Annotated in this window: 47 protein-coding genes, 1 tRNA gene and 2 pseudogenes (1 of these 50 running past the window's edge); 32 read left to right on the forward strand and 18 right to left on the reverse strand. The window is 70.3% G+C overall.

Annotated features, from left to right (window positions below):
• Together MHW47_RS02450 and MHW47_RS02455 are read left to right on the forward strand one after the other, a co-directional pair.
• Positions 1–1,258 (forward strand): aminotransferase class V-fold PLP-dependent enzyme (locus tag MHW47_RS02450; protein ID WP_239220912.1); only part of this gene is annotated, 1,258 nt, incomplete at its 5' end.
• The gene (locus MHW47_RS02455; protein WP_239220913.1) at positions 1,255–2,667 is read left to right on the forward strand and encodes a lysine N(6)-hydroxylase/L-ornithine N(5)-oxygenase family protein; all 1,413 of its coding nucleotides are present in this window, start codon (positions 1,255–1,257) and stop codon (positions 2,665–2,667) included. The genes MHW47_RS02450 and MHW47_RS02455, both read left to right, overlap by 4 nt.
• A gap of 88 nt (positions 2,668–2,755) precedes the next feature.
• Here the strand turns inward: MHW47_RS02455 and MHW47_RS02460 are convergent, their stop codons facing one another.
• On the reverse strand, positions 2,756–4,567 hold the full coding sequence (locus MHW47_RS02460; protein ID WP_239220965.1) for a bifunctional UDP-sugar hydrolase/5'-nucleotidase: 1,812 nt from the start codon (positions 4,565–4,567) through the stop codon (positions 2,756–2,758).
• Between the two features lie 262 nt (positions 4,568–4,829).
• Here MHW47_RS02460 and MHW47_RS02465 point away from each other — a divergent pair, with 262 nt between their 5' ends.
• The gene (locus MHW47_RS02465) at positions 4,830–5,531 is read left to right on the forward strand and encodes an SIMPL domain-containing protein (protein WP_239220914.1); all 702 of its coding nucleotides are present in this window, start codon (positions 4,830–4,832) and stop codon (positions 5,529–5,531) included.
• Positions 5,532–5,676: 145 nt separating this feature from the next.
• On the forward strand, positions 5,677–7,110 hold the full coding sequence (pyk, locus tag MHW47_RS02470; RefSeq protein ID WP_239220915.1) for a pyruvate kinase: 1,434 nt from the start codon (positions 5,677–5,679) through the stop codon (positions 7,108–7,110).
• Between the two features lie 12 nt (positions 7,111–7,122).
• Here the strand turns inward: pyk and MHW47_RS02475 are convergent.
• Both MHW47_RS02475 and MHW47_RS02480 read right to left on the reverse strand, forming a co-directional pair.
• Positions 7,123–7,688: pseudogene (locus tag MHW47_RS02475) on the reverse strand (transcriptional regulator).
• A gap of 108 nt (positions 7,689–7,796) precedes the next feature.
• Positions 7,797–7,871 (reverse strand) — tRNA-Leu (locus MHW47_RS02480).
• 98 nt (positions 7,872–7,969) lie between these two features.
• Here MHW47_RS02480 and MHW47_RS02485 point away from each other — a divergent pair.
• Positions 7,970–8,620 carry an ANTAR domain-containing response regulator gene (locus tag MHW47_RS02485; RefSeq protein WP_239220916.1) on the forward strand — a complete coding sequence of 217 codons (651 nt, stop codon included), beginning with the start codon at positions 7,970–7,972 and terminating at the stop codon, positions 8,618–8,620.
• Between the two features lie 68 nt (positions 8,621–8,688).
• On the opposite strand, the gene MHW47_RS02490 is transcribed toward MHW47_RS02485, so the two are convergent.
• The 7 genes from MHW47_RS02490 to MHW47_RS02520 form a co-directional block, all read right to left on the reverse strand.
• A complete protein-coding gene (locus MHW47_RS02490) occupies positions 8,689–9,405 on the reverse strand; it encodes an ABC transporter ATP-binding protein (RefSeq protein ID WP_239220917.1) in 717 nt (238 codons plus the stop codon).
• Positions 9,402–10,280 carry an ABC transporter ATP-binding protein gene (locus MHW47_RS02495; protein ID WP_239220918.1) on the reverse strand — a complete coding sequence of 293 codons (879 nt, stop codon included), beginning with the start codon at positions 10,278–10,280 and terminating at the stop codon, positions 9,402–9,404. Before MHW47_RS02495 ends, MHW47_RS02490 begins: the two co-directional genes overlap by 4 nt.
• Before the next feature lie 4 nt (positions 10,281–10,284).
• Entirely contained in the window at positions 10,285–12,072 is a 1,788-nt protein-coding gene (locus MHW47_RS02500; RefSeq protein WP_239220919.1) for a branched-chain amino acid ABC transporter permease, read from the reverse strand.
• Positions 12,073–12,077: 5 nt separating this feature from the next.
• Entirely contained in the window at positions 12,078–13,007 is a 930-nt protein-coding gene (locus MHW47_RS02505; RefSeq protein ID WP_239220920.1) for a branched-chain amino acid ABC transporter permease, read from the reverse strand.
• Positions 13,008–13,112: 105 nt separating this feature from the next.
• The gene (locus MHW47_RS02510) at positions 13,113–14,330 is read right to left on the reverse strand and encodes a branched-chain amino acid ABC transporter substrate-binding protein (RefSeq protein WP_239220966.1); all 1,218 of its coding nucleotides are present in this window, start codon (positions 14,328–14,330) and stop codon (positions 13,113–13,115) included.
• 646 nt (positions 14,331–14,976) lie between these two features.
• On the reverse strand, positions 14,977–15,447 hold the full coding sequence (locus MHW47_RS02515; RefSeq protein WP_239220921.1) for a PaaI family thioesterase: 471 nt from the start codon (positions 15,445–15,447) through the stop codon (positions 14,977–14,979).
• A gap of 67 nt (positions 15,448–15,514) precedes the next feature.
• On the reverse strand, positions 15,515–17,803 hold the full coding sequence (locus MHW47_RS02520) for an FdhF/YdeP family oxidoreductase (RefSeq protein ID WP_239220922.1): 2,289 nt from the start codon (positions 17,801–17,803) through the stop codon (positions 15,515–15,517).
• A 156-nt stretch (positions 17,804–17,959) separates the two neighbouring features.
• Between MHW47_RS02520 and polA the strand changes: the two genes are divergently transcribed.
• A complete protein-coding gene (gene polA, locus MHW47_RS02525) occupies positions 17,960–20,671 on the forward strand; it encodes a DNA polymerase I (RefSeq protein WP_239220923.1) in 2,712 nt (903 codons plus the stop codon).
• 199 nt (positions 20,672–20,870) lie between these two features.
• On the forward strand, positions 20,871–22,589 hold the full coding sequence (locus tag MHW47_RS02530; protein WP_239220924.1) for a lytic murein transglycosylase: 1,719 nt from the start codon (positions 20,871–20,873) through the stop codon (positions 22,587–22,589).
• A gap of 51 nt (positions 22,590–22,640) precedes the next feature.
• Here MHW47_RS02530 and MHW47_RS02535 read toward each other — a convergent pair whose 3' ends face one another.
• Together MHW47_RS02535 and MHW47_RS02540 are read right to left on the reverse strand one after the other, a co-directional pair.
• Positions 22,641–23,147, reverse strand: coding sequence for an ATP-dependent helicase C-terminal domain-containing protein (locus MHW47_RS02535; RefSeq protein ID WP_239220967.1), 507 nt, complete (start codon positions 23,145–23,147; stop codon positions 22,641–22,643).
• A pseudogene (locus MHW47_RS02540) lies at positions 23,136–24,455 on the reverse strand (D-arabinono-1,4-lactone oxidase); the annotation flags it as partial. The gene MHW47_RS02535 and the pseudogene MHW47_RS02540, both read right to left, overlap by 12 nt.
• A gap of 220 nt (positions 24,456–24,675) precedes the next feature.
• Here MHW47_RS02540 and MHW47_RS02545 point away from each other — a divergent pair.
• Positions 24,676–25,803, forward strand: coding sequence for a ferrochelatase (locus tag MHW47_RS02545; RefSeq protein WP_239220925.1), 1,128 nt, complete (start codon positions 24,676–24,678; stop codon positions 25,801–25,803).
• Between the two features lie 93 nt (positions 25,804–25,896).
• Positions 25,897–26,682, forward strand: coding sequence for an inositol monophosphatase family protein (locus MHW47_RS02550; RefSeq protein ID WP_239220968.1), 786 nt, complete (start codon positions 25,897–25,899; stop codon positions 26,680–26,682).
• 86 nt (positions 26,683–26,768) lie between these two features.
• Here MHW47_RS02550 and MHW47_RS02555 read toward each other — a convergent pair whose 3' ends face one another.
• Positions 26,769–26,945: a hypothetical protein gene (locus MHW47_RS02555; protein ID WP_199563595.1), complete on the reverse strand. Its 177-nt coding sequence runs from the start codon at positions 26,943–26,945 to the stop codon at positions 26,769–26,771.
• Between the two features lie 382 nt (positions 26,946–27,327).
• Between MHW47_RS02555 and MHW47_RS02560 the strand changes: the two genes are divergently transcribed.
• The 4 genes from MHW47_RS02560 to MHW47_RS02575 all read left to right on the forward strand — a co-directional run bounded on the left by MHW47_RS02560 (position 27,328) and on the right by MHW47_RS02575 (position 30,874).
• Positions 27,328–27,981, forward strand: coding sequence for a response regulator transcription factor (locus MHW47_RS02560; RefSeq protein ID WP_111338638.1), 654 nt, complete (start codon positions 27,328–27,330; stop codon positions 27,979–27,981).
• Positions 27,982–27,986: 5 nt separating this feature from the next.
• Positions 27,987–29,219, forward strand: a complete 1,233-nt coding sequence (locus MHW47_RS02565; protein ID WP_239220926.1) for a cell wall metabolism sensor histidine kinase WalK — start codon at positions 27,987–27,989, stop codon at positions 29,217–29,219.
• A gap of 406 nt (positions 29,220–29,625) precedes the next feature.
• Complete coding sequence (locus tag MHW47_RS02570) at positions 29,626–29,922, forward strand: DUF4193 domain-containing protein (protein ID WP_003965732.1); 297 nt, start codon at positions 29,626–29,628, stop codon at positions 29,920–29,922.
• A gap of 13 nt (positions 29,923–29,935) precedes the next feature.
• Complete coding sequence (locus MHW47_RS02575; RefSeq protein ID WP_239220927.1) at positions 29,936–30,874, forward strand: hypothetical protein; 939 nt, start codon at positions 29,936–29,938, stop codon at positions 30,872–30,874.
• Here the strand turns inward: MHW47_RS02575 and MHW47_RS02580 are convergent.
• Positions 30,871–31,329 carry a DUF3093 domain-containing protein gene (locus tag MHW47_RS02580; protein ID WP_239220928.1) on the reverse strand — a complete coding sequence of 153 codons (459 nt, stop codon included), beginning with the start codon at positions 31,327–31,329 and terminating at the stop codon, positions 30,871–30,873. The two genes, MHW47_RS02575 and MHW47_RS02580, sit on opposite strands and share 4 nt — an antisense overlap.
• Positions 31,330–31,387: 58 nt before the next feature.
• Between MHW47_RS02580 and MHW47_RS02585 the strand changes: the two genes are divergently transcribed.
• From MHW47_RS02585 to MHW47_RS02640, 12 genes are all read left to right on the forward strand, one after another.
• On the forward strand, positions 31,388–31,972 hold the full coding sequence (locus MHW47_RS02585) for a PaaI family thioesterase (RefSeq protein ID WP_239220929.1): 585 nt from the start codon (positions 31,388–31,390) through the stop codon (positions 31,970–31,972).
• On the forward strand, positions 31,972–32,505 hold the full coding sequence (dut, locus tag MHW47_RS02590; protein ID WP_239220930.1) for a dUTP diphosphatase: 534 nt from the start codon (positions 31,972–31,974) through the stop codon (positions 32,503–32,505). Before MHW47_RS02585 ends, dut begins: the two co-directional genes overlap by 1 nt.
• 1 nt (position 32,506) lies before the next feature.
• Positions 32,507–33,265 (forward strand): DUF3710 domain-containing protein, encoded by a 759-nt coding sequence (locus tag MHW47_RS02595; protein ID WP_239220931.1) that lies wholly within the window; start codon positions 32,507–32,509, stop codon positions 33,263–33,265.
• Between the two features lie 294 nt (positions 33,266–33,559).
• Positions 33,560–33,649 (forward strand): K(+)-transporting ATPase subunit F, encoded by a 90-nt coding sequence (gene kdpF / locus MHW47_RS02600; RefSeq protein ID WP_018520580.1) that lies wholly within the window; start codon positions 33,560–33,562, stop codon positions 33,647–33,649.
• A 6-nt stretch (positions 33,650–33,655) separates the two neighbouring features.
• Positions 33,656–35,320 carry a potassium-transporting ATPase subunit KdpA gene (gene kdpA, locus MHW47_RS02605; RefSeq protein WP_239220932.1) on the forward strand — a complete coding sequence of 555 codons (1,665 nt, stop codon included), beginning with the start codon at positions 33,656–33,658 and terminating at the stop codon, positions 35,318–35,320.
• The gene (gene kdpB, locus MHW47_RS02610; protein ID WP_239220933.1) at positions 35,317–37,404 is read left to right on the forward strand and encodes a potassium-transporting ATPase subunit KdpB; all 2,088 of its coding nucleotides are present in this window, start codon (positions 35,317–35,319) and stop codon (positions 37,402–37,404) included. The genes kdpA and kdpB overlap by 4 nt, the downstream gene beginning before the upstream one ends.
• Before the next feature lie 6 nt (positions 37,405–37,410).
• Positions 37,411–38,076, forward strand: coding sequence for a potassium-transporting ATPase subunit KdpC (gene kdpC, locus MHW47_RS02615; protein WP_239220934.1), 666 nt, complete (start codon positions 37,411–37,413; stop codon positions 38,074–38,076).
• Positions 38,077–38,176: 100 nt separating this feature from the next.
• Positions 38,177–38,911 (forward strand): ABC transporter ATP-binding protein, encoded by a 735-nt coding sequence (locus MHW47_RS02620; RefSeq protein ID WP_239220935.1) that lies wholly within the window; start codon positions 38,177–38,179, stop codon positions 38,909–38,911.
• 141 nt (positions 38,912–39,052) lie between these two features.
• Positions 39,053–41,596 (forward strand): sensor histidine kinase KdpD, encoded by a 2,544-nt coding sequence (locus MHW47_RS02625; RefSeq protein ID WP_239220936.1) that lies wholly within the window; start codon positions 39,053–39,055, stop codon positions 41,594–41,596.
• A gap of 53 nt (positions 41,597–41,649) precedes the next feature.
• Positions 41,650–42,342: a response regulator gene (locus tag MHW47_RS02630; protein ID WP_239220937.1), complete on the forward strand. Its 693-nt coding sequence runs from the start codon at positions 41,650–41,652 to the stop codon at positions 42,340–42,342.
• 88 nt (positions 42,343–42,430) lie between these two features.
• A complete protein-coding gene (locus MHW47_RS02635) occupies positions 42,431–42,847 on the forward strand; it encodes an OB-fold nucleic acid binding domain-containing protein (RefSeq protein WP_239220938.1) in 417 nt (138 codons plus the stop codon).
• Positions 42,848–42,850: 3 nt separating this feature from the next.
• Positions 42,851–43,606 (forward strand): DUF3159 domain-containing protein, encoded by a 756-nt coding sequence (locus tag MHW47_RS02640; protein WP_239220939.1) that lies wholly within the window; start codon positions 42,851–42,853, stop codon positions 43,604–43,606.
• 98 nt (positions 43,607–43,704) lie between these two features.
• Here MHW47_RS02640 and MHW47_RS02645 read toward each other — a convergent pair whose 3' ends face one another.
• Together MHW47_RS02645 and MHW47_RS02650 are read right to left on the reverse strand one after the other, a co-directional pair.
• Positions 43,705–44,382 (reverse strand): TrkA family potassium uptake protein, encoded by a 678-nt coding sequence (locus MHW47_RS02645; protein WP_239220940.1) that lies wholly within the window; start codon positions 44,380–44,382, stop codon positions 43,705–43,707.
• Entirely contained in the window at positions 44,382–45,050 is a 669-nt protein-coding gene (locus MHW47_RS02650; RefSeq protein ID WP_239220941.1) for a TrkA family potassium uptake protein, read from the reverse strand. Before MHW47_RS02650 ends, MHW47_RS02645 begins: the two co-directional genes overlap by 1 nt.
• 343 nt (positions 45,051–45,393) lie before the next feature.
• Here MHW47_RS02650 and MHW47_RS02655 point away from each other — a divergent pair, with 343 nt between their 5' ends.
• The 3 genes from MHW47_RS02655 (at position 45,394) to MHW47_RS02665 (ending at position 49,888) form a co-directional block, all read left to right on the forward strand.
• On the forward strand, positions 45,394–47,445 hold the full coding sequence (locus tag MHW47_RS02655; RefSeq protein WP_239220942.1) for an APC family permease: 2,052 nt from the start codon (positions 45,394–45,396) through the stop codon (positions 47,443–47,445).
• Positions 47,446–47,550: 105 nt separating this feature from the next.
• Positions 47,551–48,897 (forward strand): class I SAM-dependent RNA methyltransferase, encoded by a 1,347-nt coding sequence (locus MHW47_RS02660; protein ID WP_239220943.1) that lies wholly within the window; start codon positions 47,551–47,553, stop codon positions 48,895–48,897.
• A 158-nt stretch (positions 48,898–49,055) separates the two neighbouring features.
• A protein-coding gene (locus MHW47_RS02665) for an IS5 family transposase (protein ID WP_374230045.1) occupies positions 49,056–49,888 on the forward strand; the annotation gives its coding sequence in 2 pieces (ribosomal slippage) (positions 49,056–49,398 and positions 49,398–49,888; 834 coding nt in all).
• 160 nt (positions 49,889–50,048) lie between these two features.
• Here MHW47_RS02665 and MHW47_RS02670 read toward each other — a convergent pair.
• On the reverse strand, positions 50,049–50,486 hold the full coding sequence (locus MHW47_RS02670) for a very short patch repair endonuclease (protein WP_239220944.1): 438 nt from the start codon (positions 50,484–50,486) through the stop codon (positions 50,049–50,051).
• 1,002 nt (positions 50,487–51,488) lie between these two features.
• On the opposite strand from MHW47_RS02670, the gene MHW47_RS02675 reads away from it, so the two are divergent.
• The 3 genes from MHW47_RS02675 (at position 51,489) to MHW47_RS02685 (ending at position 56,249) form a co-directional block, all read left to right on the forward strand.
• The gene (locus tag MHW47_RS02675; RefSeq protein WP_239220945.1) at positions 51,489–54,896 is read left to right on the forward strand and encodes a glycosyltransferase; all 3,408 of its coding nucleotides are present in this window, start codon (positions 51,489–51,491) and stop codon (positions 54,894–54,896) included.
• A 112-nt stretch (positions 54,897–55,008) separates the two neighbouring features.
• Positions 55,009–55,857 (forward strand): IS5 family transposase, encoded by an 849-nt coding sequence (locus MHW47_RS02680; protein WP_239220946.1) that lies wholly within the window; start codon positions 55,009–55,011, stop codon positions 55,855–55,857.
• Positions 55,854–56,249, forward strand: coding sequence for a hypothetical protein (locus MHW47_RS02685; RefSeq protein WP_239220947.1), 396 nt, complete (start codon positions 55,854–55,856; stop codon positions 56,247–56,249). The genes MHW47_RS02680 and MHW47_RS02685 overlap by 4 nt, the downstream gene beginning before the upstream one ends.
• Positions 56,250–56,323: 74 nt before the next feature.
• Here the strand turns inward: MHW47_RS02685 and MHW47_RS02690 are convergent, their stop codons facing one another.
• A complete protein-coding gene (locus tag MHW47_RS02690; RefSeq protein WP_239220948.1) occupies positions 56,324–56,788 on the reverse strand; it encodes a hypothetical protein in 465 nt (154 codons plus the stop codon).
• A 298-nt stretch (positions 56,789–57,086) separates the two neighbouring features.
• Here MHW47_RS02690 and MHW47_RS02695 point away from each other — a divergent pair, with 298 nt between their 5' ends.
• On the forward strand, positions 57,087–57,671 hold the 5' end (the start) of the coding sequence (locus MHW47_RS02695; RefSeq protein WP_239220949.1) for a GNAT family N-acetyltransferase. 1,476 nt of this gene lie beyond the right edge of the window; the window shows 585 of its 2,061 coding nt (coding positions 1–585); the start codon lies at positions 57,087–57,089; the stop codon falls past the right edge of the window.

A 57,671-nucleotide genomic window follows, 5' to 3' on the forward strand; every position in this document is an offset into this window, starting at 1 on the left:
CACCCGCGCCACCCTCACCCCGCTCATCCCCGACCAGGGCACCGACGCCCACCACGCCCTCGCCACCCTCGTCGAAGCCCTCACCGCAGGCGCCGCCGACCCCGCCGACCCCCTCTGCGCCGCCCACCTCCACACCCCGCCCCTCGCCCTCGCCGCCGCCGCCGACCTCGCCGCCTCCGCCCTCAACCCCTCCATGGACTCCTGGGACCAGGCCCCCGCCGCCTCCACCCTCGAAGCCGAGACCACCGCCGCCCTCGCCGCCGAGATCTACCCCCACCCCCCCGCCCCTGACGCCCTCATCACCACCGGCGGCACCGAGGCCAACCAACTCGGCCTCCTCCTCGCCCGCGAACGCCACGGCCCCGTCCAGACCGTCACCGGCGCCAACGCCCACCACAGCATCACCCGCGCCGCCTGGCTCCTCGGGCTCCCCGAACCCCTCACCGTGCCCGCCCCCCACGGCACCATCGACCTCCACGCCCTCCACGACACCCTCGCCCGCAACCACGGACACGGCCCCCTCCTCGTCACCGCCACCGCGGGCACCACCGACACCGGCCACATCGACCCCCTCACCGACATCGCCGACCTCTGCGCCCACCACGGCGCCGACCTCCACATCGACGCCGCCTACGGCGGACCCCTCCTCTTCAGCCCCACCCACCGCCACCTTCTCGACGGCCTCGACCGCGCCCACAGCGTCACCTTCGACCTCCACAAACTCGGCTGGCAGCCCGCATCCGCCGGCATCCTCGCCGTCCCCGACCACCACCACCTCCACCCCCTCCATCACCAGGCCCCCTACCTCAACGCCGACGACGACACCGAAGCCGGCCTCCCCGACCTCCTCGGCCGCTCCCTGCGCACCACCCGCCGCCCCGACGCACTCAAGATCGCCGTCACCCTCCGGGCCCTCGGCCGCACCGGCCTCGCCGACCTCGTCGACCGCACCTGCGCCACCGCCCACACCCTCGCCGACCTCATCACCGACACCCCCGGCCTCGACCTCTACGACCGCCCCACCATCAGCACCGTCCTCTTCCGCCCCACCGACGCCGACGACCACACCGTCGCCACCCTCCGCCGCACCCTCCTCACCCGGGGCCACGCCGTACTCGGCCGCACCCGCGCCCGAGACCGCCTCTGGCTCAAGGCCACCCTCCTCAACCCCCACACCACCCCCGACGACCTCCACCGGCTCCTCGGCCTCGTCACCCACCTCACCGCCGAACTCAAGGAAGGCAGCACCCTCCGATGACCGCCGCCCCACCCGCCCCCGACCCCCACCACGTCCACGACCTCGTCGGCATCGGCATCGGCCCCTTCAACCTCTCCCTCGCCGCCCTCGCGCACGGCCTGCCCACCCCCCTCACCACCGCCTTCTACGAACAGCGCCCCGCCTTCCACTGGCACCCCGGACTCCTCATCGAAGGCGCCACCCTCCAAGTCCCCTTCCTCGCCGACCTCGTCACCCTCGCCGACCCCACCAGCCCCTGGAGCTTCCTCAACTACCAGCGCACCCAGAACCGCCTCTTCCCCTTCTACTTCGCCGAGCGCTTCCACATCCACCGCTCCGAATACGACGCCTACTGCCGCTGGGTCAGCACCCAACTCCCCGGACTCCACTTCGGCCACCAGGTCGACACCATCCGCTGGGCCCCCCACGCCGGCCACTTCGAAATCGACCACACCCAACTCGACCCCCACGGCGAAGCCGCCTCACTCGGCCGCACCCGCGCCCGCCACATCGCCCTCGGCATCGGCACCGAACCCCACATCCCCGAACCCCTCAAACCCCTCACCGACACCGGCACCACCACCGCCCCCGTCATCCACTCCGCCGACTACCTCCACCACCGCGACCGCCTCCTCGACGCCCGCCACATCACCGTCATCGGCTCCGGACAATCCGGCGCCGAGATCTTCCTCGACCTCCTGCGCGCCCGCCCCACCGGCAGCGAAGGCCTCCACTGGCTCGCCCGCACCCCCGCCTTCGCCCCCATGGAGTACTCGAAGCTCGGCCTCGAACACTTCACCCCCGACTACACCCGCTACTTCCACGCCCTCCCCGAACCCGTGCGCGACGCCCTCGTCCCCCAGCAGTGGCAGCTCCACAAAGGCATCGACCACGACACCATCGCCGCCATCCACGACGAGCTCTACCGCCGCACCCTCCACGGCGGCTGGCCCGACGCCACCCTCACCCCCGGCGTAGCCGTACGCACCGCCGGACGCGTCGCCAACACCCGCGTCGAACTCCACCTCGAACACGTCCAGCAACACACCCGCACCCGCATCACCACCGACGCCGTCGTCCTCGCCACCGGCTACCGCGAACGCCCCCTCGACACCCTCCTCGAACACCTCCGCCCCCACCTGCGCCGGGACACGGCCGGCCGCCCCCGCGTCGACGCCCACCAACGCCTCGACCTCGGCCCCGCCGTCACCGGCCACATCTACGTACAGAACGCCGAACGCCACACCCACGGCGTCGGCACCCCCGACCTCGGCCTCGCCGCCTGGCGCAGCGCCACCATCCTCAACGACCTCACCGGCACCAACCCCTACCCACTGCCACACCGCACCGCCTTCACCACCTTCGGCCTCACCCAGCCCGCCATCCCCGCCCAGCCCCCCACCCTCGTCCCCCTCACCCGCCCCCACTGACCACCCGCACCCACAACAAAGGGCGGCCGCCCCGCTTCCCGAAAAGGGAGACGGAACGACCGCCCGAACCGGCGCGGGGCCACAGCCCTCAGAACACCGGCACACCGTCCCGCGTCAGCCGCCAGTCCACCGAGGCGAACTCCGCACTGTCCACCGAACCCTTCGCCTGCACCCAGGCGATGATCGTGTTCCGGATCTCCTCCGAATTCGCCCACAGCTGCTTCGCACCCGGCACATGCGGGAAGTTGCCACCCCCACTCGCCCGGTAGTTGTTCACCGCCAGCACGAACCGCGCCGCCGGATCCACCGGCTTCCCCTCGAACGCCAGATTCACGATCCGCGAACCCACCGGCTGCGCGATGTCGATGTCATACGTCAGCCCCGACACCGCGTCGTAGTTGTAGTCCGGCGTGTTCTCCGCATTCGTCAGCTTCGCCGGATCCACCGGAGCACCCGCCGCCGTCCGCACGTAGTACTTCGCCGAGTACTCCAGATAATCCCGGATCTGCGCACCCGTCAGCAGCCGCGCCTCCAGCGTGTTCTCGAACGGATACAGCCCCGCCGCGTCCCTGATGGTCACGTCCCCGGCCGGAATCCGCGCCGTCCGCGAGAAGCACGACGCCTGCGACAGCACCGGCAGCTCCGCGTACTCACCACCCGCCAGCGCCGCCCTCACCGTCTCCGTCTGGACGACGTTGATCAGATCGATGATCGGCTCGTCCTTCCACGCCGCCTCGGCCGTCGTCATCGCCGCCGCCGACGTCCCGATCACCTGGTTGACGTACGCCACGACCTTCCGGTGCTCGTCCGCCAGCAACTTCGTGATCTTCGGATCCTCCGCGACCGTGTTCGAGTTCAGCACCCGCGAACCCGCCCGCTCGACCACCCAGCGGCCCTTCTCCCACACCACGTCGAAGTCGAACAACGTCAGCCGCTGCCCCCACTTCAGCGGCTCCGAGAGCACGACCCGCTTCCCCGTCTCCTCGTTCTCCACGAAGTACTCGGGAATCTCCTGATGCGCGTGACCCACCAGAATCGCGTCGATCCCCGGCACCTGCTCCGCCACCAGAGCCGCCGCGTTCTCCACATGCGGAAGCTGGTCCCCGTACGACGACGTCCCGCTCGTCCCCGAGTGCGCCGACACGATCACCACGTCCGCACCCATCGAACGCAGCCGCGGCACGAACTTCGCCGCCTGCTCCACCAGCCCGGGAAACACCATCTTCCCGCCCACATTGGCCTTGTCCCAGATCGCGATGCCCGGATTCGTCAGCCCCAGCACCGCCACCCGCACGTCCCGGCCGTGCGGCGTCCGCAGCTTCCTGATCACATACGGCGCGAACGCCGGCCGCAGCGTCCGCGCGTCCAGCGCGTTCGCCCCGAGCAGCGGGAAGTCGCACTGCTCCTCGAACGCGCGCAGCACCGGAATGCCGTAGTTGAACTCGTGGTTCCCCAGCGCCGCCGCGTCGTAACCGATCGCGTTCATCGCCTGCGCCATCGGATGCACCGGACCACGCTTCGCCGTGATCGGGTCGATCTTCGCGTAGTAGTACGAGAGCTGCGTGCCCTGGATCGTGTCACCCGCGTCGATCATCAGCGTGTTGTGACGGCCCTTCTCCCGCCGCACCTCCTCCACCAGCGTCGAGATCTTCGCCAGACCCACGTCGTTGTGGTCCTTGTCGTCGAACTCGGCATCCGTGAAGTAGTCCCAGTTGAAGACGTTCCCGTGCAGATCGGTCGTCCCCATCACGGTGAACGAGTACCGCTTCGGCGGACGCCCGTGCCCCCCACCGTGCCCCCGCCCGTGCGCCTGCGCCGGAGACGCGGCGCCGCCCGCGATCACCGCACCCGCGCCGGCCGCGGCCGATGTCCCCAGGAACGTCCTTCGGTTCAGCGGCATCTCGTCTCCCACATCTCTGTTCTCTTGGTTCTCTTGGTGCGAAGTTCCACGTACGAAGCCCAGCCCCCAGTGACACGTGCAGACCAGGCGACACGACACACGGACGAGCGGGCAACGCGCGTAGATAATCACCCGCCCACCACCCCCGGCAACACCCCCGACAGATTTCACTTCCATGACCACACACCCTCCACCGGGTAACACCCCCGTACGCTCCCGGCTCCACCCGCCCCCTGTCACACCCGAGTGCCAGAGTGGACCCATGAACGACACCGCCCAGCCCTACGGCACCCCCGACCAGCCCCGCCTCGCCGTCCGCGGCGAAGCCCGCCTGGAGGTCGACCCCGAGATCGCCCGCCTCTCCATCACCGTCACCGCCCGGGGCAAGGACCGGCGCGCCGCCCTCGAAGACCTCACCCGCCGCAACGCCACCGTCCTCGAACTCGCCCGCGCCTACGGCGACGCCGTCGAAAAACTCGAAACCGGCGCCCTGTCGATCAGCCCCGAACTCGTCCACCGCGGCCGCGACGAAAAGATCCGCGCCTACCACGGCCGCGTCTACATCACCGCCGTCCTCAACGACTTCACCGCCCTCGGCGAATTCGTCACCCGGGTCGGCGACCTCGACATGACCCAGGTCAACGGCCCCTGGTGGGCCCTGCGCCCCACCTCACCCGCCCACGGCGAAGCCCGCCGCCAAGCGGTCCGCGAAGCCGTCCAGCGCGCCCGCGAATACGCCGGAGCACTCGGCGCGGACCTCGCCGCCCTCGTCGAACTCGCCGACATAGGCGCCGAGAACGCCGCCCCCGTCGCCTACGCCCGCGGGGCCGGCTACGGCGGCGCGCTGCCCGCCCCCGCCGGAGCGGGCGCCCCGCCGCCCCCCGCCATCGACCTCGAACCCCAGCGGCAGACCGTCTACGCGCAGGTGAACGCCCGCTTCACCATGACCCCGCCGAAACTCTGAAATCCCGCCCGCGCACCCCGGCGGCGTGCTCATCCGAGCACGCCGCCGCACAATTCAACACTTGTCAATAACCCTTCATTCAAAGGTGGTTGGACAGTCATACAGAGCCAATTACCTACCCATAGGTAAGGTCTAGGCTCGAACCATGCGCCGAGCCAAAATCGTTTGCACCCTGGGACCAGCCACCGACACATACGACCAGATCAAGTCCCTGGTCGAGGCCGGAATGGACATCGCCCGCCTCAACCTCAGCCACGGCAGCTACGCCGAACACGAAGAGCGCTACCATCGGGTCCGCAAGGCGTCCGACGAGGCCCGCCGCAGCGTCGGCGTCCTGGTCGACCTTCAAGGCCCGAAGATCCGCCTCGGACGCTTCAGCGAAGGCCCCGTACTCCTTGAACGCGGCGACGACTTCACCATCACCGTCGAACCGATGGAGGGCGACCGCCACGGCTGCGGCACCACCTACCACGGTCTCGCCGCCGACGTCACCCCCGGCGAGCGCATCCTGATCGACGACGGGCGCGTCACGCTCGAGGTCACCGAGGTGGACGGCCCGCGCGTCCGCACCACCGTCATCGAGGGCGGCATGGTCTCCGACCACAAGGGCCTCAACCTCCCCGGCGTCGCCGTCTCCGTCCCCGCGCTCTCCGAGAAGGACATCGACGACCTGCGCTGGGCCATCCGCACGGGCGCCGACATCATCGCCCTCTCCTTCGTGCGCAGCGGCCGGGACATCGAGGACGTCCACCGCGTCATGGACGAGGAGGGCCGCCGCCTCCCCGTCATCGCCAAGGTCGAGAAGCCGCAGGCCGTCGACAACATCGAGGACATCGTCGCCGCGTTCGACGGCATCATGGTCGCCCGGGGCGACCTCGGCGTCGAGATGCCGCTGGAGCAGGTGCCGATCGTCCAGAAGCGGGCGATCAAGCTCGCCAAGCGGAACGCGAAGCCGGTGATCGTCGCGACGCAGATGCTCGACTCGATGATCGACAACTCCCGGCCCACCCGCGCCGAGGCGTCCGACGTCGCGAACGCCGTCATCGACGGCACGGACGCGGTGATGCTGTCCGGTGAGACGAGCGTCGGCAAGTACGCCATCGAGACGGTCCGCACGATGGCGCGCATCGTGGAGGCGGCCGAGGAGGACATCCTCGCGAAGGGCCTGCCGCCGCTGACCGAGCGCAACAAGCCCCGCACCCAGGGCGGCGCGGTGGCCCGCGCGGCGGCGGAGATGGGCGACTTCCTCGGCGCGAAGTTCCTGGTCGCGTTCACGCAGAGCGGCGACACGGTCAAGCGGCTGTCGCGCTACCGCTCCCCGATCCCGCTCCTGGCCTTCACCCCGGACCCGGCCACCCGCTCCCAGCTGAACCTGACCTGGGGCGTCGAGACGTTTCTCGGCCCGCACGTGGACTCCACGGACGCGATGGTCGCCCAGGTGGACGAGGAACTCCTCAAGATCGGCCGCTGCCGCAAGGGCGACGTGGTCGTCATCACGGCCGGCTCCCCGCCCGGCGTGGCCGGTTCGACGAATCTGGTCCGCGTCCACCACATCGGCGAGGACGACAGCCCGAAGTAGGGGAGGGCCCGCTCAGTACTTCGGCCCGACGTGCGCGTCCATGAGCGCGACGGACGCGCGTCGGGCGACGGAGATGTTCTTGCCGTTGGTCTTCTTCCACTCGACGCCGACCCGGTCGAGGGTGTCGGTGTAGAGCGTCAGGATGTCGGCCGACAGGTTGGTGAAGAAGTACCGGGGGTACTCGTAGCGCTTCCGTTCGCCCTTGACGAGGCGGGTCGTCCAGTTGGTGATGCGACAGCCACGCTCCGGACGGCCTCGACGCAAGCGTCGATGAGGCCCGGCCAGGCGTCGGCGCACGCGATGCGGAGGGAGTGGACGCCGCGCCTGCCCGCGCTGACGCACCCGTCGCCGAGGTAGAGACCGAGCAGGTACGCGTACGCCGCCGGGGCTTCGGGCGGGCCGGGTGTCTCGCCGCAGCGGGGACAGTCGCGGCCGCGTGCGTTTCCGACCGGTTCCGTGCGCACGAGCCAGGACCGGATGGCGGCCCGGGAAATGCCCGTCCGCCTGCTCACGGCATTCAGACTGAGGCCCTGTTCGAGGAGGGCCAAGGCGTGCTTGCGTGTTTCGAGGTCGTACACGCGGACGATCATGGCTCTGTCCGCAAACCGCTTCCTGGAAACCCTCGGAACTCACACTTTCCCGTGAAAGCCTAGGGTTTTGTTGTGACCTTCGAATCGAAGGAAAAGTGCCCCGAGTCGGATTCGAACCGACACTGTATGGGTTTTGAATCCATTGCCTGCTGCCAATTGGGCTACCGGGGCTGGGGGAATCGAAGGTTTCCTTCGACCCGCTGCGCGACCACCATACCGTAGCTGGGTAGGCTCAGGGCAGCAGTCCCTGCCCTGGAACAAGGAGCCCCGTGACCACCCCCGAGTCGCCCCAGCCCGTCGCCGATGACGACAAGTCGCACGTTCCGCCGCTGACGACCCGCGTCGTCATCGCCGAGGACGAAGCGCTCATCCGCCTCGATCTCAAAGAGATGCTCGAGGAGGAGGGGTACTCCGTGGTCGGCGAGGCCGGGGACGGGCAGCAGGCCGTCGAACTGGCGCGGGAGCACCGGCCGGACCTGGTCATCCTGGACGTGAAGATGCCGGTCCTGGACGGCATCTCGGCCGCCGAGAAGATCGCCGAGGAGTCCATCGCCCCGGTGCTCATGCTCACCGCGTTCTCGCAGCGCGACCTCGTGGAGCGGGCCCGGGATGCCGGGGCGATGGCGTACCTGGTGAAGCCGTTCAGCAAGAGCGACGTCGTCCCCGCCATCGAGATGGCCGTCTCGCGGTTCTCCGAGCTGAAGGCGCTGGAGAGCGAGGTCGCGGACCTCGCCCAGCGGCTGGAGACGCGGAAGCTGGTGGACCGGGCGAAGAGCATCCTGCAGACGGACTACGGGCTGTCGGAGCCGGAGGCGTTCCGGTGGATCCAGAAGACGTCGATGGACCGCCGGCTGTCGATGCAGCAGCTCGCCGAGGCGCTGATCGCGGACGCCGAGGAGAAGAAGAAGGCCGCGGAGTAGGGCGCCGCGCACGGACACGACGAAGGCCCGCGCCACCAGGCGCGGGCCTTCGTCGTGTCCGGGAGGGTTCAGTCCTCGCCGAGGTACGCCTTGCGGACGGACTCGTCGTGGAGGAGGTCCGCCCCGGTGCCGGAGAGGACGATCTTGCCGATCTCCATGACGTGGCCCTGGTCCGCGAGGGACAGGGCGGCCTGGGCGTTCTGCTCGACCAGGAGGATGGTCGTACCGGAGGACCGGAGTTCGACGATGGTCTCCATGATCTTCTGCATCATGATCGGGGAGAGGCCCATGGAGGGCTCGTCGAGCATGAGCAGCTTGGGCTGGGACATCAGCGCCCTGCCCATGGCGAGCATCTGCTGCTCGCCGCCGGAGAGGGTTCCGGCGGCCTGCTTCCGGCGTTCCCCGAGGATGGGGAAGAGGTCGTAGGCGCGCTGGACGTCCTTCTCGATGCCGGCCTTGTCGTTGCGGAGGTACGCCCCGAGCAGGAGGTTCTCGGTGATCGTCAGCCGGGGGAAGATGTGGCGGCCCTCGGGGGAGTGGGCGAGGCCCATGGAGACGATCTTGTGCGCGGGGACGTTGTTGAGCGGCTGTCCCTCGAAGAGGATGCGGCCGCTGAGCGGTTTGAGCAGCCCGGAGAGGGTGCGCAGGGTGGTGGTCTTGCCGGCGCCGTTGGTGCCGATGAGGGTGACCACCTGGCCGGCCTCGACGGTGAACGAGATGCCCTTGACGGCTTCGATCTTGCCGTAGGCGACGCGGAGGTCCTCGACCTGGAGCAGTGCGGTCATCGGTTGTCCTCCTCTTCCGTGCTCGTGTGCGTGGTGGCTTGCGCCTCGGCCTTCTCGACCTCGGCGACCTCGTCGGCGCCGGGGGCGCCTTCGAAGGGGGTGCCGAGGTAGGCGGCGACGACGCGTTCGTCGCTCTGGACCTCGGATGCGGTGCCTTCGACGAGTTTCTCGCCCTGGACGAGGCAGGCGACGCGGTCGCAGAGGTTGAAGATGAAGCGCATGTCGTGCTCGATGACGAGAACGGCGATGCCCTGGTCCCGGATGGCGAAGATGAGTTCTTCGGTGACGCGGGTTTCCTGCGGGTTCATGCCGGCGGTGGGCTCGTCCAGCAGGAGGAGTCCGGGGTCGCTGGCGAGGGCGCGGGCGATTTCCAGCTTGCGCTGGTCCCCGTAGGGGAGGTTGCGCGCGAGGTGGTCGGCCTTGTCCTGGAGGCCGATGAACTCCAGGAGTTCCATGGCGCGTTCGCGGCCGGCCTGCTCGGCCTTGTTGAAGCCGGGCAGGCGCAGGAGGGCGGACCAGAGACCTTCCTTCGTCCGGGTGTGGCGTCCGACGAGGACGTTCTCCAGGACGGTCATGTTGGCGAAGAGCCGGATGTTCTGGAAGGTGCGGGCGATGCCTGCCTGGGTGACGAGGTGGGGCTTGGGCGGCAGGACGGTGCCCTTGTAGCGGACGGTGCCCTCGGTGGGGACGTAGAGGCCGGTGAGGCAGTTGAAGAAGGTGGTCTTGCCGGCGCCGTTGGGGCCGATGAGACCGACGATCTCGCCGGCGTTGACGGTGAGGTCGACGCCCCGGACGGCGGTGAGGCCGCCGAAGCGCATGGTGACCCCGCCGGCGTCGAGCACGGTCGTGGTGGTGGCGGTGTTGGTGGTGGTCATGGTGTTACGCCCCCGCCTTGGCGATGCCGGCGTCCGTGTCGTCGGACGTCCGGGGTGTGGGCACGTCGGGCTGGTCGGGCTCGTCGTTCTCGTGGAATTCGAGCTGCTTCCTGCGGTCGGCGATGAGGCCCTCGGGGCGGAAGCGCATCAGGAGGACGAGCGCGATGCCGAAGAGGAAGAGCTGGTAGTCCTGCATGAACTGGAGCTTGGCCGGGATGAGGTAGAGCAGCGCGGCGCCGACGAAGGGTCCGCTGAGGGTTCCCATGCCGCCGAGGATGACGGCGGCGAGGAGGAACGCGGAGTTCGGCGGTACGGAGCCGGCGAACTGGTACTGCTCGGGCGTCACGGTGTAGTTGACGTGTGCCTGTACGGTCCCGGCGAGGCCGGCCAGCGTGGCGCCGAGGGCGAAGGCGAGCAGCTTGAGCCGGAAGGCGTTGATGCCCATGGCGGTGGCGGCGGTCTCGTCCTCGCGGATGGCGACCCAGGCGCGGCCGATGCGGCTGTCTCCGGACCGGCGGAAGACGAGGACGACGACGGCGGTGACGACGAGCATCAGCAGGTAGTAGTTGGCCGGCCTGCTGAGGGTGAAGGGTCCGACGTCGTGGCTGAGCCCGAAGTCGATCCCCAGGAGGTTGAGGTCGGGGATGCTCGGGATGCCCTGGGAGCCGTTGGTGAGGTCGGGGCCGCTGTTGCCGTTGAGGTTGTTGACGGTGACGCGGAAGATCTCTCCGAAGCCGAGGGTGACGATGGCGAGGTAGTCGCCCCGCAGCCGCAGGGTCGGGGCGCCGATGAGGACGCCGAAGATCAGGGAGACGACGGCTCCGGTGAGGACGGCGGCCCAGAAGGGGAAGGTCACGCCGATCGCGGAGAGGGGTGCGCCGGAGACGAGTGCGGCGGCGTAGGCGCCGACGCCGAGGAAGGCGACGTAGCCGAGGTCGAGGAGGCCGGCGAGGCCGACGACGACGTTGAGGCCGAGTGCGACGGTGGCGAAGATGAGGATGTTGACGCCGATGAGGGCGTACTCGGCGGTGTCCTGGGTGAAGGGGAAGCAGAGTGCTGCGACCAGGGCGGCGGTGAGGGTGACGTTGCGGTGTTTGCCGGTCAGCGCGGTGAGGCGGCCGATGAGGCCGGCCCGGGTGAGCGCGGTGAATCCGAAGCCCGCGGTGATGAGGAAGCCGATGAACTGCTCGGAGTCCTCGGTGGGGATGTCGATGCCGTAGGTGAAGACGTACAGCGCGAAGCCGAAGGCGACGGCGATGATGATGATCTCGGCCCAGGCCGGGAGGGCCTTGGCGCGGGGTGCCGAAGGTGCGGCGAGGCTGTTGCGGAAGCGCTGCCAGCCGTTCGGCGCGGGGCCGTCGGCGGAGAGCGGGACGTCGTAGGGGAGGGCGAGGGAGGCGATGACGGCGACGAGTGCGCCGATGCCGCTGACCCAGGCTCCGGGTTCCAGGTTGACGACGCCGCCGAGCTGGTAGGAGATGGCGCCCATGGCGTAGCCGGTGACGCCGAGGGTGCCGAGGGCGAGGAGGCGGACGGGGCTGTTGGTGCCGCCGGGGGTGAGGGTGCGCAGTCCGGGGATGCCGTAGCCGGTGAGGGCGAAGAGCAGGGTGAGGACCGCGGCGATGAGGGTGAGGACCTGGAGGCCGCCGGGGTAGCCGGTGACGGTGAGGTCGCCGGGGAATGCGGAGGTCCAGGTCCAGGGGAGGAACGTGCCGGCGAGTGCGGCGGCGGCGCCTGCCAGGGTGGCGGCGCGGGCGGCCGGGGCGGGGAGCGGGAGGAGTGCGGTGGTCATCCGTATCACGCCCTGTCCGCGACGCGTTCGCCGAGCAGGCCCTGTGGCCGCAGCAGCAGGACGACGATGAGGAGGACGAAGGCCCACACGTCCTTCCAGGCGCCGCCGCCGAAGAGGTCCATGCCGGGGACTTCGCTCATGTAGCCGGTGGCGAGGGATTCGGCGACGCCGAGGACGACGCCGCCGAGCATGGCGCCGTAGATGTTGCCGATGCCGCCGAGGACGGCGGCGGTGAAGGCCTTGAGGCCCATGAGGAAGCCCATGCGGAAGCCGATCTGGCCGTTCTTGAGCCCGTAGGCGACGGCGGCGACGGCGGCGAACGCGGCACCGATGGCGAAGGCCATGACGATGATGCGGTCGGTGTTGATGCCCATGAGCTTGGCGGTGTCGGGGTCCTGCGAGGTGGCCTGCATGCCGCGGCCGGAGCGGGTCTTGGAGACGAAGAGCCCGAGGGCGATCATGCAGACGGGGGCGGAGATGAGGACGAAGAGGTCACCGCGCTGGACGTGGGCGCCGAAGATGTCGAAGGCGTCGCCCTTGAGCTGCGGGAAGGGGTGGTCCTTGGTGGCGTCGGGGTACCACTTCCAGATGGCCTGCTGGAGCGCGAGGGAGAGCCCGATCGCGGTGATCAGCGGGGCGAGCCGGGGGGCGTTGCGCAGCGGGCGGTACGCGAAGCGTTCGGCGGCGGCGCTGATGGCGACGGAGCATATGACGCCGCCGATGATCATGAGGGGGAGGATGGCGAGGAGGTTGGAGCCGGCCGGCATCCAGAGGTACACGGTGAGAGCTCCGAAGCCTCCGATCATGAAGATCTCGCCGTGGGCGAAGTTGATGAGCTGGATGATTCCGTAGACCATCGTGTAGCCGATCGCGATGAGTCCGTACATCGCGCCGAGGATGAGTCCATTGGCCAGCTGTTGCGGCAGTTCGTGCACCGCAGGGCCTCCGTGGAGTGGTTCGGATATGGCGCCGCGCGGGAGTGCTCGTAGCGCTCCCGCGCGGTCTGGGTGGGGTGTGCCGGCGGGTGTGGCCGGGGTCGGTTACGGCTTGTAGACCTCGCTGAGCTTGGAGACCCACTTGCCACCGTCGACCTGGTAGGCGGTCATCATGGTGTTGGTGGTGTCGCCGTACTCGTCGAAGGAGACGGGGCCGGTCACGCCGTCGAACTTGACCTTGCTCATGGCCTCGAGGACCTTGGCGCGGGCGTCGTCGGGGAGCTTGCCGTCGTTCTCGGCGACCGCGATCTTGACGGCCTCGATGATCGACCAGGTGGCGTCGTAGGTGCCGCCCCCGTAGGCCTCGTAGGCGTCCTTGTAGCCGGCGGCCTCGTAGTCGGCGATGAACTTCTTGGCGGAGTCGAGTTCCTCGACCGGCTTGCCGACGGAGGTGGCGATGTCGCCCTGGGCCTTCTTGTTGAGCTTGATGAAGTCGGCGCTGTACATGCCGTCACCGCCCATGAGGGGGATCTTGACGCTGTCCTTGAGCTGCTGGCTCAGGGGGGCGCCGGCGGGGTACTCGCCGCCGTAGTAGACGGCCTTGGCGCCGGACCTCTTGACCTTGGTGACGACGGCGTTGAAGTCGCGGTCCTCGGGGTTCACGTGGTCGGCGCCGACGATCTTGCCGCCGAGGCCGGTGAAGGTGGCCTTGAAGGAGGCCGCGAGACCGGCGCCGTAGGGCTTCTGGTCGTCGATGAGGTAGACCTGCTTGATCTTCGCGTTGTTGTACAGGTACTTCGCGGCGAAGGCGCCCTGGATCTGGTCCGTGGTGGCGGTGCGGAAGTAGGTCTTGAAGGGGCGCTTCTTGTCGCCGGTCTTCCAGTTGTTGCCCTGGGTCAGCTCGGTGCCGGTGTTGGCGGGGGAGACCTGGGTGAGGCCGGCGTCGTTGAGCGGCTTCTGCATCGACTGGGAGACGCCGGAGTTCAGCGGGCCGACGACGCCGAGGACCTTTTTGTTGTCGATGAACTTCGTGGCGTTCTGCTGGCCGACGGAGGGCTGGGCCTGGTCGTCGAGCGGCTGGACCTCGAAGGTGATGCCGGGGACCGTCTTCTCCTTGTTCGCCGTCTTGGCGGCGAGGTCGGCGGCGTTCTTGATGCCGAGGCCGAGGGCGGAGAGGTCGCCGGTGAGCGGTGCGTCGACGCCGATGACGACGGTGGTGTTGCCGCCGGAGCTGTTGCCGTCGCTCTTGTTGTCGTCGTCGCGCGACCCGCAGGCGGTGAGTGTGAGCGCTCCTGTGGTGAGCACTGCTGTGAGGATGAGCAAAGAACGGTGTCGCACGAAAGGTCCTTTCCCTGGCGCGGCCTCCTCTGCTGGAGGTGCCGTGTCGTTCGCCGGGCCGTACTGGGTTGGTACAGGGCCGTGCTGCAGACGCGCCCGGCGGCGCGGTGACTGGCCGTGACTCTAAGGGCAGTGGTGGGGGTCGGGAGTGCTGCCTGCCAAGGATGTGACTCTCTTGTTATGCCCTTGAGCAAGGCTTGAGGTGGGTGGGCGGACATGTACGGCTTTTTACCGGAGCGTGAAGTGACCGCAATGTGAGAACGCGCAGCTCTGCTAAGGGGCTTGGGGTGATCTTGGTGCTGTCGCCCAGGGGGGCCGCCGGGCGGGCGTTCGAGGGCATGGCTCGGCGCCCGGTGGCGGAGGGGGCCGGGCGGGGGGCGTCGGGGCGGGGTCCGCCGCCTCGCGCGTTGGTTACGCGGAGTTACGGTGGTGGGGGTGCGGCGACGCGGTGTGGTGACGGGGCGCGTGGGATGCGGTAGCTGAGTGGGCCATGGAACGGGCCGCCGGGTCAAGGGGGTTGAGGGCGCGGCGGCCCGAATTCCTTGTGAACAGCGGTGGTTGTGCCCGGAAATGCCGCTGCCCGGCCGTTTCGTGTACGGCCGGGCAGCGGGTGTCGGGGGGTGGCGCGGGGTCAGCCGGCCGCAGGGGCGGGGGCGTCGCGCAGCAGGCAGGTGAGGCGGGCGGTGCAGACGCGCTTGCCGTGCTCGTCGGTGAGGGTGATCTCGTACGTGGCGGTGGACCGGCCGCGGTGCACGGGGGTGGCGACGCCGGTGATCAGGCCGCTTCGTACCCCTCGGTGATGGGTGCAGTTCAGGTCGACGCCCACGGCGACCTTGGCCGGGCCGCCGTGGAGCATGGAGCCGACGGAGCCCAGGGTCTCGGCCAGGACGGCGGAGGCGCCGCCGTGCAGGAGGCCGTAGGGCTGGGTGTTGCCCTCGACGGGCATGGTGCCGACGACGCGCTCGGCGGAGGCTTCGAGGATGCGTACGCCCATGCGTTCCCCGAGGTGACCGGCGGAGAAGAGGGCGGGCAGGTCCACGCCGAGCGCGGCGTACTCGTCGATGATCTCCTGGGGGAACGTGGGTGCGGTGTGCTCGCCCATGGGGCCGCCTTCCGTCGCTGTGGTGCTGCGTGTCTGCGTTGTTCTTATCAGACCGCTGAGCGAGCGCTTAGGCCACAGGTTCTCCGTGCCCGGGTTCGAAGCGCACCACGACGGACTTGGACGCGGGGGTGTTGCTGGTGTCGGCGGTGGAGTCGAGGGGGACCAGCACGTTGGTCTCCGGGTAGTACGCGGCGGCGCAGCCCCGGGCGGTGGGGTAGTGGACGACGCGGAAGCCGGGCGCGCGGCGCTCCACCCCGTCCTTCCACTCGCTGACGAGGTCGGTGTAGGTGCCGTCGGGCAGGCCGAGCGCGGCGGCGTCGTCGGGGTGGACGAGGACGACGCGGCGGCCGCCCCTGATGCCCCGGTAGCGGTCGTCGAGGCCGTAGATCGTGGTGTTGTACTGGTCGTGGGAGCGCAGGGTCTGGAGCAGCAGCCGGCCCTCGGGCAGCTCGGGGTACTCGACCGGCGCGGCGGTGAAGTTGGCCCGGCCGGTTTCGGTGGGGAAGCGGCGGGAGTCGCGGGGGCCGTGCGGCAGGGTGAAGCCGCCGGGGTGGGCGATGCGCGCGTTGAAGTTCTCGAAGCCGGGGACGACCCGGGAGATGCGGTCGCGGATGGTGGCGTAGTCGCGCTCGAAGTCCTCCCAGGGGGTGGCGGAGCCGGGGCCGAGGACGGCGCGGGCGAGGCGGGCGACGATGGCGGGCTCGGAGAGCAGGTGGGGGCTCGCGGGGGTGAGGTTGCCGCGCGAGGCGTGGACCTTGCTCATGGAGTCCTCGACGGTGACGAACTGCTTGCCGCTCGCCTGGACGTCCTTGTCGGTGCGGCCGAGGGTGGGCAGGATCAGGGCGCGGGCGCCGGTGACGGCGTGCGAGCGGTTGAGCTTGGTGGAGACGTGGACGGTGAGGCGGGCGTTGCGCATGGCCGCCTCGGTGACGTCGGTGTCGGGGGTGGCGGCGACGAAGTTGCCGCCCATGGCGAAGAAGACCTTGGCGTCCCCGTCGCGCAGGGCGCGGATCGCGCGGACCACGTCGTAGCCGTGGTGGCGCGGTGAGGTGATGCCGAACTCCGCGTCGAGGGTGTCGAGGAAGGCGGTGGAGGGCCGCTCGAAGATGCCCATGGTGCGGTCGCCCTGGACGTTGGAGTGGCCGCGCACGGGGCAGACCCCGGCGCCGGGGCGGCCGATGTTGCCGCGCAGCAGGAGGAAGTTGACGATCTCGCGGATGGTCGGCACGGAGTGCTTGTGCTGGGTGAGGCCCATGGCCCAGCAGACGACGGTGCGCTCGGAGGCCAGGACCATGTCGAGGGCCTGTTCGATGGCGGCGCGGTCGAGGCCGGTCGCGGCGAGGGTCTCGTCCCAGTCGGCTTCGGCCGCCGCCGCGGCGAACTCCTCGTAGCCGTGGGTGTGTTCGGCGACGAACCGCTCGTCGACGGCGCCCTCGGAGGCCAGGATCAGCTTGTTGAGGAGGCGGAAGAGGGCCTGGTCGCCGCCGATGCGGATCTGCAGGAACAGGTCGTTCAGCGGGGTGCCCTTGAGCATGCCGTGCGGGGTCTGCGGGTTCTTGAAGCGTTCGAGGCCGGCCTCGGGCAGCGGGTTCACCGAGATGATCTTCGCGCCGGCGGTCTTGGCCCGCTCCAGGGCGGAGAGCATCCGGGGGTGGTTGGTGCCGGGGTTCTGCCCGGCGATGATGATCAGGTCGGCGTGGTGCAGGTCCTCCAGGGAGACCGAGCCCTTGCCGACGCCGATGGTCTCGGTGAGCGCGGAGCCCGAGGACTCGTGGCACATGTTGGAGCAGTCCGGCAGGTTGTTGGTGCCGAACTCGCGGGCGAAGAGCTGGAGGAGGAACGCGGCCTCGTTGCTGGTGCGCCCGGAGGTGTAGAAGACGGCCTCGTCGGGGGAGGAGAGGGCGCCCAGCTCCTCGGCGATGATCTCGAAGGCGCGCTCCCAGGTCACCGCCTGGTACCGGTCGGCGCCCTCCGGCAGGTACACCGGCTGCGTGATGCGGCCCTGCTGGCCGAGCCAGTAGCCGCTGCGTCCGGCGAGGTCGTCCACGGGGTGGGCGGCGAAGAAGTCCGGGGTCACCCGGCGCAGCGTGGCCTCCTCGGCGACGGCCTTGACGCCGTTCTCGCAGAACTCGGCCACGTGCCGCTTGTCGCCCTCGGGCCAGGCGCAGCCGGGGCAGTCGAAGCCGTCCTTCTGGTTGACCTTGAGGAGGGTGCGGGCGGTGCGGCTCAGCCCCATCTGCCGCTGGGCGACGCGCAGGCTCTCGGTGACGGCGGGCAGCCCGGCCGCGGCGTGCTGGGCCGGGCCGATCCGCGGGGCGTCCTGGACGGGGTCTCCTGCGGGCGGCTTGCCGGCCATGCTGCTCCCCTTCGGGTCTGCTGCGGGCCCCCGGGAGGTGTCTCGCGGGTCCGCCGGATGTGTGTCGTTCCTCCTCGATCCTGGCACGCGGGGCGGGTGGTGCGCCCGGCGAGGCGGCCGGTCCGGATTGTCAGTGGGCCGTGGCAGGATCGGGGTGTGGCTGAGACGGCATCGAAGAAGACGGCAGACAACCGACCGCGCCTGCTCCTGATGGACGGGCACTCCCTGGCGTACCGGGCGTTCTTTGCGCTGCCCGCGGAGAATTTCACGACGGCGGCGGGCCAGCCGACGAACGCGGTGTACGGCTTCATGTCGATGCTCGCGAACACCCTGCGTGACGAGGCGCCGACGCATTTCGCGGTGGCGTTCGACGTGTCCCGCAAGACGTGGCGGGCGCAGGAGTTCCCCGAGTACAAGGCGAACCGCTCGAAGACCCCCGACGAGTTCAAGGGGCAGGTCGAGCTGATCGGCGAGCTGCTGGACGCGATGCACGCGGACCGGTTCGCGGTCGAGGGCTTCGAGGCGGACGACATCATCGCCACGCTGGCGACGCAGGCCGAGGCGGCCGGCTTCGAGGTGCTGATCGTCACGGGCGACCGCGACTCGTTCCAGCTGATCACGGACAACGTGACCGTGCTGTACCCGACCAAGGGCGTCTCCGAGCTGACCCGGTTCACGCCGGAGAAGGTCGTCGAGAAGTACGGGCTCACGCCCCGGCAGTACCCGGACTTCGCGGCGCTGCGCGGTGACCCGTCGGACAACCTTCCGAGCATCCCCAAGGTCGGTGAGAAGACCGCCGCGAAGTGGATCAACCAGTTCGGCTCGTTCGACGAGCTGATCGCGCGCGCCGACGAGGTCAAGGGCGTCGCCGGGCAGAACCTGCGCGACCACCTGGACGCGGTGCGGCTGAACCGCGTGCTGACGGAGATGGTCCGGGACGTGGAGCTGCCGAAGACCCCGGCCGAGCTGGAGCGCGCCCCCTACGACCGTACGGCGCTCACCGGCATCCTGGACATCCTGGAGATCCGCAACCCGAGCCTGCGCGAGCGCCTGCTGGCCGTCGATCCGGGTGCGGCGGACGCCCAGCCGCCCGCGCCGGCCGCCGGGATCGAGCTGGACGGCGCGGTGCTGGGCGCCGGTGAGCTGGCCCCCTGGCTCGCGGAGCACGGCGGGCAGCCGCTCGGCGTCGCCACGGTGGACACCTGGTCGCTCGGCGTCGGCACGGTCACGGAGATCGCGCTCGCCGCGGCGGGCGGGGCGGCGGCCTGGTTCGACCCGGCGCTGCTGGACCAGGGCGACGAGCAGGCGTTCGCGGCCTGGATCGCGGACCCGGCCCGGCCCAAGGTCATGCACAACGCCAAGGCCGCGATGCGGGTCTTCCCGGAGCACGGCTGGCGCATCGAGGGTGTCTCGATGGACACCGCGCTCGCCGCCTATCTGGTCAAGCCGGGCCGGCGCTCCTTCGCGCTGGACGCCCTGGCCGTGGAGTACCTGGGCCGGGAGCTGGCCCCGGCGGCCGCCGCGGACGGGCAGCTGGCCTTCGGCGCGGAGGACCAGGCCGAGGCCGACGCCCTGATGGCGCAGGCCCGCGCCGTGCTGGACCTCGGCGACGCCTTCACGGAGCGGCTGAAGGAGGTCGGCGCGGCCGGGCTGCTGCACGACATGGAGCTGCCGACGTCGATCCTGCTGGCCCGTCTGGAGCGGCACGGCATCGCGGCGGACCGGGCCCACCTGGAGGGCATGGAGCAGCAGTTCGCCGGGGCCGTGCAGCAGGCGGTGAAGGAGGCGCACGCCTCGGTGGGCCGGGAGTTCAACCTCGGTTCGCCCAAGCAGCTGCAGGAGGTGCTGTTCGGCGAGCTGGGCCTGCCCAAGACCAAGAAGACGAAGACCGGTTACACGACGGACGCGGACGCGCTGGCCTGGCTCGCCGCCCAGACGGAGCACGAGCTGCCGGTGCTCATGCTCCGCCACCGCGAGCAGGCCAAGCTGCGGGTCACGGTCGAGGGCCTGGTGAAGTCGATCGCCGCGGACGGCCGTATCCACACCACGTTCAACCAGACGGTGGCGGCGACCGGCCGGCTCTCCTCCACCGACCCGAACCTGCAGAACATCCCGGTCCGGACGGACGAGGGCCGGGCGATCCGCCGGGGCTTCGTCGTCGGCGAGGGCTTCGAGACGCTGATGACGGCGGACTACAGCCAGATCGAGCTGCGGGTCATGGCCCACCTCTCCGCGGACGCCGGACTGATCGAGGCGTTCACCTCCGGCGAGGACCTGCACACGACGGTCGCCTCGCAGGTCTTCGGCGTCGACAAGTCGGCGGTCGACCCGGAGATGCGCCGCAAGATCAAGGCCATGAGCTACGGCCTGGCGTACGGGCTGTCCGCCTTCGGCCTCTCCCAGCAGCTGAACATCGAGGCGGGCGAGGCGCGCGGCCTGATGGACACCTACTTCGAGCGGTTCGGCGGGGTGCGGGACTATCTGCACCGGGTGGTGGAGGAGGCCCGCGCCACCGGCTACACCGAGACGATCTTCGGCCGCCGCCGCTACCTCCCCGACCTGAACAGCGACAACCGACAGCGCCGCGAGACGGCCGAGCGGATGGCGCTCAACGCCCCGATCCAGGGCACCGCCGCCGACATCGTCAAGGTGGCCATGCTCCACGTCGACCGGGCGCTGACCGAGGCCGGGCTCAAGTCGCGGATGCTGCTCCAGGTCCACGACGAGATCGTGCTGGAGATCGCCGCCGGCGAGCGGGAGCGGGTGGAGCACATCCTGCGCCACGAGATGTCCACGGCGGTACGGCTGCGCGCCCCGCTGGACGTGTCGGTCGGCGTCGGCCGCGACTGGGAGTCGGCCGCCCACTGACCGTCCCCGGCCGGGGCCCGCACGGGCCCCGGCCGGTGTCACGAACACGTCCGCACATGGACGACTTGTGTTCAGGAAGGTGAGAAAGCGGTGAGAACAGGCCCGGCCGCCGTGTGCGTACGGGACGACGTGCCGTAGGGTCGCCTGAGTCCAGGCGCGGGGGAGCGCCGAGAGCGACGAGGGGGAGGGCCCACACGTCATGGCAGCGCAATTCGGTCGCCGGCTGTACAGAGGGGCGGCCACCACCGCCGTCGCAGCGCTCGCGGTGGCGGCACTCTCCGCCTCGCAGGCCCCCGGCTCCCCGCTGGTGGCGGCCGAGGGCGGCGACCACCCGTCCGCCGGGGCGTCCACCCCCACCGAGCAGGGCGGCGGCGGCGTTTCCGGCGACTCGCCGTACTACACGGACCTGCCGCCGCTGAACACCCCGGAGAAGCCCGGCGATTCGGCGGAGCTGCCGGTGACCGGCAGCCGCGAGTCGGGCATACCCGCCTCCGTCCTGGCGGCGTACCAGAAGGCCGAACGGACCATCGCGGCCACCGACCCGGCCTGCCGGCTGCCCTGGCAACTGCTCGCCGCCATCGGCAAGGTGGAGTCCGGACAGGCCCGGGGCGGCCGGGTCGACGCGCAGGGCACCACGCTCTCCCCGATCCTCGGCCCCGCCCTCGACGGCAACGGCTTTGCGCTCATCAAGGACACCGACAACGGTGCCTACGACGGCGACCGGACGCACGACCGGGCCGTCGGCCCGATGCAGTTCATCCCGTCCACCTGGGCGAGCTGGGGCCAGGACGGCAACGGCGACGGCCGCAAGGACCCCAACAACATCTACGACGCCGCGCTCGCCGCCGGACGCTACCTCTGCGCCGGCCCCCGCGACCTGTCCACCGCCACCGATCTGGACCGGGCCGTCCTCAGCTACAACCACTCGGACGTGTACCTGCGTACGGTCCGCTCCTGGTTCACGTACTACAACCGGGGCACGCACGAGGTGCCCGACGGCACCGGCGTCCTGCCGACCGGCCCCACCAGCCGTCACCCCCGCCCCAGCGGGCCGGTCGGCGGCCCGTCCCTGCCGCCGTCCCCGACGCCCTCGCCGTCGCACACCCCGGCGCCGGGCGGTTCGAAGAAGCCCACGCCCCCGTCCGAACCGAGCCCCGAGCCGACCAAGCCGGGCGACCTCGGCAAGCCGCCGACGCACACCCCGAAGCCGGAGCCCACCCCGTCCCAGACGGTCACGGTGCTCCAGAACACCGGCTCCGGCACGCTGACCGCCACCGCCGGCGACGCCTTCGAGCAGGCCATCGCCGTCAAGGCGCGCAACGGCTCCGGCGGCGCGGTCGCCAAGGCGTCGGTGACCTTCACCATCACCGGGGACACCGACGCCGCGTTCAAGGGGGGCGCCCGGACCGCCACCGTCACGACCGGAGCGGACGGCATCGCCACCGCCCCGGCCCTCCAGGCGGGCGAGAAGACCGGCGAGTTCACCGTACGGGCCTCCGTCGGCGGCACCTCCGCCGCCACGACGTTCAAGGCGACCGTCACGCCCCGCCAGGCCGACGCCCTCACCCGGACCGGCACCACGGAGCTCTCCGCCGTCGCCGGCGAGACCTTCGACGCCATCACCGTCGCCGCCACCCACCACGGCAAGGCCGCGGGCAAGGTCGCCGTCACCGCCACGATGATCACCGACGCCGAGGTCCCCGCCGAGAACGACAAGGGCCCGTACTGCACCGACGAGGACGGCGACCCCGTCCGCAGCGTCGTGCTCACCACGGCGGCGGACGGCAGCCTCCGGCTCCCGACGTTCTACGCCGACGGCCCGGCCGGTACGTACAAGCTGCGGCTCACCGCCGAGGGCGGCGGCTCCCTCGTCATCGAGCTGACCGTCCAGGAGCGCACGGCCGCGCCCGCCTCCTGACAGCACACGCCGGCCCCCGCACCGGAGACCGGTGCGGGGGCCGGCGCGTGCTCAGTCCCGCGCGAGCCGCGCCTTCGTGAACCGGGTCGCCTCCGCCGTTGCCGGGTCCTGCGGCCACGGATGCTTCGGATACCGGCCCCGCAGCTCCGCCCGCACCGCCTTGTAGCCCTCGGCCCAGAACGACGCCAGGTCCGCCGTCACGGCGGCGGGCCGCCCGGCCGGGGACAGCAGATGGACCAGGACCGGCACCCCCGCCACCCGCGGCGTCTCCCGCAGCCCGAACATCTCCTGGAGCTTCACCGCGAGCACCGGCTGCTCCCCGCCGTACTCCACGCCGATCCGCGAACCGCTCGGCACCTCGATCCGCTCCGGCGCCAGCTCGTCCAGCCGCACCGCCTCGCCCGTCGCCCACGGCAGCAGCCTGCGCAGCGCCTGCCCCGCGTCGATCGCGGCCAGGTCGGACCGGCGCCGCGCCCGCGAGAGCTCCGGCTCCAGCCACTCCTCCGGCCGCGCCAGCAGCGCCCCGTCCGACACATCCGGCCACGGCTCGCCCAGCACCCGGCGCAGGTAGTCGTTGCCGAACAGCCGGTCCGGGTCGAGCCGGTCACGTACGGCGGTGAACTCGCCGAAGCGCGGATACACCCCGGAGAGGTACGCGGCGTCCCGCGTGTTGATCTTGCCCCAGTGCGGGCGGCCCGCATGGGCGGTCATGATCCGCTCCACCGCCGTGAAGTACGCCTGGTAGGGCGTCCCCCGGTACAGATGGACGGCGATGTACGCGCTCTCCCGGCCCGACGCCGTGGAGAGCGCGATGTCGTCGGCGGGGGCGGTGCGCACCTCCACCGGGAAGCTGATCCGCAGCGGCGAGCGGTCCACCATCGCCCGCAGCTCGCGCAGCGCCTCCACGGCCGCCTCGCGCGGCAGCGCGTACTCCATCTCCACGAACCGCACCCGGCGCGGGCTGGTGAACACCTTGTACGGGATGTCGGTGTAGGTGCGGGCCGACAGCGCTCGGCTGGAGAGCTTCGCGATCGAGGGGATCGTGGCGGGCACGGCCCGGCCCAGCGAGCACGCCACCTGGAAGACGCCGTTGGACAGCAGTTCGTCGTCGATCCAGCCGCTGATCCGGCCGGGCGGGGCGGCGGGCCCGGCGCTGCGGTTGTTGCGCTTGGTGTTGCAGTTCCCGGTGTGCGGGAACCAGTAGAACTCGAAGTGCTCGTTCTCGGCCACGAGCTGATCGAAGTCGGACGTCACCCTGTCGAAGCTCATCGGTTCCTCGCGGGCGGTCAGCAGGAAGACCGGCTCCACGGCGAAGGTGAGGGCGGTGACGACGCCGAGGGCGCCGAGCCCGATCCGGGCCACCGCGAACACGTCCGGGTTCTCCGTCTCCGAACAGGTCAGCACCGTGCCGTCGGCGGTGACCAGCTCCAGGGCCCGTATCTGCGCCGATATGGACGCCGAGTCTCGGCCGGTGCCGTGCGTCCCCGTGGAGGTGGCCCCGGCGACCGTCTGCTCCATGATGTCGCCCATGTTGGTGAGCGAGAGGCCCTCGCGGGCCAGCGCGGTGTTGAGCCGCTTCAGCGGGGTGCCCGCCTCGACGGTCACCGTCATCGCCTCGCGGTCGATCTCCCGGATGCCCGTCAGCAGATCGGGCCGGATCAGCACCCCGTCGGTGGCCGCGGTCGCGGTGAAGGAGTGGCCGGTGCCGGCCGGCTTCACCCGCAGCCCGTCCTCGGCGGCCCGCCGCAGCACGTCGGCCAGCTCGTCCACGGAGGCGGGGGACACCGTCCTGGCCGGCCGGGCGGTGACGTTCCCCGCCCAGTTGCGCCACGGGCCCGTCGCCGTGCGTGCGTAGGTCTCGGTCATCTTCCCCGCGCCCTTCCCTAGGAACCGGCCCACCCAGCCGGCGCTGCCCCCGGACGGCCACCACGGGTTACCGGCCGGTTGGAGGGGGATCATACTCACGGCCCCCGCATATGCATCCACCCTTCTCGCGACCCGTGAGCGGCCCGTGAGCGGCCCGGCCGGGCGCCCGGTGCGGATGTCGGTGGGAGCGGCCCCCGGCGCGGGTGGCAGGATCGACGTCATGTCCGATCTGCGCGATCCCGCCCCCTACGACGCCCTGCTCCTGCTCTCCTTCGGCGGCCCCGAAGGCCCGGACGACGTGGTCCCGTTCCTCGCGAACGTGACCCGCGGCCGGGGCATCCCCGAGGAACGGCTCAAGGAGGTCGGCAAGCACTACTTCCTGTTCGGCGGGGTCAGCCCGATCAACGCCCAGAACAGAGCCCTGCTCGCCGCCCTGCGCGAGGACTTCTCCGCGCACGGCCTGGACCTGCCGGTGTACTGGGGCAACCGCAACTGGGCCCCCTACCTCACCGACACCCTGCGCGAGATGGTCGGTGACGGCCACCGCCGCATCGCCGTCCTGGCCACCAGCGCCTACGCCTCGTACTCCGGTTGCCGGCAGTACCGCGAGAACCTCGCCGACGCGCTGGCCGCCCTGGAGGCCGAGGGTCTTCCCGTCCCGCGCGTGGACAAACTCCGCCACTACTTCAACCACCCCGGCTTCGTGGAGCCCATGGTGGAGGGGGTGCTCGCCTCGCTGGCGGAGCTGCCCGACGAGGTGCGCCCGGACGCGCACCTGGCCTTCACCACGCACTCCATCCCGCTCTCCGCCGCCGACACCTCCGGCCCGGTGGAGGCCCACGGCGACGGTGGCGCGTACGTCGCCGAGCACCTCGACGTGGCCCGGCTGATCGTGGACGCGGTGCGCGAGCGGACCGGGGTCGCCCACCCCTGGCGGCTCGTCTACCAGTCGCGCAGCGGCGCCCCGCACATCCCGTGGCTGGAGCCCGACATCTGCGACCACCTCGAAACCCTCCATGGCGACGGGGTGCCCGCCGTCGTGATGGCGCCCATCGGCTTCGTCTCGGACCACATGGAGGTCCTGTACGACCTCGACACCGAGGCCACCGCCAAGGCCGCCGAGCTGGGCCTGCCGGTACGCCGCTCCGCCACCGTGGGCGCCGACCCCCGGTTCGCCGCCGCCGTGCGCGACCTCGTCCTGGAGCGGGCCGCCGCCGAGCGGGGCCTGGAGCCGCAGCGGTGCGCCCTCGGCGCGCTCGGCGCGAGCCACGACCTGTGCCCGGTGGGCTGCTGCCCGGCCAGGGCCCCGAAGCCCGCCGCCGCGGGCGCCGACAGCCCCTACGCGTGAGCCCTCGCCCTTCCCCGCCCGTCCTCTTTCAACCTCCCAGGGAGTGCCGTGACCCGATTTGAACACTCAGTGGACACCCTGCTCGAACTCGCCATGGAAGCCGCGGAACTCGCCGGCCGGCTGCTGCGCGACGGGCGTCCGGAGGGACTGGGGGTGGCCGCGACCAAGTCCAGCCCGGTCGACGTCGTCACCGAGATGGACATCGCCGCCGAGAAGCTGATCACCGAGTACCTGCTCGACCTCCGCCCGTACGACGGCTTCCTCGGCGAGGAGGGCGGTGCGAGCGCCGAGGGCCGCAGTGGTGTGCGCTGGGTGATCGACCCGCTCGACGGCACGGTGAACTACCTCTACGGACTGCCGTCCTGGGCCGTGTCCATCGGCGTCGAGATGTACGGCGAGCGGGTCGCCGGTGTGGTCGAGGTGCCGATGCGCGGCGAGACGTACTTCGCACGCAGCGGCCACGGCGCCTTCGTCACCGGCGGCCAGTACGGCGACAAGCAGGTCCGGCTGCGGTGCCGCGACGCCGCCCCGCTCGCCGAGTCCCTGGTGGCCACCGGCTTCAACTACGTCGCGGACGTCCGGGCCCACCAGGCCGAGGTGGCCCGCGAGCTGATCCCGCAGGTCCGGGACATCCGGCGCGGCGGTTCCGCCGCGATCGACCTGTGCGACGTGGCCGCCGGCCGGCTCGACGCCTACTTCGAGCGCGGTCTGCACCCGTGGGACCTGTGCGCCGGAGAGGTCATCGCGCGCGAGGCGGGCGCCCTCGTCGGCGGTCGCCCCGGCCGCGAGGCGGACGGCGAGCTGACCATCGCCGCGCCCGCCGGTGTCTTCGAACCGCTCCAGGCGCTCCTGGAGGAGCTGGGCGCCTGGCACGACTGACGACGGCCGGGGCCCCCGCGGCCCCGTCCGGGCCGCAGAAGGGCCCCGGGGCCGCCTTACGGCAGCCGCGGGGCCCGGGGGGACTGTCAGGCGTTGGTCGTCGTGCCGAGGCGCACACCGTGCTCGGCGGCGAGGCGATGAAGGTCGTCGAGTTCGCTCTGCTCGACGTCCGCGAGGAAGTAGTCGCCCGTCTCACGGGCCCTGGTGAGGTCGTCCTCGGTGGTCTTGATGCGGTGCAGCAGACCTGCGGTGAAAGCGTCCATGAAAGCGCCCCCTCATCGTGGGTGGGTGGCACGGGGGTGTGCCCGGGTTTCCCTCCGCCGAAGCGGTAGGGCGGGTGATCACGCACTCTCCGGAACGGAGCGGCCTGTGACAACGCCACATGGGAAGACGTGATCGAGGGTGTGCATGCGTCCTCCCCAGCGCCGGACGCGGAGAAACCTCAACTGGCCCAAAAAACACTTCGCTTCCCCGAAGCCGCAGGTCGGACCGGACCGTCTTACCGCCGGTTTATGCGGGATACGGGCAGGATGGAGCCCGTACGGGGTGTGCCCGGACCTGCCCGCGACACGGGCCGGCCGGGCCCCTTCGGGTTGCCCGGAGCCCCGCTGGAGATCGTTGCGAAGTTCTAGGGAAGGAAGCGCCGTGCGCGTACTCGTCGTGGAGGACGAGCAACTGCTCGCCGATGCGGTGGCCACCGGATTGCGCCGCGAGGCCATGGCCGTCGATGTCGTGTACGACGGAGCCGCGGCCGTGGAGCGCATCGAGGTCAACGACTACGACGTCGTCGTGCTCGACCGCGACCTGCCCCTGGTCCACGGCGACGACGTGTGCCGCCGGATCGTCGAGCTGGGTGTGCCCACCCGGGTACTCATGCTCACCGCGTCCGGGGACGTCAGCGACCGCGTGGAGGGCCTGGAGCTGGGCGCCGACGACTACCTGCCCAAACCCTTCGCGTTCAGCGAGCTGACCGCCCGGGTGCGGGCCCTGGGCCGGCGTACGACCGTCGCCCTGCCGCCCGTCCTGGAACGGGCCGGGATCAAGCTCGACCCCAACCGCCGCGAGGTCTTCCGGGACGGCCAGGAGATCCAGCTCGCCCCCAAGGAGTTCGCCGTCCTGGAGGTCCTGATGCGCAGCGAGGGCGCCGTCGTCTCCGCCGAGCAGCTGCTGGAGAAGGCGTGGGACGAGAACACCGACCCGTTCACCAACGTGGTCCGGGTGACCGTCATGACCCTGCGCCGCAAGCTCGGCGAGCCCCCGGTGATCGTCACCGTGCCCGGCTCCGGATACCGGATCTGAGACAGGTGCCGCCCGTGCCGCCGCCCGTATCGGCGCCCCCGAAACCCACCTGGGACCCCAAGCAGCCGGAGCCCCCGTACCCCTGGCTGCGCCCGACCATCCGCATACGGCTCACGCTGCTGTACGGCGGCATGTTCCTGATCGCGGGCATCCTGCTGCTGTCGATCATCTACATGCTCGCCGCCCAGGCCATGCACGTGGGCAGCGACCTGCCGTTCAAGATCGTCAGCGGCAAGGTGACCAGCGAGGTCTGCTACCTGCCGCAGAACGCCTCCGCGGACGACTTCAACGCCGCGGTGAACACCTGCGTCAACCATCAGCGCAAGGAGGCGCTGGACACCCTGCTCAACCGGTCGCTGCTCGCGCTCGTCGGTCTGAGCGTCATCGCCTTCGCCTTCGGCTACGCCATGGCGGGCCGGGTCCTCTCGCCGCTCGGCCGGATCACCCGCATCGCCCGCCGGGTGGCCGGCACCGACCTGTCCCGGCGCATCGAGCTGGACGGGCCCGACGACGAGCTGAAGGAGCTGGCCGACACCTTCGACGACATGCTGGACCGGCTGGAGCGGGCCTTCACCGCGCAGCAGCGGTTCGTGGGCAACGCGTCGCACGAGCTGCGCACCCCGCTCGCGATCAACCGCACGCTGCTGGAGGTCCACCTCTCCGACCCCCAGGCCCCGCCCGAGCTCCAGCAACTGGGCAAGACGCTGCTGGCCACCAACGAGCGCAGCGAGCAACTGGTCGAGGGCCTGCTGCTGCTCGCCCGCAGCGACAACCAGATCATCGAGCGCAAACCCGTGGACCTGGCCGAGGTCGCCTCGCGGGCCGTGGACCAGGCACGCGGGGAGGCCGAGGCCAAGGGCGTGGAGATGCGCGAGGAACTCGCCCCGGCCGTCGTCCAGGGCAACGGGGTCCTGCTGGAGCGCATCGCGCTGAACCTCGTCCAGAACGCCGTACGGTACAACGTGCCGGAGGACGGCTGGGTGGCCGTGAGCACGGAGCTGCTGCCCGGCCAGGCGGTGCTCGTCGTCTCGAACACGGGGCCGGTGGTGCCCGCCTACGAGATCGACAACCTCTTCGAGCCGTTCAGGCGGCTGCGTACGGAGCGGACGGGCAGCGACAAGGGGGTCGGGCTCGGACTGTCGATCGCGCGGTCCGTGGCCCGCGCCCACGGCGGCAGGATCATCGCGGAGCCCCGCGAAGGCGGGGGGCTTGTGATGCGTGTCTCACTGCCCGTCTGATCCGGCAGACGGGGCGGTTTGCGCACCGATTATTTTTTGTTCGCTTTGAGCGGAATTTTCGGGACCTGATCTCGAAGAAACCGTGTGTGATCGATCACATGAGCGAACAGTCCATCCTCTACGCTCGGTGACCGGGGAAGTCGCCGGAAACCCGGCGAAACCCCAGGTTTTCAGGGGTGGGCATTACGGGAAGTACACGGGGTGGCGCCTGCCGAGGGTGCCGCCCGGACCGTGTACGGTCCCCATCGCCACCCAAGCCGATCACTCTCGAGCGGTCCTTTTGGGTGTCGATTGAGTAACAGACCTTGATGTGAGGCAAAATCTCCGCCTCAGGTCGGGCACAAGTCCGGCCTCTCACGCGTTACGAGCGCTGAGACACCGCAGACACCCAGAGGGGGAGAGCGACATGGCAACGGATTACGACACCCCACGCAAGACCGACGACGACGTCGATCAGGACAGCCTTGAAGAGCTGAAGGCGCGCCGGAGCGACAAGACGGCGTCCGCCGTCGACGTCGACGAGTTCGACGCGGCGGAGGGCCTGGAGCTGCCCGGCGCGGACCTGTCCAACGAGGAACTGGCCGTCCGGGTCCTGCCCAAGCAGGCCGATGAGTTCACCTGCATGAGCTGCTTCCTGGTGCACCACCGCAGCCAGCTGGCCCGCGAGAAGAACGGTCAGCCGATCTGCCGCGACTGCGACTGAGGTCCGGTCGGCCGTGGCAGGGGACACACCGTTCCGCAAGCGGCGCCCGTGGGGCAGGAAGTCGTCCGAGGCGCATCAGGGCGGTACAGGCCCGGCAGAAGGCGTCCAGGCGCCTGCCGAGCGGTCCGCCCTGCCACCCTCGCCGGACGGACAGGAGGACGAGCGGGGCCTCTCGGCCTCGCTCGAAGCAGCCGGAGTAGCAAGGGAGGCGGCCCGCCAGGCTGCCTCGGCCGGTACGGCCGACAGGGCCGGAGAGACCGGCAGGACGGAGCCCGTGACCGGGGCAGGCCGTCTGAACGCGGTGAAACGGGGAGTACGCAAGGGCGGGGAGAGCGCCGGGGCGGCGATCGGTCGCATCGCGGACCTGATCGTCCAAGTCGCTCCCCGCGTCCCTGTGCGCGATCTCGCCACCCTGCGCGCACAGTTTCCCGGCCTCGGGCCGGAGGAGATCGCCGACCGGCTGGTCGCGGGGGCGAGCCGCGCGACCGCCACCGTCGGCGCCGGCATCGGCGCGGCGGCCATGATGCCCGTACCACCGGCGATGTTCGCCGAGCTGACCGCCGAGATCACCGGCGTGGCCGCCATCGAGATGAAGCTCGTCGCCGAACTGCACGAGGTGTACGGACGCCGCCCTCCCGGCGGTCTCAGCCGGCGCACCACCGCCTACCTCACCGCGTGGACCGAGGAGCGCGGTATCGAGGTCACCAGCCCGTCCTCGCTGGACGGGGCGCTGAGCGGCCGGATGAAACGCGAACTGCGCCGCCAGATCATGAAACGCCTCGTGCGCGACCTGCCGAGCCTGGTCCCGTTCATGGTCGGTGCCGCGGTCGGCGCCTCCGTGAACCGGCGCGACACCAGAAAGCTCGCCGAGCGGGTCAGGAAGGACCTGCGCGCGAAGCAGATCCCCTGGGACCGCCTCACGCCCGGAGCGCCCGGAGCGGACGCCTCCTAGGCGGGCACCGCCGCGTGCAGGGCCGCGACGAGCGCCTGCGGGTCGCGCGTGGAGAGGTAGACGTACGGGGTCGGGTCCTGCGGGTCCGTGACCTCCACCCGCACCGCCGTCGGGATGTAGCTGCGCAGCAGCATGAACGCCCTCGGGTCCGCCTTGTACGTGCGCCAGGCGCGCGCCTCCTCGGCGTCCAGCACCGTGGCCTCCCCGAGCGCCGAGACCGGGATCCGCGCGTCCCCGGCGACCAGCGCACCCGCCACCACCCGGATGCGGGCGGAGCCGTACGCGCTGACCGCCACGGCCGACAGGGCCGTGCCCCCGGCGAGGCCGCCGAGCAGCGGCAGGGTGCCCAGCGGCAGCAGCATCAGCGCGCACGCGAGGCCGATCAGGACGGCGATCAGCCACCACGAACGGGGAGCGGTGAGGCGTTCGTCGAAAGGCTGGGTGGAAGGCTGCATGGCTCCAAGCTTGGCACGGCGCGACCGGCGGCTACCCGCGCGGGTAAGGTCTGCGCCTGTGAGTGGAACATCTGCGGCTCTGACGCCCCCGGCCGACGCGGTGAAACCGGTCCGGCACCCCGACGCCCCGGCCCCCGGCGAGCTTCTCGGCGCGCACTACGAGCACTGCTTCGGCTGCGGCTCCGGCCAGGCCCACGGACTGCACCTCCAGGCCCGCGCCGAGGAGGGTGTCCGGGTCACCGCCGAGTTCACCGTGCAGGAGGCCCACCAGGGCGCTCCGGGCCTCGCGCACGGCGGTGTGCTGGCGACCGCGCTGGACGAGACGCTGGGCTCGCTGAACTGGCTGCTGCGGGTGATCGCGGTGACCGGGCGGCTGGAGACCGACTTCGTGCGGCCCGTCCCGGTCGGCACCGTGCTGTTCCTCGACGCCGAGATCACCGCCGTGCACGGGCGCAAGCTCTACTCGCGGGCGGTCGGCCGCATCGGCGGCCCGGACGGGCCGGTGGCCGTGCGCGCCGACGCCCTGTTCATCGAGGTCAAGGTGGACCACTTCATCGACAACGGCCGGCCGGCCGAGATCCAGGCCGCCATGGCCGACCCCGACCAGGTCAAGCGCGTCCGCGCCTTCGAGGTGAACCCCTGATGCGCCACCCCGTGGACGTCCTCATCCGCCGGGTGGACCCGGAGGTCCCGCTGCCCTCCTACGGCCACCCCGGCGACGCCGGCGCCGATCTCGTGACCACCGAGGCCGCCGAACTGGCGCCGGGGGAGCGGACCGTGCTGCCGACCGGGGTTTCGATCGCCCTGCCGGACGGGTACGCCGCGTTCGTGCACCCACGATCCGGTCTCGCCGCCCGCTGCGGAGTCGCCCTGGTGAATGCCCCGGGGACGGTCGATGCCGGGTACCGTGGAGAGATCAAGGTGATCGTCATCAATCTCGACCCGCGGGAGACCGTGCGGTTCGAGCGGTTCGACCGGATTGCCCAACTGGTTGTTCAGCAGGTCGAGAAGGTGCGCTTCCACGAGGTGTCGGAGCTTCCCGGCTCGGCGCGGGGCGAGGGGGGCTTCGGATCCACCGGCGGTCATGCCGCCGTTGATGTTGATGGCGTCCGGGGCGGGGTTCCCCAGGGCGGGAACAGCTACGCTTCGGTCGAATCCGACCGGGAAGGACAGTGACGTGTTCGGACGTCGCAAGAACAGTGGTGCCGCCGATGACCAGGCGGCCGAGGCGCGCGAGGCCGAGCAGGTCGTCGACGAGCAGACCGAGGGCGAGCCGCGCCGGACGAACCTTCCGCCGGCTCCGCGCCCGGACGGCCCGTGGGACATCAGCGAGGTGTCCCAGCCCGGCGACGGCCGGGTGGACCTGGGCGGCATCTTCGTGCCCGGCGTCGAGGGCATGGAGCTGAGGGTCGAGGTCGCCGGTGACGCGATCGTCGCGGCCACCGTCGTGCTCCGCGACAGCGCGATCCAGCTCCAGGCGTTCGCCGCCCCCAAGAAGGAGGGCATCTGGGGCGAGGTCCGCGAGGAGATCGCCGCGGGCATCACCCAGCAGGGCGGCGTCATCGACGAGGTCGAGGGCCCGCTGGGCTGGGAGCTGCGCGCGCAGGTCCCCGTACAGCTCCCCGACGGGACGAACGGCGTGCAGCTGGTGCGGTTCGTCGGCGTGGACGGCCCGCGCTGGTTCCTGCGCGGTGTGATCTCCGGCCAGGGCGCCGTGCAGCCGGAGGCCGCCGGGCTCCTGGAGACGGTCTTCCGCGACACCGTGGTGGTCCGCGGCGAGGGCCCGATGGCCCCGCGCGACCCGATCGTCCTCAAGCTCCCCAACGACGCCCAGATGGTCCCCGAGGGCGTGCAGCAGGAGGAGCAGGAGGGCTCCCGCTTCTCCGGCGGCATGGCGGGCCTGCAGCGCGGCCCCGAGATCACCGAGGTGCGCTGACCCGCACACCCGACACCGGCCGGTGGGCCGTACCCCTTCTTGGGGGTGCGGCCCACCGGCCGTTGCGCGTACGGGAGGCGTATGGGGGACGTACAGGCGGCGTCAAGGACGCGCCCACTCCCGTAAAGGAGGCATCAACGCAGGTCACAGCGGTGCCGGCGGGAGGTTTGCTCATGGGGTCCGAAACATCGACACCTCAGTCCGGGAGCATCCGATGGCCGACGCGGCCTTCGTCCTCACCACCATCGCGGTCTTCGCGCTGGTGGCACTCGTCGCCAAGGGGGTGGCGAAGCTGTGACCGCGGACAACGTGGCCGGCCTCGTCGTGGCCGCCGCCCTGCTGGGCTACCTCGTCCTCGCCCTCCTCTTCCCCGAGAGGTTCTGAGCCGACATGAGCCCCGTCCTCTCCGGTGTGCTCCAGCTCCTCGCGCTCGTGGTGGCGCTGGGGCTGGCGTACCGCCCACTCGGCGACCACATGGCCCGGGTCTACACCTCGGCCCACCATCTGCGGGCCGAGCGGTGGATCTACCGGGCGATCGGCGCCGACCCCACCGCGCGGATGCGCCAGGCCGCCTATCTGCGCGGCGTCCTCGCCTTCTCCGCCGTCGGCGTCCTCTTCCTGTACCTGCTGCAACGGCTCCAGGGCGCCCTGCCCGGCTCGCTCGGCTTCTCCTCGATCGACCCCGACCAGGCGTTCAACACGGCCGCCTCGTTCGTCGCGAACACCAACTGGCAGTCGTACGCCGGCGAGCAGACCATGGGCCACGTCGTGCAGACCGGCGGCCTCGCCGTGCAGAACTTCCTCTCCGCCGCCGTCGGCATGGCCGTCGCCGTCGCCCTCGTCCGCGGGTTCGCCGCCTCCCGCACCGGGGAACTCGGCAACTTCTGGTGCGACCTGGTGCGCGGCACCGTACGCGTCCTGCTGCCGCTGGCCGCGGTGAGCGCGCTCGTCCTCGTCGCCTGCGGGGCGATACAGAACTTCGCCGGCATCCACGAGGTCGGGCAGTTCACGGGCGGCGGCCAGCAGTGGAACGGCGGCGCGGTCGCCTCCCAGGAGGCCATCAAGGAGCTGGGCACCAACGGCGGCGGCTACTTCAACGCCAACGCCGCCCACCCCTTCGAGAACCCCACCGGCCTGTCCAACCTCTTCGAGATCTTCCTGATCCTCGTCATCCCGTTCGCGCTGACCCGCACCTTCGGCCGCATGGTGGGCTCCGTCCGGCAGGGGTACGCGCTCCTGGGCACCATGCTCGTCTTCTGGCTCGGCTTCTCCGCGCTGATGATGTGGACCGAGTCCGCCCACCACGGCCCCGCGTTCTCGCTCGCGGGCGGCGCCACCGAGGGCAAGGAGACCCGGTTCGGCATCGGCGGCTCGTCACTGTTCGCCGTGGCCACCACCCTCACCTCCACCGGCGCCGTGAACTCCGCCCACTCCTCGTACACCGGCCTCGGCGGCGGCATCACGCTGCTCGGCATGCAGCTCGGCGAGATCGCCCCCGGCGGCGTCGGCTCCGGGCTGTACGGCATGCTGATCATGGCGCTCGTCGCGGTGTTCCTGGCGGGCCTGATGGTCGGCCGCACACCCGAATACCTCGGCAAGCGGATCGGCACCCGCGAGATCCAGCTCGCCGCCTGCTACCTCCTCGTCACCCCCGCCCTGGTGCTCGGGCTCACCGCCGCGGCCGTCGCCCTGCCCGCCCCGTCCGGCTCGACGGCCAACCCCGGGGCGCACGGCTTCTCCGAGATCCTGTACGCCTACACCTCCGGCGCCAACAACAACGGCTCGGCGTTCGCCGGACTGGCCGCCGACACCCCGTGGTTCAACACCACCCTCGGGCTCGCCATGCTGCTGGGCCGCTTCCTGCCCATGGTGTTCGTCCTCGCCCTGGCCGGCTCGCTGGCCGGGCAGCGGCCCGTACCGGCCACCTCCGGCACCGTCCCCACCCACACCCCGCTGTTCGGCGCGCTGCTGGCCGCGGTCGTGGTGGTCGTCGCCGGCCTGACCTACTTCCCGGCCCTCGCCCTGGGCCCGCTCGCCGAAGGACTCGCGCCATGACCCCCCATACGCGACAGCAGGAGCACTCCGGGACCGCGGCCGGGCGGCGGGCCCGTCCTGGCGCCGCGCTGTCCGACCCCCGGACGCTCGTCGCCGCACTGCCCCAGGCGGTGCGCAAACTCCACCCACGGACGATGGCAGCCTCACCCGTCATGTGCGTGGTGCTGGCCGGCTCCGTCGTCACCACCGTGCTCGCCGCCCGCGACCCCGGCGACCTGTTCGGCTGGGCGATCGCCGGCTGGCTGTGGCTGACCACGCTCTTCGCCAATCTCGCCGAAGCCGTCGCCGAAGGACGCGGCAAGGCGCAGGCCGACACCTTGCGGCGGGCGAAGACGGACACCGTCGCCCGCCGGCTGACCGGCGGACGCGAGGAACGGGTCGCCGGCACCGACCTGCGCGTCGGCGACCTGGTCGTCTGCGAGGCGGGCGACCTCATCCCCGGCGACGGGGACGTCGTGGAAGGCGTGGCCGGCGTGGACGAGTCCGCGGTGACCGGCGAGTCCGCCCCGGTCATCCGCGAGTCCGGCGGCGACCGCAGCGCCGTCACCGGCGGTACGAAGGTGCTCTCCGACCGCGTCGTCATCCGGATCACCACCGAACCCGGCAGGACGTTCATCGACCGGATGATCGCCCTGGTGGAGGGCGCCGCCCGGCAGAAGACCCCCAACGAGATCGCCCTGAACATCCTGCTGGCGTCCCTGACGATCGCCTTCCTCCTCGCCGTGGTCACCCTCCAGCCGTTCGCCGTGTACGCGGGCGGCGAGCAGTCCGTCATCGTGCTGACCGCGCTGCTGGTCTGCCTCATCCCGACCACCATCGGCGCACTGCTCTCCGCGATCGGCATTGCGGGCATGGACCGGCTGGTGCGGCGCAACGTGCTCGCGATGTCCGGGCGTGCCGTCGAGGCGGCCGGTGACGTCTCGACGCTGCTGCTCGACAAGACCGGCACCATCACCCACGGCAACCGCCGCGCCACCGGCCTGCTGCCCGCCGACGGGGTCACCGGCGCCGAACTGGCGCGGGCCGCCCGGCTCGCCTCGCTGGCCGACGAGACCCCCGAGGGCCGGTCCGTGGTCGCCCTCGCCGAGGAGCGGTACGGGCCCGGCGGAGACCGCGCGGACGAGCTGTCCGGCGCCACCTGGGTCGCCTTCACCGCCCGCACCCGCATGTCCGGCGTGGACGTGGCCGGGCGCAGCGTCCGCAAGGGCGCCGCCACAGCGGTCTCCGCCTGGGTGCGCGAGCGGGGCGGGACCGTCCCCGACGAGGCACGCCGGGGCGCCGACCGCATCGCGGCGCAGGGCGGCACGCCGCTCCTGGTGGCCGTCGAGGACGAGCGAGGGGCGCGGGTCCTGGGTGTCGTCCACCTCAGGGACGTGGTCAAGGAGGGCATGCCGGAGCGGTTCGCCGAGCTGCGCCGGATGGGCATTCGCACCGTGATGATCACCGGCGACAACCCGCTCACCGCGAAGGCCATCGCCGAGGAGGCCGGAGTCGACGACTTCCTCGCCGAGGCCACGCCCGAGGACAAGATGGCCCTCATCAAGCGGGAGCAGGCCGGCGGCGCGCTCGTCGCGATGACCGGCGACGGCACCAACGACGCCCCGGCGCTCGCTCAGGCCGATGTCGGCGTGGCCATGAACAGCGGGACCTCGGCCGCCAAGGAGGCCGGGAACATGGTCGACCTGGACTCCGACCCGACCAAGCTCATCGAGATCGTGGAGATCGGCAGGCAGCTCCTCGTCACCCGCGGCGCGCTCACCACGTTCTCGCTGGCCAACGACGTCGCCAAGTACTTTGCGATCATCCCCGCCATGTTCGCCGCCGTGTATCCGGGCCTGGACCGGCTCAACGTCATGGACCTCTCCTCGCCCCGGACCGCGATCCTCTCCGCCGTCGTCTTCAACGCGCTGATCATCGTCGCGCTCGTACCGCTCGCCCTGCGGGGCGTCCGCCACCGGCCCGGCGGCGCGGCGGCCCTGCTCCGGCGCAACCTCGCCGTCTACGGCATCGGCGGCCTCCTCGCGCCCTTCGCCGGCATCAAGCTCATCGACCTGCTCCTCTCCCTCCTCCCCGGAATCGGCTGACCCGTCATGCACACATCCGTACGCATCCCGGCCCGCCAGGCGTGGGCCGCCCTGCGCGCCCTGCTCGTCCTCACTCTGGTCTGCGGCGTCCTCTACCCGCTCGCCGTCACCGGAGCCGCCCGCACGCTCATGCCGCACCGCGCCGCCGGCTCCGAGATCACCGACGGCGGCCGGGTCGTCGGCTCCGCCCTCATCGGCCAGCGCTACGACCTGCCGGCCACGAAGGACGGGGAGGCCCCGGCCCCCGACCCGCGCTGGTTCCAGCCGCGCCCCTCCGCCGGGCTCGGCACCAACAGCCGCAACACCCGCTACGGGCTGCTCGTCTCCGGCGCGAGCAACCTGGCCGGGGACAGCCCGGAGCTGATCGACCGGGTCGCCGCCGCCCGCGCCGCCGTCGTCCGGGACAACTCCGTCCCGGGCCACCCGGTCGATCCCGCACGGGTGCCCGCCGACGCGGTCACCTCCTCCGGCTCCGGGCTCGACCCCCACATATCCCCGGCGTACGCACAGCTCCAGGTCCGCCGCGTCGCCGCCCGCAACCACTTGGCCGCCGACCGGGTCGCCGCACTCGTCGAGCGGCACACCGAGGGCCGCCTCCTCGGCTTCATCGGCGAACCGAGGGTCAACGTCCTGCGGCTCAACATCGCGCTGCGGCGGCTGGCCGCGCGCTGAACGGCGCGCCGCTGCCCCCGAGCCGCGACCGGGCATTGCCCCGTCCCGTGCCGCCTGCACATACTGGCGGCCGACAGCCGAGGACCCACGGGGGAGCGACATGACCGAGAACAGCGCAGACACGAGCACCGGCGGGGGCGCCGGGACGGCCGTCGCCGACCGCCCGATGGTGCGCGTCGAGGACCTGCACCGCTCCTACGGCTCCGGCGCCGGCGCCGTCCACGCGCTGCGCGGCGTCTCCTTCGAGGTGCCGCGCGGCGAGCTGGTCGCCCTCAAGGGCCGCTCCGGCTCCGGCAAGACCACCCTGCTCAACCTCGTCGGCGGCCTCGACAGCCCGGACGGCGGCCGGATCACCGTGGACGGCACCGACCTCTCCACCCTCGGCGACGACGGGCTGCTGGAACTGCGCCGGGACCGCATCGGCTTCATCTTCCAGTCCTTCGGCCTGATCCCGATCCTCACGGCGGCGGAGAACGTCGGCGTGCCCCTGCGGCTGCGCAAGGCGGACCCGCGCGAGCGCGAGGAGCGGGTCTCGCTGCTGCTCTCCCTGGTCGGCCTCGCCGACCACGCGGCGCAGCGCCCCGGCGAGATGTCCGGCGGCCAGCAGCAGCGGGTGGCCATCGCCCGCGCGCTCGCCAACCGGCCCGCCCTGCTGATCGCGGACGAGCCGACCGGGCAGCTCGACCAGGAGACCGGGCTCGCGGTGATGGAGCTGCTGCGCGCCGTCGTGCACAGCGAGAACGTCACCGCGCTCGTCGCCACCCACGACCCCCAGCTGCTCGGCCTCGCCGACCGCGTGCTGGAGCTGAGCGACGGGCACATCATCGAGCACTGACCGGCGGGCCGGCCCTGTATCAGGGTTGCGTCAATTCCCGCCGCCTTCCCACCCCCCGCCCGATATGCCGGAAAACCTCCAGGTACTTTCGAATCACGGCCGCCAGGACGGCGGCCGCCGGTTTCGGAAGACAATGGGGCCATGGCGCGCGGCAAACTTCGGATCTACCTCGGTGCGGCACCCGGCGTCGGCAAGACGTACGCGATGCTCGCCGAGGCGCACCGGCGCGTCGAGCGGGGCACCGACTGCGTGGTCGCCTTCGTCGAGCACCACGACCGGCCGCGCACCGAGACCATGCTGCACGGCCTGGAAACCGTGCCGCGCCGGGAGATCGAGCACCGCACGGCCGTGTTCACCGAGATGGACATCGACGCCGTCCTGGAGCGCGCCCCGGCCGTCGCCCTGGTGGACGAGCTGGCCCACACCAACGTGCCCGGCTCCCGCAACGCCAAGCGCTGGCAGGACGTCGAGGAACTCCTCCAGGCCGGCATCGACGTCGTCTCCACGGTCAACATCCAGCACCTGGAGTCCCTGGGCGACGTCGTCGAGTCCATAACCGGTGTACGCCAGCGCGAGACGGTGCCCGACGAGGTCGTCCGCCGCGCCGACCAGCTCGAACTGGTCGACATGTCGCCCCAGGCCCTGCGCCGCCGCATGGCCCACGGCAACATCTACAAACCGGACCGGATCGACGCCTCCCTCTCCAACTACTTCCGCCCCGGCAACCTCACCGCCCTGCGCGAGCTGGCCCTGCTCTGGGTCGCCGACCGGGTCGACGAATACCTTCAGCAGTACCGGGGCGAGCACAACATCCGCACCACCTGGCAGGCCCGCGAACGCATCGTCGTCGGCCTCACCGGAGGCCCCGAGGGCCGCACCCTGATCCGGCGCGCCGCGCGCATGGCGGCCAAGGGCTCCGGCAGCGAGATCCTGGCCGTCTACGTCGCCCGCAGCGACGGGCTGACCGCCGCCTCGCCCAAGGAGCTGACCGTCCAGCGCACCCTCGTCGAGGACCTGGGCGGCACCTTCCACCACGTCATCGGCGACGACATACCCTCGGCGCTCCTGGAGTTCGCGCGCGGCGTCAACGCCACCCAGATCGTCCTCGGCTCCAGCCGCCGCAAGACCTGGCAGTACATCTACGGACCCGGCGTCGGCGCCACCGTCGCCCGCGAGTCCGGCACCGACCTGGATGTCCACATCGTCACCCACGGCGAGGTCGCCAAGGGCCGCGGCCTGCCCATGGCGCGCGGCGCCCGCCTCGGCCGCGCCCGCATCATCTGGGGCTGGGCGGTCGGCGTCGGCGGCCCCGTCGTCCTCGCCCTCCTCCTCAAGTCCCTGGAGAGCGGCCCCGGCCTCGCCAACGACGTCCTGCTCTTCCTCTTCATGACCGTCGGCGCCGCCCTGACCGGCGGACTGCTGCCCGCCCTCGCCTCGGCCGCCGTCGGCTCGCTGCTCCTCAACTACTGGTTCACCCCGCCCACCCACACCCTCACCGTCCAGGACCCGGAGAACTTCGTCGCCATCGTGATCTTCTTCGCGGTGGCGGTCGCGGTGGCCTCCGTGGTGGACCTCGCGGCCCGCCGCACCCACCAGGCCGCCCGGCTGCGCGCGGAGGCCGAGATCCTGTCCTTCCTGGCCGGCAGCGTGCTGCGCGGGGAGACCACGCTGCCCGCACTCCTGGACCGGGTCCGCGAGACCTTCGGCATGGGCTCCGTCGCCCTGCTGGAGCGCCGCAGCGACGTCGATCCCTGGACCTGCGCCGGGAGCGTCGGCCCGGCCCCGGCCGCCCGGCCCGAGGACGCCGACGTGGACATGCCGGTCGGCGACCACATGGCGCTCGCCCTGACCGGCCGGGTGCTGCCCGCCGAGGACCGCCGGGTGCTCGGCGCGTTCGCCGCCCAGGCCGCCGTCGTGCTGGAGCGCGAGCGCCTGGTGGACGAGGCCGAGGAGGCCCGCAGGCTCGCCGAGGGCAACCGCATCAGGACCGCGCTCCTGGCGGCCGTCAGCCACGACCTGCGCACCCCGCTCGCCGCGATCAAGGCCGCCGTCTCCTCGCTGCGCTCCGACGACGTCGCCTGGTCCGAGGCCGACGAGGCGGAGTTCCTGGAAGGCATCGAGGACGGCGCCGACCGCCTCGACCACCTCGTCGGCAACCTCCTGGACATGTCCCGCCTCCAGACCGGCACCGTCACCCCGCTCATCCGGGAGATCGACCTGGACGAGGTGGTGCCCATGGCCCTGGGTGGCGTCCCGGAGGACAGCGTCGACCTGGACATCCCCGAGACGCTGCCCATGGTCGCCGTCGACCCCGGGCTGCTGGAGCGGGCCGTGGCCAACATCGTGGAGAACGCCGTCAAGTACAGCCCGGACGGCGACCGCGTCACCGTGGCCGCCAGCGCGCACGGCGACCGCGTCGAACTCCGGGTCGCCGACCGGGGCCGGGGCGTCCCCGACGAGGGCAAGGAGCGCATCTTCGAGCCGTTCCAGCGCTACGGCGACGCCCCGCGCGGCTCCGGGGTCGGACTCGGCCTCGCGGTCGCCCGGGGCTTCGCAGAGTCCATGGGCGGCACGCTGGACGCCGAGGACACCCCGGGCGGCGGCCTCACCATGGTCCTCACCGTCAAGGCGGCGCCGGGCCACGCCTCCACCGCCCTCGGCCTGCCCGCGCGGGTCACCTCATGACCGGCGGACCGCTCCGCCCGACGACGTACGCACAGCAGAAAGGCAGGACCGCGATGACCCGCGTGCTAGTGGTCGACGACGAGCCGCAGATCGTGCGCGCCCTCGTGATCAACCTGAAGGCGCGCACCTACGAGGTGGACGCGGCGCCCGACGGGGCCACCGCCCTCCAGCTCGCCGCCGCCCGCCACCCCGACGTCGTCGTCCTGGACCTCGGGCTGCCCGACATGGACGGCGTGGACGTGATCCGGGGCCTGCGCGGCTGGACCCGGGTGCCGATCCTGGTGCTCTCGGCCCGCCACACCTCCGACGAGAAGGTCGAGGCGCTGGACGCGGGGGCCGACGACTACGTCACCAAGCCGTTCGGCATGGACGAGCTGCTGGCCAGGCTGCGGGCGGCGGTGCGCCGGGCGGAGCCGGTCGGGCCGGACGGCGGGGATCAGGCCGTCGTGGTCGAGACCGCGGGCTTCACCGTCGACCTGGCCGCCAAGAAGGTCCACCGCGACGGCCGCGACGTACGGCTCACGCCCACCGAGTGGCACCTGCTGGAGGTCCTGGTCCGCAACGGCGGCCGGCTCGTCAGCCAGCGCCAGCTCCTCCAGGAGGTCTGGGGCCCCTCGTACGGCACCGAGACCAACTACCTGCGGGTCTACATGGCCCAGCTGCGGCGCAAGCTGGAGGCCGATCCCTCGCACCCCCGCCACTTCGTCACCGAGCCCGGCATGGGGTACCGCTTCGAGCGCGCCTGAAACCGGCGGGCCCGGCGCGTCCTTGTCCTTCGTTCGGGTGAGACGGCGGCCACCCGCCATGCGCCCGCCGGACCGGTACCCTTCGGGTATGAGTGCTGTTCCCCGATCCGAGAAGCCCCACAAGGGCGACCGGCCGTCCGGGCGCTTCCGCCGGATGCTGGACCGGCTTTCCAGCTCCCAGCAGGACCTCGAGTGCGAGGAGCTGGAGGAGGACTCGCAGGCATCGGGCTGCACCCGCATCTCCGAATGCACCGACCGCCAGATCGTCAAGGTGACTGGTACCTTGCGGACGGTCACCCTGCGGCCGCGCGCCGGAGTGCCCGCCCTGGAGGCGGAACTCTTCGACGGCACCGCACCGCTCGACGTGGTCTGGCTCGGCCGCCGCTCCATCGTGGGCATAGAACCGGGCCGCAAGCTCATCGCCTCCGGCCGGATCGCCATGAGTCACGGCCGCCGGGTGCTGTTCAACCCCAAATACGAACTCCGACCGCTCGGCAAGGAGTAGCCGGTGACGTCTCTCGACAAGCCGACGTCCGACACGGACCGCACCACCGACCAGCAGGACGCCGACAGCAGGGCGGTCACCGAGGCCGCCCTGTTCGAGGCGTTCGGCGGCGTGAGGGGCATGGTGGAGACGGTCCTGCCCGGACTGCTCTTCGTCACGATCTTCACCATCGACAAGAACCTCACCAACTCGGCCATCGCGGCCGTCGCGGTGTCGCTGGTGCTGGTCGCCGTGCGGCTCATCCGCAAGGACACCGTCAAGCACGCCTTCAGCGGCGTCTTCGGTGTGGCCTTCGGCGTGGTCTTCGCCAAGATGACGGGCAACGCCAAGGACTTCTACCTGCCGGGCATGATCTACACCCTCGGCCTCGCCTTCGCCTACCTGGTCACCGCCGCCGTCGGGCTGCCGCTGATCGGCCTGATCCTGGGCCCGGTCTTCAAGGAGAACCTCTCCTGGCGCACCCGTAACCCCGGCCGCAAGAAGGCGTACGCCAAGGCCAGCTACGCCTGGGGGCTGATCCTGCTCGCCAAGTCGGCGATCCTGTTCCCGCTGTACTGGTGGGCCGACACCACCCAGCTCGGCTGGGTCCTCGTCGCCCTCAAGATCCCGCCGTTCCTGCTGGCCGTCTATCTGACCTGGGTGTTCCTCGCCAAGGCGCCGCCGCCCATCGACGTCTTCGCCGAGATGGAGGCGGAGGAGGAGGCCGAAAAGGCCCGCAAGGCCGCCGCCGAAACGGCCGGCCGGAGCCAGGAGTTCTGACCGGACCTCCCGCACCACGGCCGGCGGGAGCCAGGAGTTCTGACCGAAGCACCGAAGAGGGGCCCGTCACCACGTGGTGACGGGCCCCTCTTCCGTGCTCACTTCTCCGGATCGCCCCGGCGCACCGACAGCAGGTCCTCCAACTGCTCCTCGCGCGCCTGCGCGGCCACGAACAGCAGCTCGTCACCGGCCTCCAGGCTCTCCTCCGGGCTCGGCGTCAGCACCCGCTGCCCCCGGATGATCGTCACCAGCGAGGTGTCCTCCGGCCAGGCCACGTCACCGACCTGCGTACCCGCGAGCGCCGACTCCGGCGGCAGCGTCAGCTCCACCAGGTTCGCGTCGCCGTGGCTGAAGCGCAGCAGCCGGACCAGATCGCCGACACTCACCGCCTCCTCCACCAGCGCCGACATCAGCCGCGGCGTGGAGACCGCCACATCGACGCCCCACGCCTCGTTGAACAGCCACTCGTTCTTCGGGTTGTTCACCCGGGCCACGACGCGCGGCACGCCGTACTCGGTCTTCGCCAGCAGCGAGACGACCAGGTTCACCTTGTCGTCCCCCGTCGCCGCGATCACGACGTTGCAGCGCTGCAGCGCCGCCTCGTCCAGCGACGTGATCTCACAGGCGTCCGCCAGCAGCCACTCGGCCATCGGCACCCGCTCCACCGAAATGGCGGTCGGCGCCTTGTCCACGAGCAGCACCTCGTGCCCGTTCTCCAGCAGCTCGCCCGCGATGGAACGCCCCACCGCACCGGCCCCGGCAATCGCGACTCGCATCAGTGACCGCCCTCCTCGGGGCCCTCGGCGAAGGCCGCCTCGACCTTCGCGATCTCGTCCGTACGCATCATCACGTGGACGAGGTCGCCCTCCTGGAGCACCGTCTGCGACGACGGCAGCATGGCCTCACCCAACCGGGTGAGGAAGGCGACGCGCACGCCCGTCTCCTCCTGGAGCGTGCTGATCTTGTGGCCGATCCAGGCCGGGGTGGTGTGCACCTCCGCGAGCTGCACCCCGCCGCTCGGGTCGCGCCACAGCGGCTCCGCGCCCGAGGGCAGCAGCCGGCGCAGCATCTGGTCCGCCGTCCAGCGCACCGTCGCGACCGTCGGGATGCCCAGGCGCTGGTACACCTCGGCCCGGCGCGGGTCGTAGATCCTGGCCGCCACGTTCTCGATGCCGAACATCTCGCGCGCCACCCGGGCCGCGATAATGTTCGAGTTGTCGCCGCTGCTCACCGCGGCGAATGCGCCGGCCTCCTCGATCCCCGCGTCCCGCAGGGTGTCCTGGTCGAAGCCGACCCCGGTGACGCGGCGACCGCCGAAGCCGGAACCGAGGCGCCGGAAGGCCGTGGGATCGCGGTCGATGACGGCGACCGTGTGCCCCTGCTGCTCCAGGGTCTGCGCGAGAGCGGCTCCCACGCGCCCGCAGCCCATGATGACGATGTGCACCTTGCGCCTACCTCGCAGTCCTGGTCTTCCGGCTGACCTGCGAAAACACCCTGCTCACACTCTTTCCTCGGCTGGCCGGGCAAACAACGGGGCAACGGGGTACCCCGTCGCCCAGCACCGAGCTTATGCCGGGCCCGCCGCGGCGCCTCATCCGAGTGGCCCCCCGCGCGGCGGCCGGGGCCGCGCCGAAGTGGCCCGGACCACTCGCGACCCCTCCTGCGGCGGGCGCGGCGCAAGGATTGCGTTAAGGATTCCGCGTCGTTTCCGGCCGAGCGCAGGAGATTGGCGGGCCACGCCCGTCAGGCGGGGGCGGGCCCCATACGGAACCCTTACGATCCTCAGCGTGTCCAAACTGACCGACGTGCCCAAACGGATCCTGATCGGGCGGGCCCTGCGCAGCGACAAGCTGGGGGAGACGCTCCTCCCCAAGCGCATCGCCCTCCCCGTCTTCGCGTCCGACCCGCTGTCCTCGGTGGCGTACGCACCCGGAGAAGTTCTTCTGGTGCTGTCCATCGCGGGCGTGTCGGCGTACCACTTCAGTCCCTGGATCGCCGTCGCGGTCGTCGTCCTGATGTTCACGGTCGTCGCCTCCTACCGGCAGAACGTGCACGCCTACCCCAGCGGCGGCGGCGACTACGAGGTCGCCACCACCAACCTGGGGCCCAAGGCCGGGCTCACCGTCGCCAGCGCCCTGCTCGTCGACTACGTCCTCACCGTCGCCGTGTCGATCTCCTCCGGCGTGGAGAACCTGGGCTCCGCCGTCCCGTTCGTCGTCGAGCACAAGACGGGGTGCGCGGTCGCGGCCATCGTCCTGCTGACCCTGATGAACCTGCGCGGGGTCAAGGAGTCCGGCAAGCTCTTCGCCATCCCCACGTACCTCTTCGTGGCCGGCGTCTTCGTCATGCTGCTGTGGGGTGCCTTCCGCGGGCTCGTCCTCGGCGACACCATGCACGCCCCCACCTCCGCGTACACCATCAAGGCCGAGCACCAGGGCCTGGCCGGCTTCGCGCTCGTCTTCCTGCTGCTGCGCGCCTTCTCCTCCGGCTGTGCGGCGCTCACCGGGGTCGAGGCGATCAGCAACGGCGTACCCGCGTTCCGCAAGCCGAAGAGCAAGAACGCGGCGACCACGCTGGCGATGATGGGCCTGCTGGCCGTCACCATGTTCTGCGGCATCATCGCGCTGGCCATGGCCACCGACGTCAAGATGGCCGAGAACCCGGCGAAGGACCTGATCAGCGACGGCCGGCCGGTCGGCTCCGGCTTCGTCCAGGATCCGGTCATCTCGCAGGTCGCGGCCGCCGTCTTCGGCGACGGCACGTTCTTCTTCGTGATCCTCGCCGCCGCGACCGCCCTCGTCCTCTTCCTGGCCGCGAACACCGCGTACAACGGCTTCCCGCTGCTCGGCTCGATCCTCGCCCAGGACCGCTACCTGCCGCGCCAGCTGCACACCCGCGGCGACCGGCTCGCCTTCTCCAACGGCATCGTGCTGCTGGCCGGCGCCGCGATCGCGCTCGTGGTCGTCTACGGCGCCGACTCGACCCGGCTCATCCAGCTGTACATCGTCGGCGTGTTCGTCTCCTTCACGCTCAGCCAGACGGGCATGGTCCGGCACTGGAACCGCCATCTCGCCGTGGAGAAGGACCAGGGCAAGCGCCGGCGCATGATCCGCTCCCGCGCGATCAACACCTTCGGCGCCTTCTTCACCGGTCTGGTGCTCGTCGTCGTCCTCGCCACCAAGTTCACCCACGGAGCCTGGGTGGCGCTGCTCGGCATGGTGATCTTCTACGGCACGATGACCGCGATCCGGAAGCACTACGACCGGGTCGCCGAGGAGATCGCCGCCGACGAGACGTCCCCGGACGAGTCCATCCGCCCCTCGCGGGTCCACGCCATCGTGCTCGTCTCCAAGCTCCACCGCCCCACCCTGCGTGCCCTGGCCTACGCCAAGCTGATCCGCACGGACCATCTGGAGGCGCTCTCCATCAGCGTGGACCCGGCCGAGACGAAGGCCCTGCGGGAGGACTGGGAGCGGCGCGGCATCAACGTACCGCTGAAGATCCTTGACTCGCCGTACCGCGAGGTGACCCGCCCGGTCATCGAGTACGTCAAGGGCCTGCGCCGGGAGAGCCCGCGCGACGTCGTGAGCGTGTACATCCCGGAGTACGTCGTCGGCCACTGGTACGAGCACCTGCTGCACAACCAGAGCGCCCTCAGGCTCAAGGGCCGGCTGCTCTTCACGCCCGGTGTGATGGTCACCTCGGTCCCGTACCAGCTGGAGTCCTCCGAGGTGGCCAAGAAGCGCGCCCGCAAGCGCGCCGACTGGACCGCTCCGGGCTCGGTCCGCCGGGGCCCGGTGGAGCGCCGCCACTCCAAGGAGCCGTCGGGCAAGGGCTGAGGCGGGGGAGCCGTCCGTGGTCGGCGGCCCGGCCGCACCCACGTAGACTCGTAGGTTGTCGTCCGGCCGCCGGCCATCCCCTTCCCTCCCTGGAGCCATCCCCTCATGCAGAACGAATCCACGTCGCCGCAGACCGGGGAGACACAGCCGGAGTCGCTGGTCGGACGGGAGTACGAGGTCGAGGTCGGCCCGGTCGCGCACGGCGGCCACTGCATCGCGCGCACCGACGAGGGCCGGGTCCTCTTCGTCCGCCACACGCTCCCCGGCGAGAAGGTCGTCGCCCGGATCACCGACGGCTCCGCGGACTCGCGCTTCCTGCGCGCCGACGCGGTGGAGATCATCGAGGCGTCCAAGGACCGGGTGCCGGCCCCCTGCCCCTTCGCCGGCCCCGGCAAGTGCGGCGGCTGCGACTGGCAGCACGCCAAGCCGGGCGCCCAGCGCCGCCTCAAGGGCGAGGTCATCGCCGAACAGCTCCAGCGCCTCGCGGGCCTCACCCCCGAGGAGGCCGGCTGGGACGGCACGGTCATGCCGGCCGAGGGCGACAAGCTCCCGGCGGGCGAGGTGCCCGCCTGGCGGACCCGCGTCCAGTACGCCGTCGACGCCGACGGCCGCGTCGGCCTGCGCAAGCACCGCTCGCACGACGTCGAGATCATCGACCACTGCATGATCGCCGCGCCCGGCGTCTCCGAGCTGGGCGTCGAGCAGCAGGACTGGCCGCAGATGGCGACGGTCGAGGCGATCGCCGCCACCGGCTCCCACGACCGCCAGGTCATCCTCACCCCCCGCCCGGGCGGCCGCCTCCCCCTCGTCGAACTCGACAAGCCGGTCTCCGTCCTGCGCGTCGACGAACGCGACGGCGGCGTGCACCGCGTCCACGGCCGCGCCTTCGTCCGCGAACGCGCCGACGACCGCACGTACCGCGTCGGCTCCGGCGGCTTCTGGCAGGTCCACCCCAAGGCTGCGGACACCCTGGTCCGCGCGGTCATGCAGGGCCTCCTGCCCCGCAAGAACGACACCGCCCTCGACCTCTACTGCGGCGTCGGCCTCTTCGCCGGCGCGATCGGCCAGCGCATCGGCGAGAAGGGCGCGGTGCTCGGCATCGAGTCCGGCAAGCGCGCGGTCGAGGACGCCCGGCACAACCTCCGCGACCTGGACCGCGTCCGCATCGAACACGGCAAGGTCGAGCAGGTCCTGCCCCGCACCGGCATCACCGAGTGCGACCTCATCGTCCTGGACCCGCCCCGCGCGGGCGCCGGCAAGTCCACGGTGAAGCAACTGGCCGCCCTGGGCGCCCGCCGCATCGCGTATGTCGCCTGCGACCCGGCGGCCCTGGCCCGCGACATCTCGTACTTCGCGGAGGGCGGGTACCGGGTGCGGACACTGCGGGCGTTCGACTTGTTCCCGATGACGCATCACGTGGAGTGCGTGGCGATCCTGGAGCCGGCGAAGTAGGGCGGCTAGCCTGGGGGTTCGCGGGTGGGCTTTATGTGTGGGGTGGACGTTACGGGCGATGTCTTGACGCTGAGATGACGCTCGTAACGCTCGTTCTGGTGGGGTGTCAGACCAGGGCTAGGCCGTGTCCGCAAAGTCGATCGCTCGTTACTCCGTTCGTGGTGCGTCGACATGAACTGACCGATGAGTCGTGGGCGTTGATCGCTCCGTTGCTGGCGGCGGGCCGGATGGGCAGACCGGTGCGGGACCGGCGCCAGGTGGTCAACGGGATCCTGTGGAAGCTGTCCACCGGGGCCGCCTGGCGTGACCTGCCCGAACGCTACGGCCCGTGGAAGACGGTCTACGAACGCTTCCGCCGCTGGTCCGCCGACGGCACCTGGGACCGCCTCCTGGCCCACGTCCAGCAGCACTGTGACGCTGTCGGACAGGTCGACTGGACGATCGTGTGTGTCGACTCCACCACGGTGCGGGCCCACCAGCACGCGGCCGGGGCCCGAAAAGGGGGCCCTGGGAAGGCGAGGCGCTCGGCCGGTCGCGCGGCGGGCTGACCAGCAAGATCCACCTGGCCTGCGACGGTCGGGGACGCCCCCTAACCTTCACTCTGACCGGCGGGAACGGCAACGACTGCACCCAGTTCGAACCGGTCATGGACCGCATCCGGATCACCCGGCCGGGGCCGGGCAGGCCCCGGACCCGGCCCGAGCGGGTGGTGGCGGACAAGGGCTACTCGGCCCGCAGGATCCGCGCCTACCTGCGTCGGCGCGGGATCGCCGCGACGATTCCCGAGCGGATCGACCAGACCAACGGGCGCCTGCGCCGCGGCGAAAGTCTCTGCCGGCTCGATCGGACCGCCTACCGGCGGCGCAACGTCGTCGAGCGCTGCTTCAGCCGGCTCAAACAGAACCGGGCCCTGGCCACTCGCTACGACAAACGAGCCGCCCACTACCAAGCAATGGTCACCCTCGCCTGCCTCCAACTCTGGCTCCCATGACTTTGCGGACACGGCCTAGGTCGCTCAGCTCGTTCCCCTCCCCGTCCTGCTGACTACACAAGGCGTCTTCTCTGTCCACTGCGTGGCGCTGTGCGTTGTGGCGGCTCCCTTACGGCTGAGAGCCCTGTCCCGCGTGTGTTCGGATGCCGCACGTGCTCCTCTACGAGCCCTCGGGCGCCCGTTCCGACACGGGCGACCAGGTGCTGATGGCCAGGGCGCGGGGATGCCCCCGGGTGGCGAGCGCCGCCGCCACCCGCTCGACCGCGTCGTCGACGGTCTCGTGTTCCCGGATGCGGAGGGGCAGCCAACCGATCAGCGCGAGGTGGGCATCGGTCTCCTCGTCGCGGCGGGCGTTTCCCCGAAGCTTCTGCCGCCACCATTCCGAGTTGTGTCGGGGCATATGCAGGTGACTCGGGCAGGCGTGCCAGAAGCAGCCCTGTACGAACACGGCGGTGCGCCACTTCGTGAACGTGCCGTCGGCGCGACGACGCGGCATGCCGACGATCGGCAGGTCCACGCGGTAGCGGAAGCCCAATGAGTGCAGAGCCCGGCGAAGCGCAAGCTCCGGACCGGTGTCCCGGCTTCGCTGCGCTACCATGACCCTCCGCGCGTTGGCATCGCGAGGCGCCGACGTCCCCCTGCGGCGTTCCTGAATTCTCACGTCTGATCAACCATCGGGGTGCCTCGCCATTACGGGCGTCGTACCGGTGATCCGCCCGGGCCGTTCACGATCGCCGCTCATGCTGCGACCGAACTCGGCAGCGTGTTCCTTCCCGGTTTCACCGAGGGGTTGTGGGCAGCGGTCGGACGCGATTGTGCGACGGACAGGCCTCAGGAGCCGGATAGCAGCGCCGTGACCGTGGATTGAACGAGTTGGGCCGCCGCGAGGACGCTGGGGATGGCTCCGGGCCGACCTCGCTGCAGATCAGGGGTGGACACAGAGGGGTGTCATCTTCAGGCCGAATCGAGTGCTTGGGAACGGTCGGCGGCCGCTCCTGAACTTCCTCCGAAGCGTGGGAGCCGGACACGCGGTCCCACGTGCCGGCTGTGCCGCTTCTCTGATTGTCATTGAGGAACTGTGCGTAACCGAAGAAAGCTTTCCGTCTTGCTCTTCGTAGGACTCGCCCTGCGGCCAAGTGCTTAGAAGGCACCTGGTGGGTGGGGGTGTGGGGTGGCTCTGACCTGCACCAGCGGACATGGTCGTCGGCGTCGCGCGAAAACTTTGAGCGTTTTCGGGACGGCGGGGCTGTCAGCGGCTGGGGCTAGCGTGCGGCGCATAGGAGCGGGGACGGCGCTACGGGCGAATGCAGACGGACGTGTTGTCTTGACACCGGCGAAAGCCAGTGAGCCAGCGGCCGACGGGATGTTCGAGCTGCTCGCCTGGGGCTTGGGCAAGGGCGACGTCATGAGATGGCGTGTCTTCTCCGGGGCGCCGCATCCTGCCTGAAGACATTGCCCCTGACGAGACGCCGCTGCTCGGCTCCACTCTGTCGGCCAAGCACCGTTGTGAGCTCGATCGACGGTTTTGATCCGGCGGCGGCGAACCCATGACGCCCCTCCGGCGTTGAACGTACGATCGGACCGGATGTGAGGGGGGCCCATGGACATCAGCCAGCTGCGCAATCCGTACGACTTCCGCAACCCCGTGCGCGACGACGCAATCTTCTCCGGTCGCAAACAGGAGACGCAGGCTATCCGGCACGAGTTCAGTCTGGCATCGGTCGGCAGACCCTCGGTGTGCGTGGTCCTACACGGGCCGCGCGCCGCAGGCAAGACCAGTTTGCTGAATGCAGCTGATCGGATGGCGCGTGATCGAGGGTTCACCACTGTGCGCGTGGACCTGATCGAGGGTGACGGCGGCCCCTCCATCTTTTACCGCAAGGTCTATGAAGAGCTACTGATCGCCGTTGCCGATGCGCTACGGGCTCTGGGCAGAGACATACCGTTCGAGCTGGCAGTGGTGCGCAGAATCATGGCCGGGGTAGTCATGGCCGGACCCGACGACAAGCTTGCCTTCCCAGAGGCCATGGCTCTGGCGAAGAAGCGCGGCGATGACCACGTTCCGGAAGCGGCGCTGCGGGCTGATATTGGCCTGTTCTTGGAGCTCCTCGGACATCCGATCGCTCTGCTCGTCGACGAGGCGCAGGTCATGGCTGCGGACACCCGAGTGTTGTCCATCTTGAGGTTTCTGACCAGCCGGGTCGACGGGCTAGTGGTGGTGCTGGCCGGCACGTCAGGGCTGGTGGAGCAGATCAGGTCCGTCCACTCCCAGATCCTGCGTCAGTTCAAAGAGGTGGAGGTTAAGCGGTTCGCTAATCACGAAGACGTTTGGGACTGTGTGCTACAGCCTCTCAATGCGTTGGGCCCGCACCCAATCAGAGTGAGGCGTGGTGTGGTGCAGGAGCTCATGCAGCTCACGGATGGCAATCCGTACGAGATCCAGTTGTATTGCCACGCGATGTTTGCTCGGATGCAACTGGTCGGGGCCGAGCTGTTGGAGCTGACTCCGGAAGTGCTCGAAGCGATCCGCTCACAGCTGGAGACAGGCCGGGACCTGATGGATCGTCCGTTGATCCGAGCCGTGCGGGCGATGTCCACGACGGATCTGGTGGCGTTCGCCATCCTCACCTCGGCACTTGGTCGCGCCACAGCTGACCAGGCATGGTTCGCCCACGTCATCGCCGACGATCCACAAATCAGTCGAGAGGCGTACGACAATTGTCACAGATCGTTCGTTAATCAGGGTCTTCTCGCACCCGACGAGATCATCACGTTCGCCGTCGAGACGGAACTCCTCGATGAAATTTACGTACGCGTCTACACAGTCAGTCGGGTGCAGCGTGATCCACACGGCCAGTTCACCGGGCGCGGAGGTACCCGGTCCCTATTTGTGAACCGCGTTCTGGGGCTACTGCACAGATTTGAAAGACAGGGCCCTCTGCGGATCATGCCCACGTGTTGCTACATGATGAAGTTGGCTACCGTGGAGAAGAACTTTGCGGCGCTTGAGATATTGCCTGAGGAGGGGCCGGACGCCACGCCTACGATCGACCTCGTACACAAGGCGGTGCTTGAAGCAGGGGAGCCAGCGGCACTGGATCTTACGAGCGTAACTTGTCAGCTAGGCGAATTGGCCGTGGAGCGTTGGTTGTTCTCGTCAGATGTCGACGACATTGATCTCGCGAGTCTTCCTGAATTCGTTCAGGCTGCAGATCGGATAGCCCGGTATGGGGGCAAACTAGAGACGGACCGGGTCCGTATTCCACTGCGCACATGGCCAGCCGAGGAATGGTTTGGTCGGGCGACAGGGCGGCTGAGGTCAGACCTAGCCCACAACCACCGGCACGCCGCTTTCGACGCGTATGAAGGGGGGGATCGTGACAGGGCCCTACGACACTTCAAGGCGGCGTACGATTTGTCGCCAGCGTGGGAATATGCGAACAGTATCACTCATGTATGCCTTGCCTCCGGTGCTGTCGACGAGGGGTTGAAATGGTCGTCTATCGCGCTAGAGCTCGCTTCGATTCCAGCGAATCGGGCTCTTAGCGCTTATAACATGGCTATCGCTCACCTCGTGAGCCGCACCCCTGCAGTAGCGAGGCGATCGCTTGATCGGGCGGCTGAGGATCTGGCGAGCCTGGAGGTGCGCGAGTACCCGACCGGGTATCTGATGGTGCCGGACGTTGGCGACCCCACCAAGATCCGGGAAGAGCTCGGTGTCGACCTTTACGCGGCGGTGGATCGGGTTCGGAAGTCGATGGGGCCTGAGGGCACGGAAGAGCCAACGGCTGCGGACTCCTCTGGTCAATGTGCGCCTGTCGTGCTCGCCGTTGCCACGGAGTGGGCCTCCTCCCATGGGGGTCTGAGTACCCTCAATCGGGAAATGTGCTGCGCACTGGCGCGGGCGGGTGCCGAGGTGTATTGCATTGTTCTCTCTGCCACGCCAGAGGAATTGGCATTTGCTGCGGCGGCTGGTGTGACCCTTCTTCCCGCGCCATCTGTTGCTGGGGAGTCGGACGATATGAGACTGTCTGGTCGTCCGGCCCTGCTGGTTGATAAGACGCCGGATTTGATCGTTGGACACAGCAGAATCACCGGATTCGCCGCACGGCGGCTTGCTGACGCGTTCTATCCCCAGGCCCGCCGACTGCACTTCGTACACATGGCACCCGACGAGATTGAGTGGCATAAGCCTGGTCGTGAAACGGACGCGGGGCTGCGCGCGTCGGAACGGACGGAGATCGAGCGCGGTCTAGGCAAAGATGCGTACAGGGTCGTTGCGATCGGCCCTCGGCTACACGACCAGTTCCTGACGGAGTTCACCAGTGCGCCGCTGGCGCCGCTGCGGATGGACCCCGGCTTTGACGTTGCCGTCGACTGTGTCGGAACGCGGACACCGCCCGCAGGGCAACCTCTGCGCGTACTGCTGCTTGGCCGTACCGAGGACGCAGAGCTCAAGGGGGTGCAGTTGGCGGCTGCGGCTTGCGGCAAGGTTGACAAATGGCAGCAGCAGGTCGGTGAGCACCGGGTGCGACTCGTCGTCCGTGGCGCCCAGCCAGGCACCGGAGAGAAAGAGCGCGAGGCGATATCTGCGCTCTCCGGAAATGCGGACCTTCAGGTGGTGGTGCGGGAATACACCTCCAAGGAGGAAGCGATCGAGCATGACCTGGATACAGCCAGTATGGTTCTTATGCCTTCAAGGTCTGAGGGTTTTGGCCTGGTCGGGTTGGAGGCGATTGTCCGGGGTGTTCCTGTGCTGATCACTTCTGCAAGCGGTCTGGGGCAGCTGTTGCGTGAGACTTCGAGACAAATGGCGAATCGGTTCGTGGTTCCGGTTACCGGGGATGTGAGTAGGGATACCGACACGTGGGCGCGAGCCATCGAACGTATCTTGCGCGATCGCGAGAGTGCCTTCCAGCACGTCGCTGACCTACGTGACCTGCTTGCGCAGAAGATCACTTGGGCTGCGGCTGCCGATACGGTCCTCTCCCAAGCGGCCTTTCGCTGACGGCTCTGAGTGGGCGGTTCGTGAGTTTTTGAGTTGATCTGCTGTCGCCTGATGGTGTGGCGGTGGGGCGGAATCTGCCGGTCCGCGGTTGGTGATCTGGTGATGTGACCGGGTGAGTGAACGCAAGCCGTATCCGAGTGACTTATCGGACGAGCAGTGGTCGTTGATCGAGCCGGTGATCACCGCGTGGAAGGACCGGCATCGCTCGGTCAGCGGCCACCAGGGCGCCTACGACATGCGGGAGATCGTGAACGCGATCCTCTACCAGGGGCGGACCGGCTGCCAGTGGGCCTTTCTCCCGCACGACCTGCCGCAGAAGAGCGCGACGTACTACTACTTCGCCGCCTGGCGTGACGACGGGACCGACCAGGTCATCCATGAACTCCTGCGCTGCCAGGTCCGTGAACGCGCCCGGCGATTAGAGGACCCGACCCTGGTGGACCTGGACACCCAGAGTGTCCACGTGGCCGCCGGGGTTCCCGCCTCCACGAGCGGCCACGATCCGGCCAAGCGGGTGCCCGGCCGCAAACGGGGTCTTGCCGTGGATGTCCTCGGCCTGGTCATCGCGGTCGTCGTCCTCGCCGCGAACACCCACGACAACGCCGCGGGCATCCTCCTGCTCGACCAGGTCGCCGAGCACGCAGGCGGAACCGTCCGCAAAGCCCTGGTCGACCAGGGCTTCAAGAACCAGGTCGTCGCACACGGCGCTGGCCTGGGCATCGACGTCGAGATCGTCGAACGCAAACCGCAGGTCAAGGGGTTCGTGCCACAGCCCAAGCGGTGGAGGGTCGAGCAGACCTACAGGATCCTGATACTGCACCGGCGCCTGTTCCGCGACTACGAGCACCGCCCCTCCTCCTCCGCCTCCCGCGTCTACTGGGCGATGACCCACGTCATGACCCGACGCCTCACCGGCGCGAACGCCCCCACCTGGCGCGAGACGCAGGCGGTGGCAGCGTGAACATCCAGCCCCTGCTCGACGCCCTGGACCTCCAGGAAGACGCCGCTCGGGGCCTGGCCGACGACCTCCGCGCACAGATCGACGACCTGCAGACCCGACTGCGGGAGGCCGAGACGCACCTGGAGCACCTCGCGATCACCCGCACAACCGTCACCGGCCTCGCCGACCGGCTCCCGGCCGTCGCGCCGGCCCTGCCCGAGCACCCGGACTACCCCCGCATCCTCGCCGCCGTCAACCACACGACCGGACCGCTACGAGCCAAGGACGTCTGCGAAGTCCTCGGCCACGAAGTGCTGCCGAAGAACGTCGAAGGCACCCGCGCCAAGCTGAAACGCCTGGTCAAACTCGGGATCCTCACCGAGGCCGACGCTGGCAACTTCGCCAGGAAGTAATAGCCGACAGCACCTCCACCAGCGACCTTGCTCCAACTGCAGCCGGAAACAGACATCACCTCACGAACCGCCCGCTAAGGCAGGTGAGGGTACCGATCCAGCGTCTTCCTGCACAGTTCGAGGTGGCCCCAGATGTCGCCCTTGTTCTTGCAGCGGGCTGCCCCGAAGTGGTGCCGGAACCAGTCTCGGCGATCTCGCGGCGTACTCGCTCGATGCGTGTCTCGAACCCGGCGAACATTGCGGAGAGGCATCTTGCGCGTGTCGAAACCGTCGCGGGGATGCTCGCGGTGCAGCTTCTGATCGATGAGCCACTCCATCGGACTGCGTCCACGCTTCCAGTCATTGCAGGGCTTGCATGCCGGGAGGAACTTCCACCACACGTCGGCGCCATTGCCGGCCACGGGTTGCTCTTGATCAAGGGTCGTTGACGGCTTGACAGCGCAGTAGGTGCACAAGCCTTCGTTCGCGGTGAGGCTCAACAGCCAGACGTACGTGGCCTGCTTCGTTCGACTGCCCCGGGGCACGGTAGCGTCCGCCATAGGCTTCTCCTTGTGTTGCTCCTCTGAGGGCGGCACGCTACTCGACGCCACTGGCAATGGGTGTCTGGGTGGGCACGCAGGGTGAAGGGGGGCGACAGGAACCTGATTTTGACGCCTCGGTACCGATGGCCCGGGCTGAACCTCATCGTCTGCTCGGTGGCGTTGCGTCAGTGGCATGTAGTGGCGGGGAGGCGCCGCAAGATTCCCGCCATCAGCCGGTTTTGCTCAATCGGTGGCTTGGCCTTTCCAGTTTGGGCAGTATGCGCTTGGGGCGGTGATCGAACGGGAGGGGACACGGATGGCGATCGAGGTGCTGCCGGTGACGGGAGAGCAGTCGGACTTGCTCAGCGTCGCCATTGCCCTGGGTGACCGATACACGAAGCGCCTGGGGCTGCTCACCCCACCCGCGTACCGCAAGTACGCCGAGGACGGCGGGCTGTTGGTCGCGCTGGAAGGTGATGAACTTGTCGGGTATGCGCTCTTCGGGTTGCCCAAACGCAGCCAGCATGTCCGTCTCGTGCATCTCTGCGTGGCCGAGGAGCACCGAGGGAAGGGCATTGCGCGGCGCTTGATCGCGGAGCTGCGCAGCAGGCAAGGGCATCGGCTCGGCATTCGGGCCAGGTGCCGACGGGACTACGGGCTCAGCCCCATGTGGAGCGGCCTCGGTTTCGTTCCGAAGGGTGAGGGCATTGGCCGTGGCGAGGACAAGGAGCCTCTTGACACCTGGTGGCTCGACCTTGGTCATGATGACCTGTTCACCGAGGTGCGAAGCGACGCCCTGCTGGTCGTGACTGTCGACCACAGCGTCTTCTCCGGACTGCGGGGCGAGGGTGCTGAGCGGGCTGTCGAGGAGTCGAAGGCCCTTGAAGCTGGCTGGCTAGCG

It is taken from the genome of Streptomyces sp. OfavH-34-F, assembly GCF_022347745.1.
Lineage (GTDB): Bacteria > Actinomycetota > Actinomycetes > Streptomycetales > Streptomycetaceae > Streptomyces.

What these genes read in the sequence shown, in the direction of transcription:
- MHW47_RS02455 (WP_239220913.1), top strand. Translation starts at nt 1,255, where the DNA reads ATGACCGCCGCCCCACCCGCCCCCGACCCCCACCACGTCCACGACCTC.
- MHW47_RS02460 (WP_239220965.1), bottom strand. Translation starts at nt 4,567, where the DNA reads ATGCCGCTGAACCGAAGGACGTTCCTGGGGACATCGGCCGCGGCCGGC.
- MHW47_RS02465 (WP_239220914.1), top strand. Translation starts at nt 4,830, where the DNA reads ATGAACGACACCGCCCAGCCCTACGGCACCCCCGACCAGCCCCGCCTC.
- pyk (WP_239220915.1), top strand. Translation starts at nt 5,677, where the DNA reads ATGCGCCGAGCCAAAATCGTTTGCACCCTGGGACCAGCCACCGACACA.
- MHW47_RS02490 (WP_239220917.1), bottom strand. Translation starts at nt 9,405, where the DNA reads ATGACCGCACTGCTCCAGGTCGAGGACCTCCGCGTCGCCTACGGCAAG.
- MHW47_RS02495 (WP_239220918.1), bottom strand. Translation starts at nt 10,280, where the DNA reads ATGACCACCACCAACACCGCCACCACCACGACCGTGCTCGACGCCGGC.
- MHW47_RS02500 (WP_239220919.1), bottom strand. Translation starts at nt 12,072, where the DNA reads ATGACCACCGCACTCCTCCCGCTCCCCGCCCCGGCCGCCCGCGCCGCC.
- MHW47_RS02515 (WP_239220921.1), bottom strand. Translation starts at nt 15,447, where the DNA reads ATGGGCGAGCACACCGCACCCACGTTCCCCCAGGAGATCATCGACGAG.
- MHW47_RS02520 (WP_239220922.1), bottom strand. Translation starts at nt 17,803, where the DNA reads ATGGCCGGCAAGCCGCCCGCAGGAGACCCCGTCCAGGACGCCCCGCGG.
- MHW47_RS02530 (WP_239220924.1), top strand. Translation starts at nt 20,871, where the DNA reads ATGGCAGCGCAATTCGGTCGCCGGCTGTACAGAGGGGCGGCCACCACC.
- MHW47_RS02545 (WP_239220925.1), top strand. Translation starts at nt 24,676, where the DNA reads ATGTCCGATCTGCGCGATCCCGCCCCCTACGACGCCCTGCTCCTGCTC.
- MHW47_RS02550 (WP_239220968.1), top strand. Translation starts at nt 25,897, where the DNA reads ATGGAAGCCGCGGAACTCGCCGGCCGGCTGCTGCGCGACGGGCGTCCG.
- MHW47_RS02555 (WP_199563595.1), bottom strand. Translation starts at nt 26,945, where the DNA reads ATGGACGCTTTCACCGCAGGTCTGCTGCACCGCATCAAGACCACCGAG.
- MHW47_RS02570 (WP_003965732.1), top strand. Translation starts at nt 29,626, where the DNA reads ATGGCAACGGATTACGACACCCCACGCAAGACCGACGACGACGTCGAT.
- MHW47_RS02580 (WP_239220928.1), bottom strand. Translation starts at nt 31,329, where the DNA reads ATGCAGCCTTCCACCCAGCCTTTCGACGAACGCCTCACCGCTCCCCGT.
- dut (WP_239220930.1), top strand. Translation starts at nt 31,972, where the DNA reads ATGCGCCACCCCGTGGACGTCCTCATCCGCCGGGTGGACCCGGAGGTC.
- kdpA (WP_239220932.1), top strand. Translation starts at nt 33,656, where the DNA reads ATGAGCCCCGTCCTCTCCGGTGTGCTCCAGCTCCTCGCGCTCGTGGTG.
- kdpB (WP_239220933.1), top strand. Translation starts at nt 35,317, where the DNA reads ATGACCCCCCATACGCGACAGCAGGAGCACTCCGGGACCGCGGCCGGG.
- kdpC (WP_239220934.1), top strand. Translation starts at nt 37,411, where the DNA reads ATGCACACATCCGTACGCATCCCGGCCCGCCAGGCGTGGGCCGCCCTG.
- MHW47_RS02620 (WP_239220935.1), top strand. Translation starts at nt 38,177, where the DNA reads ATGACCGAGAACAGCGCAGACACGAGCACCGGCGGGGGCGCCGGGACG.
- MHW47_RS02625 (WP_239220936.1), top strand. Translation starts at nt 39,053, where the DNA reads ATGGCGCGCGGCAAACTTCGGATCTACCTCGGTGCGGCACCCGGCGTC.
- MHW47_RS02630 (WP_239220937.1), top strand. Translation starts at nt 41,650, where the DNA reads ATGACCCGCGTGCTAGTGGTCGACGACGAGCCGCAGATCGTGCGCGCC.
- MHW47_RS02635 (WP_239220938.1), top strand. Translation starts at nt 42,431, where the DNA reads ATGAGTGCTGTTCCCCGATCCGAGAAGCCCCACAAGGGCGACCGGCCG.
- MHW47_RS02645 (WP_239220940.1), bottom strand. Translation starts at nt 44,382, where the DNA reads ATGCGAGTCGCGATTGCCGGGGCCGGTGCGGTGGGGCGTTCCATCGCG.
- MHW47_RS02660 (WP_239220943.1), top strand. Translation starts at nt 47,551, where the DNA reads ATGCAGAACGAATCCACGTCGCCGCAGACCGGGGAGACACAGCCGGAG.
- MHW47_RS02670 (WP_239220944.1), bottom strand. Translation starts at nt 50,486, where the DNA reads ATGGTAGCGCAGCGAAGCCGGGACACCGGTCCGGAGCTTGCGCTTCGC.
- MHW47_RS02675 (WP_239220945.1), top strand. Translation starts at nt 51,489, where the DNA reads ATGGACATCAGCCAGCTGCGCAATCCGTACGACTTCCGCAACCCCGTG.
- MHW47_RS02690 (WP_239220948.1), bottom strand. Translation starts at nt 56,788, where the DNA reads ATGGCGGACGCTACCGTGCCCCGGGGCAGTCGAACGAAGCAGGCCACG.